This is a genomic window from Micromonospora sp. NPDC049139, from assembly GCF_055586845.1.
This window is the reverse complement of record NZ_JBVJHK010000024.1, coordinates 1-55,465: the sequence shown is the minus strand read 5'-3', so window position 1 is coordinate 55,465 and position 55,465 is coordinate 1. Positions and strand designations below refer to the sequence as shown.

Annotated in this window: 51 protein-coding genes, 1 pseudogene and 1 riboswitch (1 of these 53 cut by a window edge); of the genes and pseudogenes, 22 read left to right on the top strand and 30 right to left on the bottom strand. The window is 74.0% G+C overall.

Going from position 1 to position 55,465, the window contains the following annotated elements; genetic code table 11:
- Positions 1–402 carry the end of a DEAD/DEAH box helicase gene (locus ACZ6Q9_RS29695; RefSeq protein ID WP_393448822.1) on the top strand. The gene continues 1,395 nt to the left of window position 1, outside the view, so 402 of the gene's 1,797 nt are visible here — the last part of the coding sequence; the start codon falls outside the window, past its left edge; its stop codon occupies positions 400–402.
- Positions 403–496: 94 nt separating this feature from the next.
- On the opposite strand, the gene ACZ6Q9_RS29690 is transcribed toward ACZ6Q9_RS29695, so the two are convergent.
- Positions 497–961, bottom strand: a complete 465-nt coding sequence (locus ACZ6Q9_RS29690; protein ID WP_393266149.1) for a MarR family winged helix-turn-helix transcriptional regulator — start codon at positions 959–961, stop codon at positions 497–499.
- Positions 962–1,016: 55 nt separating this feature from the next.
- Between ACZ6Q9_RS29690 and ACZ6Q9_RS29685 the strand changes: the two genes are divergently transcribed.
- The gene (locus ACZ6Q9_RS29685) at positions 1,017–1,499 is read left to right on the top strand and encodes an SgcJ/EcaC family oxidoreductase (protein WP_393266152.1); all 483 of its coding nucleotides are present in this window, start codon (positions 1,017–1,019) and stop codon (positions 1,497–1,499) included.
- A gap of 88 nt (positions 1,500–1,587) precedes the next feature.
- Here the strand turns inward: ACZ6Q9_RS29685 and lon are convergent, their stop codons facing one another.
- Positions 1,588–3,924 (bottom strand): endopeptidase La, encoded by a 2,337-nt coding sequence (gene lon, locus ACZ6Q9_RS29680; RefSeq protein WP_396830459.1) that lies wholly within the window; start codon positions 3,922–3,924, stop codon positions 1,588–1,590.
- Positions 3,925–4,248: 324 nt separating this feature from the next.
- Between lon and ACZ6Q9_RS29675 the strand changes: the two genes are divergently transcribed.
- Entirely contained in the window at positions 4,249–4,596 is a 348-nt protein-coding gene (locus tag ACZ6Q9_RS29675; protein WP_357699401.1) for a histone-like nucleoid-structuring protein Lsr2, read from the top strand.
- Positions 4,597–4,994: 398 nt separating this feature from the next.
- Positions 4,995–6,251 carry an MDR family MFS transporter gene (locus tag ACZ6Q9_RS29670; RefSeq protein ID WP_393448810.1) on the top strand — a complete coding sequence of 419 codons (1,257 nt, stop codon included), beginning with the start codon at positions 4,995–4,997 and terminating at the stop codon, positions 6,249–6,251.
- A 36-nt stretch (positions 6,252–6,287) separates the two neighbouring features.
- Here the strand turns inward: ACZ6Q9_RS29670 and ACZ6Q9_RS29665 are convergent, their stop codons facing one another.
- Positions 6,288–7,172, bottom strand: coding sequence for a PDDEXK family nuclease (locus tag ACZ6Q9_RS29665; protein WP_393266160.1), 885 nt, complete (start codon positions 7,170–7,172; stop codon positions 6,288–6,290).
- Between the two features lie 157 nt (positions 7,173–7,329).
- On the opposite strand from ACZ6Q9_RS29665, the gene ACZ6Q9_RS29660 reads away from it, so the two are divergent.
- Positions 7,330–7,899 carry a GNAT family N-acetyltransferase gene (locus ACZ6Q9_RS29660; RefSeq protein WP_393266163.1) on the top strand — a complete coding sequence of 190 codons (570 nt, stop codon included), beginning with the start codon at positions 7,330–7,332 and terminating at the stop codon, positions 7,897–7,899.
- 34 nt (positions 7,900–7,933) lie between these two features.
- Positions 7,934–8,662, top strand: a complete 729-nt coding sequence (locus ACZ6Q9_RS29655; protein WP_396830461.1) for a helical backbone metal receptor — start codon at positions 7,934–7,936, stop codon at positions 8,660–8,662.
- 41 nt (positions 8,663–8,703) lie between these two features.
- Here the strand turns inward: ACZ6Q9_RS29655 and ACZ6Q9_RS29650 are convergent, their stop codons facing one another.
- Positions 8,704–9,642, bottom strand: coding sequence for a TerC family protein (locus tag ACZ6Q9_RS29650; RefSeq protein ID WP_393266589.1), 939 nt, complete (start codon positions 9,640–9,642; stop codon positions 8,704–8,706).
- A gap of 335 nt (positions 9,643–9,977) precedes the next feature.
- On the bottom strand, positions 9,978–10,676 hold the full coding sequence (locus ACZ6Q9_RS29645; protein ID WP_393266167.1) for a CBS domain-containing protein: 699 nt from the start codon (positions 10,674–10,676) through the stop codon (positions 9,978–9,980).
- A 214-nt stretch (positions 10,677–10,890) separates the two neighbouring features.
- On the opposite strand from ACZ6Q9_RS29645, the gene ACZ6Q9_RS29640 reads away from it, so the two are divergent.
- Together ACZ6Q9_RS29640 and ACZ6Q9_RS29635 are read left to right on the top strand one after the other, a co-directional pair.
- The gene (locus tag ACZ6Q9_RS29640; protein WP_396830462.1) at positions 10,891–11,463 is read left to right on the top strand and encodes a hypothetical protein; all 573 of its coding nucleotides are present in this window, start codon (positions 10,891–10,893) and stop codon (positions 11,461–11,463) included.
- 240 nt (positions 11,464–11,703) lie between these two features.
- The gene (locus ACZ6Q9_RS29635) at positions 11,704–12,096 is read left to right on the top strand and encodes an FKBP-type peptidyl-prolyl cis-trans isomerase (RefSeq protein WP_357699385.1); all 393 of its coding nucleotides are present in this window, start codon (positions 11,704–11,706) and stop codon (positions 12,094–12,096) included.
- Positions 12,097–12,180: 84 nt separating this feature from the next.
- On the opposite strand, the gene ACZ6Q9_RS29630 is transcribed toward ACZ6Q9_RS29635, so the two are convergent.
- The 6 genes from ACZ6Q9_RS29630 to pdhA all read right to left on the bottom strand — a co-directional run bounded on the left by ACZ6Q9_RS29630 (position 12,181) and on the right by pdhA (position 19,722).
- The gene (locus ACZ6Q9_RS29630; protein ID WP_393266173.1) at positions 12,181–12,531 is read right to left on the bottom strand and encodes an STAS domain-containing protein; all 351 of its coding nucleotides are present in this window, start codon (positions 12,529–12,531) and stop codon (positions 12,181–12,183) included.
- A gap of 257 nt (positions 12,532–12,788) precedes the next feature.
- Positions 12,789–14,054: a L,D-transpeptidase gene (locus tag ACZ6Q9_RS29625; protein WP_393266176.1), complete on the bottom strand. Its 1,266-nt coding sequence runs from the start codon at positions 14,052–14,054 to the stop codon at positions 12,789–12,791.
- A gap of 319 nt (positions 14,055–14,373) precedes the next feature.
- Positions 14,374–16,038, bottom strand: a complete 1,665-nt coding sequence (locus ACZ6Q9_RS29620) for a right-handed parallel beta-helix repeat-containing protein (protein ID WP_396830486.1) — start codon at positions 16,036–16,038, stop codon at positions 14,374–14,376.
- A 137-nt stretch (positions 16,039–16,175) separates the two neighbouring features.
- Positions 16,176–17,543, bottom strand: a complete 1,368-nt coding sequence (locus tag ACZ6Q9_RS29615) for a dihydrolipoamide acetyltransferase family protein (protein WP_396830465.1) — start codon at positions 17,541–17,543, stop codon at positions 16,176–16,178.
- On the bottom strand, positions 17,540–18,556 hold the full coding sequence (locus tag ACZ6Q9_RS29610; RefSeq protein WP_393448792.1) for an alpha-ketoacid dehydrogenase subunit beta: 1,017 nt from the start codon (positions 18,554–18,556) through the stop codon (positions 17,540–17,542). Before ACZ6Q9_RS29610 ends, ACZ6Q9_RS29615 begins: the two co-directional genes overlap by 4 nt.
- The gene (pdhA, locus tag ACZ6Q9_RS29605) at positions 18,556–19,722 is read right to left on the bottom strand and encodes a pyruvate dehydrogenase (acetyl-transferring) E1 component subunit alpha (protein WP_393448789.1); all 1,167 of its coding nucleotides are present in this window, start codon (positions 19,720–19,722) and stop codon (positions 18,556–18,558) included. The genes ACZ6Q9_RS29610 and pdhA overlap by 1 nt, the downstream gene beginning before the upstream one ends.
- A 105-nt stretch (positions 19,723–19,827) precedes the next feature.
- On the opposite strand from pdhA, the gene ACZ6Q9_RS29600 reads away from it, so the two are divergent.
- Positions 19,828–20,334: an Lrp/AsnC family transcriptional regulator gene (locus ACZ6Q9_RS29600; RefSeq protein ID WP_393448786.1), complete on the top strand. Its 507-nt coding sequence runs from the start codon at positions 19,828–19,830 to the stop codon at positions 20,332–20,334.
- A 106-nt stretch (positions 20,335–20,440) separates the two neighbouring features.
- Here ACZ6Q9_RS29600 and ACZ6Q9_RS29595 read toward each other — a convergent pair whose 3' ends face one another.
- From ACZ6Q9_RS29595 to ACZ6Q9_RS29585, 3 genes are all read right to left on the bottom strand, one after another.
- Entirely contained in the window at positions 20,441–21,412 is a 972-nt protein-coding gene (locus ACZ6Q9_RS29595; protein WP_393266189.1) for a DNA polymerase domain-containing protein, read from the bottom strand.
- Between the two features lie 96 nt (positions 21,413–21,508).
- Positions 21,509–21,835: a hypothetical protein gene (locus ACZ6Q9_RS29590; protein ID WP_350707556.1), complete on the bottom strand. Its 327-nt coding sequence runs from the start codon at positions 21,833–21,835 to the stop codon at positions 21,509–21,511.
- 132 nt (positions 21,836–21,967) lie between these two features.
- Positions 21,968–22,198: a hypothetical protein gene (locus ACZ6Q9_RS29585; RefSeq protein WP_357699478.1), complete on the bottom strand. Its 231-nt coding sequence runs from the start codon at positions 22,196–22,198 to the stop codon at positions 21,968–21,970.
- A 122-nt stretch (positions 22,199–22,320) separates the two neighbouring features.
- Between ACZ6Q9_RS29585 and ACZ6Q9_RS29580 the strand changes: the two genes are divergently transcribed.
- The 5 genes from ACZ6Q9_RS29580 to ACZ6Q9_RS29560 all read left to right on the top strand — a co-directional run bounded on the left by ACZ6Q9_RS29580 (position 22,321) and on the right by ACZ6Q9_RS29560 (position 26,684).
- The gene (locus ACZ6Q9_RS29580) at positions 22,321–22,791 is read left to right on the top strand and encodes a hypothetical protein (protein ID WP_396830467.1); all 471 of its coding nucleotides are present in this window, start codon (positions 22,321–22,323) and stop codon (positions 22,789–22,791) included.
- Positions 22,792–22,859: 68 nt separating this feature from the next.
- Positions 22,860–23,591, top strand: coding sequence for a histidine phosphatase family protein (locus ACZ6Q9_RS29575; RefSeq protein WP_396830469.1), 732 nt, complete (start codon positions 22,860–22,862; stop codon positions 23,589–23,591).
- Positions 23,575–24,594 (top strand): NAD(P)H-hydrate dehydratase, encoded by a 1,020-nt coding sequence (locus ACZ6Q9_RS29570; RefSeq protein WP_396830471.1) that lies wholly within the window; start codon positions 23,575–23,577, stop codon positions 24,592–24,594. The genes ACZ6Q9_RS29575 and ACZ6Q9_RS29570 overlap by 17 nt, the downstream gene beginning before the upstream one ends.
- Positions 24,591–26,069 (top strand): S8 family peptidase, encoded by a 1,479-nt coding sequence (locus ACZ6Q9_RS29565; RefSeq protein WP_393266198.1) that lies wholly within the window; start codon positions 24,591–24,593, stop codon positions 26,067–26,069. The genes ACZ6Q9_RS29570 and ACZ6Q9_RS29565 overlap by 4 nt, the downstream gene beginning before the upstream one ends.
- Before the next feature lie 114 nt (positions 26,070–26,183).
- Positions 26,184–26,684, top strand: a complete 501-nt coding sequence (locus tag ACZ6Q9_RS29560; protein ID WP_393266200.1) for a hemerythrin domain-containing protein — start codon at positions 26,184–26,186, stop codon at positions 26,682–26,684.
- Positions 26,685–26,726: 42 nt separating this feature from the next.
- On the opposite strand, the gene ACZ6Q9_RS29555 is transcribed toward ACZ6Q9_RS29560, so the two are convergent.
- Positions 26,727–27,578, bottom strand: coding sequence for a metallophosphoesterase family protein (locus ACZ6Q9_RS29555; protein WP_393266202.1), 852 nt, complete (start codon positions 27,576–27,578; stop codon positions 26,727–26,729).
- 129 nt (positions 27,579–27,707) lie between these two features.
- A riboswitch (ZMP/ZTP riboswitch) is annotated at positions 27,708–27,797 on the top strand.
- A 17-nt stretch (positions 27,798–27,814) separates the two neighbouring features.
- Here ACZ6Q9_RS29555 and ACZ6Q9_RS29550 point away from each other — a divergent pair.
- A complete protein-coding gene (locus ACZ6Q9_RS29550) occupies positions 27,815–29,251 on the top strand; it encodes a glycine hydroxymethyltransferase (RefSeq protein WP_393448777.1) in 1,437 nt (478 codons plus the stop codon).
- Between the two features lie 95 nt (positions 29,252–29,346).
- Here ACZ6Q9_RS29550 and araB read toward each other — a convergent pair whose 3' ends face one another.
- From araB to ACZ6Q9_RS29520, 6 genes are all read right to left on the bottom strand, one after another.
- Positions 29,347–31,017 (bottom strand): ribulokinase, encoded by a 1,671-nt coding sequence (gene araB / locus ACZ6Q9_RS29545; RefSeq protein ID WP_393448774.1) that lies wholly within the window; start codon positions 31,015–31,017, stop codon positions 29,347–29,349.
- Between the two features lie 219 nt (positions 31,018–31,236).
- A complete protein-coding gene (locus ACZ6Q9_RS29540; protein WP_357699352.1) occupies positions 31,237–31,497 on the bottom strand; it encodes a hypothetical protein in 261 nt (86 codons plus the stop codon).
- Positions 31,498–31,622: 125 nt separating this feature from the next.
- Positions 31,623–32,576, bottom strand: a complete 954-nt coding sequence (locus ACZ6Q9_RS29535) for a carbohydrate kinase family protein (protein WP_393266208.1) — start codon at positions 32,574–32,576, stop codon at positions 31,623–31,625.
- A gap of 52 nt (positions 32,577–32,628) precedes the next feature.
- On the bottom strand, positions 32,629–33,468 hold the full coding sequence (locus ACZ6Q9_RS29530) for an ATP-binding cassette domain-containing protein (protein WP_393266211.1): 840 nt from the start codon (positions 33,466–33,468) through the stop codon (positions 32,629–32,631).
- Entirely contained in the window at positions 33,465–34,493 is a 1,029-nt protein-coding gene (locus tag ACZ6Q9_RS29525) for an ABC transporter permease (protein WP_393266213.1), read from the bottom strand. The genes ACZ6Q9_RS29530 and ACZ6Q9_RS29525 overlap by 4 nt, the downstream gene beginning before the upstream one ends.
- 86 nt (positions 34,494–34,579) lie before the next feature.
- The gene (locus tag ACZ6Q9_RS29520) at positions 34,580–35,665 is read right to left on the bottom strand and encodes a substrate-binding domain-containing protein (protein ID WP_393266216.1); all 1,086 of its coding nucleotides are present in this window, start codon (positions 35,663–35,665) and stop codon (positions 34,580–34,582) included.
- 239 nt (positions 35,666–35,904) lie between these two features.
- Between ACZ6Q9_RS29520 and ACZ6Q9_RS29515 the strand changes: the two genes are divergently transcribed.
- Complete coding sequence (locus ACZ6Q9_RS29515) at positions 35,905–38,463, top strand: GH32 C-terminal domain-containing protein (protein WP_396830473.1); 2,559 nt, start codon at positions 35,905–35,907, stop codon at positions 38,461–38,463.
- A 79-nt stretch (positions 38,464–38,542) separates the two neighbouring features.
- Complete coding sequence (locus ACZ6Q9_RS29510) at positions 38,543–39,598, top strand: LacI family DNA-binding transcriptional regulator (protein WP_393266222.1); 1,056 nt, start codon at positions 38,543–38,545, stop codon at positions 39,596–39,598.
- Here ACZ6Q9_RS29510 and ACZ6Q9_RS29505 read toward each other — a convergent pair.
- The 5 genes and pseudogenes from ACZ6Q9_RS29505 to ACZ6Q9_RS29485 form a co-directional block, all read right to left on the bottom strand.
- On the bottom strand, positions 39,576–40,919 hold the full coding sequence (locus ACZ6Q9_RS29505) for a PLP-dependent aminotransferase family protein (RefSeq protein ID WP_396830476.1): 1,344 nt from the start codon (positions 40,917–40,919) through the stop codon (positions 39,576–39,578). The genes ACZ6Q9_RS29510 and ACZ6Q9_RS29505 overlap by 23 nt on opposite strands.
- 3 nt (positions 40,920–40,922) lie before the next feature.
- A complete protein-coding gene (locus ACZ6Q9_RS29500) occupies positions 40,923–42,050 on the bottom strand; it encodes an alpha-hydroxy acid oxidase (RefSeq protein ID WP_396830478.1) in 1,128 nt (375 codons plus the stop codon).
- A gap of 73 nt (positions 42,051–42,123) precedes the next feature.
- Positions 42,124–43,068: pseudogene (locus ACZ6Q9_RS29495) on the bottom strand (alpha/beta hydrolase); the annotation flags it as partial.
- Positions 43,065–44,285 carry a cytochrome P450 gene (locus ACZ6Q9_RS29490; protein ID WP_396830479.1) on the bottom strand — a complete coding sequence of 407 codons (1,221 nt, stop codon included), beginning with the start codon at positions 44,283–44,285 and terminating at the stop codon, positions 43,065–43,067. The gene ACZ6Q9_RS29490 and the pseudogene ACZ6Q9_RS29495, both read right to left, overlap by 4 nt.
- Before the next feature lie 68 nt (positions 44,286–44,353).
- Positions 44,354–45,631 (bottom strand): SGNH/GDSL hydrolase family protein, encoded by a 1,278-nt coding sequence (locus ACZ6Q9_RS29485; protein ID WP_393266593.1) that lies wholly within the window; start codon positions 45,629–45,631, stop codon positions 44,354–44,356.
- Between the two features lie 343 nt (positions 45,632–45,974).
- Here ACZ6Q9_RS29485 and ACZ6Q9_RS29480 point away from each other — a divergent pair, with 343 nt between their 5' ends.
- From ACZ6Q9_RS29480 to ACZ6Q9_RS29470, 3 genes are read left to right on the top strand one after another with little or no spacing between them, the layout of a single operon-like run.
- The gene (locus ACZ6Q9_RS29480) at positions 45,975–47,570 is read left to right on the top strand and encodes a class I adenylate-forming enzyme family protein (protein WP_393266233.1); all 1,596 of its coding nucleotides are present in this window, start codon (positions 45,975–45,977) and stop codon (positions 47,568–47,570) included.
- Positions 47,567–48,802 (top strand): MFS transporter, encoded by a 1,236-nt coding sequence (locus ACZ6Q9_RS29475; RefSeq protein ID WP_396830480.1) that lies wholly within the window; start codon positions 47,567–47,569, stop codon positions 48,800–48,802. Before ACZ6Q9_RS29480 ends, ACZ6Q9_RS29475 begins: the two co-directional genes overlap by 4 nt.
- 9 nt (positions 48,803–48,811) lie before the next feature.
- The gene (locus tag ACZ6Q9_RS29470) at positions 48,812–49,207 is read left to right on the top strand and encodes an MmcQ/YjbR family DNA-binding protein (RefSeq protein WP_393448753.1); all 396 of its coding nucleotides are present in this window, start codon (positions 48,812–48,814) and stop codon (positions 49,205–49,207) included.
- A gap of 39 nt (positions 49,208–49,246) precedes the next feature.
- Here the strand turns inward: ACZ6Q9_RS29470 and ACZ6Q9_RS29465 are convergent, their stop codons facing one another.
- Both ACZ6Q9_RS29465 and ACZ6Q9_RS29460 read right to left on the bottom strand, forming a co-directional pair.
- A complete protein-coding gene (locus ACZ6Q9_RS29465) occupies positions 49,247–49,717 on the bottom strand; it encodes an SLOG cluster 4 domain-containing protein (RefSeq protein WP_393266242.1) in 471 nt (156 codons plus the stop codon).
- Between the two features lie 67 nt (positions 49,718–49,784).
- Complete coding sequence (locus ACZ6Q9_RS29460) at positions 49,785–50,783, bottom strand: S1 family peptidase (RefSeq protein WP_396830482.1); 999 nt, start codon at positions 50,781–50,783, stop codon at positions 49,785–49,787.
- Positions 50,784–51,005: 222 nt separating this feature from the next.
- On the opposite strand from ACZ6Q9_RS29460, the gene ACZ6Q9_RS29455 reads away from it, so the two are divergent.
- Positions 51,006–51,710 (top strand): SGNH/GDSL hydrolase family protein, encoded by a 705-nt coding sequence (locus ACZ6Q9_RS29455; protein ID WP_396830484.1) that lies wholly within the window; start codon positions 51,006–51,008, stop codon positions 51,708–51,710.
- A gap of 31 nt (positions 51,711–51,741) precedes the next feature.
- Here the strand turns inward: ACZ6Q9_RS29455 and ACZ6Q9_RS29450 are convergent, their stop codons facing one another.
- Complete coding sequence (locus ACZ6Q9_RS29450; protein ID WP_393266250.1) at positions 51,742–53,262, bottom strand: flavin-containing monooxygenase; 1,521 nt, start codon at positions 53,260–53,262, stop codon at positions 51,742–51,744.
- A 319-nt stretch (positions 53,263–53,581) separates the two neighbouring features.
- On the opposite strand from ACZ6Q9_RS29450, the gene ACZ6Q9_RS29445 reads away from it, so the two are divergent.
- Positions 53,582–54,544 (top strand): AraC family transcriptional regulator, encoded by a 963-nt coding sequence (locus tag ACZ6Q9_RS29445; RefSeq protein ID WP_393448744.1) that lies wholly within the window; start codon positions 53,582–53,584, stop codon positions 54,542–54,544.
- Positions 54,545–54,589: 45 nt separating this feature from the next.
- Here the strand turns inward: ACZ6Q9_RS29445 and ACZ6Q9_RS29440 are convergent, their stop codons facing one another.
- Entirely contained in the window at positions 54,590–55,183 is a 594-nt protein-coding gene (locus ACZ6Q9_RS29440) for a hypothetical protein (protein WP_393448741.1), read from the bottom strand.
- Between the last annotated feature and the right edge of the window lie 282 nt (positions 55,184–55,465).

The following is a 55,465-nucleotide window of genomic DNA, read 5'->3' as shown; positions in this document are numbered from 1 at the left end:
GTCCGGGCTCCGCGCGAGGGGCGGCCGGAAGGCGGCGGCCGGGGCGAGCGGCGCGGCGGTGGCCGGCCCCGCACCGGCGGCACCACGCAGGTCTTCATCGGCCTCGGCCGGCGTGCCGGGGTCCGCCCGCAGGACCTGGTCGGCGCGATCACCGGCGAGACGGGGGTCAGCGGCCGGGACATCGGCTCGATCGAGATCGCCGACCGGTTCTCGCTGGTGGAGGTGCCCTACGCCGTGGCCGACGAGGTGATCGCGGGGCTGCGCGGCAGCACGATCAAGGGCCGCAAGGCGACCGTACGCCGGGATCGTGACGGTGACGGCGGCGGCGAGCGCCGCTTCGACGGGGCCGACCGGCGCGAGCGCCGCGACCGCGACTTCGGCGACCGGCGCGACCGGCGCTGACGACGACACCACCGTCCCCACCGGCGACAAGCAGCACGCGCGCACCGAGGCCCCCGCCGTTCCGGGCGGGGGTCTCGTCGCGTTCGCGCAGCGGTCAGTCGGCCGGCTCCGTGGCCACCCGTTCGGCGTGCTCCTGCTGCACGGCGCGAGCGGTGGTGAGGAAGTCGACGATCGTCTCGAGCTGTCCGTGGTCGTACCGCGTCAGCGCCCGCAGGCCGGCTTCGCCGACCGGCCGGTAGATCCTCTGCTCGGCCGCCCGGGCCGCCTCGGTCGCCTCGACCAGCACCCGACGCCGGTTGGCGGCGTCCCGGGTACGCGCCACCAGGCCGACCCGTTCGAGCCGGTCGATGACGGTGGTGGTGGCCGCCGGGCTGAGCCGCAGCGCCGCCGTCAACTCGCCGGCCGTCACCGGCCCGTGGCCGAGGACGACGTCCAGCGCCCGCAGATCCGTCCGGTTGATCCCCAGCCGGCCGGCGGCCGCCTCGTCGAAGGCGTCGAAGCTCTGCTGCAGCAGCCGGATCTCCCGGGCCACGCGGTACACCAGCTCACTTTTCGACATTCGAATCTTCCTGCTAGCTTAGATTTCGACAGTCGAACTTTAGCAGGGAGCGACCATGACCGAGAACGACCGCAGGGAGATCCGCGAGCTGTTCGACCGGCTGCTACGGGCGTGGACCGACAACGACGCGGTCGCGTACGGCGCCTGCTTCACGGAGGACTCCGACTACGTGTCGTACGACGGCACCCGGGCGGCCGGACGGGCACCGATGCAGGACGCGCACGACCGGCTCTTCCGGGGCGTACTCGCCGGATCGGCGCTGGTCGGCGAGGTGGAGTCGATCCGGGCGGTGACCGCCGACGTGGCCGTCGTGCACGGCACCGGCTCGGTGCTGATGCCCTGGCGCTCCCGGCTGCCCCGGCGCCGGCTGTCCCGCCAGACCCTGGTCGCCGTGCGGACGCCGGCCGGGTGGCGGTTCACCGCGCTGCACAACGGTCGGGTCCGCCCGATAGGGATCCCCGCGCCCGACTCGGCACCGGCCCGGCTGTCCCGCACGATGGGGCGGTACGCCCGACGGCTCGGGCTGGGCCGCGCCTGACCGGCGGGACCCGTACACGCGGCGGCCCCCGGCGCCCACGGGGCGCTGGGGGCCGCCGGGTGACGGGGGCCGCCGGGTGACGGGCCGGTCAGGCCGCGGTCAATGCCTGGCCGCCCAGGGCGTCCGCGTCGACGTCGGCGGGGCGCAGCGCCAGGGCGAGCACGTCGGCGACGTCGGCGAGGGTGTGGACCGTCAACGCCTCACGGACCTCGGCCGGCAGGTCGTCGAGGTCCGGCTCGTTGCGGGCCGGGATGATCACCTCGGTCAGGCCGGCCCGGTGGGCGGCGAGCAGCTTCTGCTTCACCCCGCCGATGGGCAGCACCCGGCCGGAGAGAGTCACCTCACCGGTCATCCCGAACTCGGGCCGCACCGGCCGGCCGGCGGCCAGCGAGGCGAGGGCGGTGACCATGGTGATGCCGGCGCTGGGGCCGTCCTTGGGCACCGCGCCCGCCGGCACGTGCAGGTGGATCCGCCGCCCGGCGAGGGCGTTCGGGTCCAGCCCGAGCCGGCGCCCGTTGGAGCGCAGGTACGACAGCGCGATGTGCGCGGATTCCTTCATCACGTCGCCGAGCTGGCCGGTCAGGGTCAGCCCCGGCTCGCCCTCCATGCTGGTGGCCTCGATGAAGAGCACGTCGCCGCCGGCGCCGGTGACCGCCAGGCCGGTCGCCACGCCGGGCACCGCCGTCCGCTCCGCCGACTCCGGGGTGAACTTCGGCCGCCCGAGGTAGGTGGCGAGGTTGTCGGCGTCGACACGGACCGGCGCCGGGTCGGTGGCCAGGGCCACCGCGACCTTGCGGAGGATCTTCGCCAGCGCCCGTTCGAGCTGGCGCACGCCGGCCTCCCGGGTGTACTCGCCGGCGATCCGGGCGAGGGCGTCGTCGCCGAAGCCGACCTCCTCGACGGTCAACCCGGCCCGTTCCCGCTGCCGGGGCAGCAGGTGGTCCCGGGCGATGGCGACCTTCTCCTCCTCGGTGTACCCGTCCAGGGTGACCAGCTCCATCCGGTCCAGCAGCGGGCCGGGGATGGCCTCCACCACGTTGGCGGTGGCCAGGAAGAGCACGTCGGAGAGGTCGAGGTCGACCTCCAGGTAGTGGTCGCGGAAGGTGTGGTTCTGCGCCGGGTCGAGCACCTCCAGCAGGGCGGCGGCCGGGTCGCCGGAGTAGCCGACGGCCAGCTTGTCGACCTCGTCGAGGAGCACGACCGGGTTCATCGAGCCGGCCTCGCGCAGGGCGCGCACGATCCGGCCAGGCAGCGCGCCGACGTACGTGCGGCGGTGACCCCGGATCTCGGCCTCGTCGCGGACGCCGCCGAGGGAGACCCGGACGAACCTGCGGCCGAGCGCGCGGGCGACCGACTCGCCCAGGCTGGTCTTGCCGACGCCGGGCGGGCCGGCGAGGGCGAGCACCGCGCCGGAGCCGCGGCCACCGACGACGCCGAGGTTCCGCTCGGCGCGCCGGTTGCGCACCGCGAGGTACTCCAGGATGCGGTCCTTCACGTCGGCCAGGCCGGCGTGGTCGGCGTCGAGCACCGCGCGGGCCGCGGCCAGGTCGGTGTTGTCCTCGGTGCGGGTGCTCCACGGCATCTCCAGCACCGTGTCGAGCCAGGTGCGGATCCAGCCCGCCTCCGGGGAGGCGTCGCTGGCCCGCTCCAGCTTGCCGACCTCGCGCAGCGCCGCCTCACGGACCTTCTCGGGCAGGTCGGCGGCCTCGACGCGGGCCCGGTAGTCGGCGGAGCCATCCGGCTCGTCCTCGCCGAGCTCCTTGCGGATGGCGGCGAGCTGCTGGCGTAGCAGGAACTCCCGCTGGGACTTCTCCAGCCCCTCGCGGACGTCGGTGTTGATCTGCTCGGCAACCTCCTGCTCGGCCAGGTGGTCCTTCACCCAGCCGACGAGCAGTTCCAGCCGGGCGGTGACGTCCGGCGCGGCGAGCAGCTCGGTCTTCTGGGCGAGGCTGAGCCAGGAGACGTAGCCGGCGGAGTCGGCCAGCTCGGAGAGGTCGGTCATCCGCTCGATCGCGTCGATGACCTGCCAGGCGCCGCGCTGCTGGAGCACGGACGTCATCAGGGCGCGGTACTCGCGGGCGAGTTCGCGGGCCCGGCCGGCGGGGGCCGGTTCGTCGAGTTCGGTGGCCTCGACCCAGAGGGCGGCGCCGGGTCCGGGAACGCCGGAGCCGATCCGGGCGCGGGAGAGGCCGCGAACGACGGCGGCCGGTTCGCCGCTGGGCAGCCGGCCTACCTTCTCGATGGTGGCGACCGCGCCGACGGGGCCGTACTCGCCGTCGAGGCGGGGCACGGCGAGGAGGGTGCCCTCGCCGGTGGCGCGGGCCGCGTCGACAGCGGCCTGGGTGGTGGGGTCGAGGGTCACCGGGATGACCATGCCGGGCAGCAGCACGGCGTCGGTCAGGGGCAGTACCGGAAGAGTTGCCATCGAACACCTGCTATCGCGTTGAGTTGAGCGTGTCCAACTCAAGTAACAAAGCGTTCCCCTTGTTCCGCACTGTGACCCAGACCACTTCCCCGCGCCGCCTGGCGCGTCCGGGAGCATCAACTCACGCACCGGCGCCGAGGCCGCGGCGCTCGCCGGCCACGCCGACGTGCTGGCCACCCGAACTCCCCCGCCTTTGCGCCGGCCGCGCCGATTTCCCGCGATAACGCGACCCGCCGAAATGAAAACGACGCGTATTGTTGCGCAATTGCGGTGCGATAGGTCAAACTTTGACCACACCCCGCCCCACACAGGGAGTAATTGGCGATGGCGAGAAAAGTAATCACTGTTCTGACCGACGACCTCGACGGCGGAAAGGCTGACCGGACCGTCGAGTTCAGTCTGGACGGCGTGGCGTACACCATCGACGTCTCCGACGAGAACGCGGGCGTGCTGCGCAAGGCCCTCGACCCGTACATCAGCGCTGGCCGGCGGATCGGGCGCGGCACCGTCGACGTCGGGCGGGCACCCCGCCGGGCGGGCACCCCGGGCGGCGCGGGAATGGACCGGGAGCAGAACCGGGCCATCCGGGAATGGGCCGTCAAGAACGGCTACAAGATTTCCGAGCGCGGCCGCATCCCGGTCGAGGTCGCCGAGGCGTACAAGAACCGCTGACCTGGCGCCGGGTTCACGCTCGCGTCCACGCGGGGTCACGCTGCGGAATCAGCGGGGCCCCGCCGGTCTTTTCCCACGGCCGCCCATTCGCACGGCCCGCATCCGGCGGCGGACGCATTCGCGGGCGGCGCATTCGCCGAGCGGCCCCCACGGATCGCCGGGCGACCCCCGAGTGACCGCGCCGGGCGGATTCCCGCGACCGGACGGAACCGGGATCCGGCCCGAGGACCGGCGACCCGCCCAAGGCGGCGAAGCGGCCGGTGGCGACCCGGGCGGCCCCGGGCGCGGGTGATCACCGCCACGATTCGTGCCCGCGCGACCCGAGACCGTCGCACCCCCGGAGTGTAATGAGCGACAGCTTTGTCGGGCATTACGCAAACGCATCTCGGGGGTGGCGGATGACGCGCTGGTGGAGCCAGACGGCCGGCGGGTTGCCCCGCACGTTCTGGTACCTCTGGACGGCCACGCTGATCAACCGGCTGGGTAGCTTCGTCGCCATCTACCTCGGCGTCTACCTGGTCTCGGTGCGGGGCTTCAGCCCCGCGTACGCCGGAGTGGTGATCGGGTTGCACGGGGCCGGCAGCGCGGCGGGGAGCGTGCTCGGCGGGGTCGTCGCGGACCGGTGGGGGCGGCGGCCGGCAATGCTGGCCGGCAACGTGGCCGCCGCCGCCGCGGCGCTGTCGCTGGGCCTGAGCAACCACCCCACGGCGGTCGCGGCGCTCACCCTCCTGCTCGGGCTCTTCCTCGGCGTCGCCCGACCGGCCTTCACCGCCACCATCATCGACGTGGTGGGCGAGCGGGACCGGCTGCGCGCCCTGACGCTCAACTACTGGGCGATCAACATCGGGTTCGCCGTCGCCGCGACCGTCGCCGGCCTGCTGGTCCGCGCCGATCCGCTGCTGCTGTTCCTGGTCAACGCGGCGGTGCTGCTCGGCACCGCCGCGCTGATCGGGTTGAAGGTGCCCGAGTCGCGCCCCGCCCCGGTCACCGTCGGGCAGTTCACCCGCGCCGACTCCGGCGGGCTCGGCACGGTGCTGCGCGACCGGGTCTTCCTGACCTTCACCGCCCTCACCGGGCTGGCCTGGCTCTGCATCCAGGGCAGCGTGATGCTCCCCGTCGCGTTGCAGGCCGACGGCCTGCCGGCGTCGGCGTACGGGCCGGTCATCGCGGTCAACGGGCTGATGATCGTACTGGGGCAGCTCTTCGTGCCCCGGCTGGTCGGCCGCTTCGACCGGTCCCGCACCATCGCCGCCGCCGTCGTGGTGGTCGGCGCCGGCTTCGCGCTGACCGCGCTGGCCGACGCGGTGTGGTTCTACGCGTTCACGGTCGCCGTCTGGACGCTCGGCGAGATGCTGATGACCCCGGCGAACTCGGCGCTGACGGCGGACCTGTCGCCGGCGGCGCAGCGCGGCCGCTACCAGGGGGTCTACTCGCTCGGCTACGCCTTCGCCAGCTTCGCCGGGCCGACCCTCGGCGGGCTGGTCGCCGCCCGGTTCTCCACCGACGCCCTCTGGCTGGGCCTGTTCGGTCTGGCCCTGCTGGTCGCCGCCGGCAACCTCCTCGCGGTCCGCCCCCGGGCCAGGCGGATCGAGGCCCTGCGGGCCGGTGCCACCTCGGCCGCCGCCCCCGGCCGGACGGCGGCAGCCGTGGCCTGACGACAGGCGGGGACCGCCGGGGTGCGCCGGGGCGGGTCAGTCCGCGCAGAGGTGCGCGAAGGCGAACCCGTGCGCCATCTCGTCGCGCCGCGACTCGAGCAGCCGGATGTCGGCGAGCAGCTCCTCGCGGGGCGTCAGGACCGGCTCGGCCGTCTCCAGCTCGCGCAGCCGCTGGCCGACGGCCATCGCCGCCAGGTCCTCGGCCAGGCGGGCCGGGTCCACGCCGGCGGAGACCCGCTGCTCGTGCACCGTCACCCGCTCCACGAGGCAGGCGCCGGGACGCACCTCGACCCAGCTCCACCCCTCGGCCGGCCCGCCCCGCCAGCTCAGGTGCAGCCCCCGGACGATCGGGTCCACCAGCCTCCGCGACACGTACGCGTCGACCGCCGCGGCCCGGGCCAGCGCGCCGAGGTCGTTGACGTGGCCCGTCCGCCCGTCGGGCAGCCGGCCGAAGATGTCGCGGAACCCGATCGGGGGCACCTCCCCCGCCTCCGGCTCCCCCGCACCGAGCGCCGCGTAGGCGCGGGCGTCGAGCACGTACGCCACGATCCGTCGCCCGTGCTCGTCGGCGCGTAACGTGGGCGACCCGATCCGCAGCACCGCCAGGCCGACCGCCTCGGCGACCACGTTCTTCATCCGCTCGGCGCGCTGCCCGGCGGAGCCGGCGGGCGCGACCGGGCCGACCTCCACGGCGAAGACCGGCCGGGCCGTGTCGGCGGCGCAGACGACGAAGTCGTAGCCCTCCCGGGTGGCCGTACTCCACTGGTGGCCGGTGATGCCGGTCGGACGCCCGTGTGCGAGTTCGCCGAGGCGGCGGGCGCCGTACACGAGCTGGCCGGCCCGGGTGAGCAGCGGGCCGCGACCGCCGTCCCCGGTCACCGCGCGCAGCCAGGAACCGTCCCCGCCACCGGTGCTCGTCATCCGCGTGATCCGTCCGTCCTGCCGTCGCCCGGGCCGACTCGTCGGCCCGGAGCGAGTCTAGGCCGTCGATCATGGCCGGAGCCGGGGTGGTGCGGCGGGGGCGGCACGAGCGGGGAATTCGGTTGAGCCGCCCGGGGCCGCCCGGTGGGATGGGCCGGTGACGCTCTTCCTGAGCACCGACCGGCTGGTGCTGCGCGAGTTCACCCCCGACGACGCGGAACTCCTCGTCGATCTGGACGGCGACCCCGAGGTGATGCGATACCTCACCGGCGGGCGTCCCACCCCGCCGGAGGTGGTCCGGCAGCGCACCCTGCCCCGGATCCTCGCCCACTACCGGCGGCCGCCGGGGCTGGGCTGGTGGGCGGCCCTGGGCCGGGGGTCGGGCGAGTTCCTGGGCTGGTTCGAGTTCCGCCCGACACGCGACGGCGACGCCCGCGAGGTGGAGCTGGGCTACCGCCTGCGCCGGGCGACCTGGGGCGGCGGCCTCGCCACCGAGGGCTGCCGGGCGCTGATCGACAAGGGCTTCACCGAGCTGGGCGTGCAACGGGTCACCGCGAACACGATGGCCGTCAACGCGGCCTCCCGCCGGGTGATGGAGAAGTCCGGGCTGCGCTTCGTGCGCACGTACGTCGGGGACTGGCCGGAGATGATCGACGGGGCGGAGCACGGCGAGGTCGAGTACGCGTTGACCCGGCAGGAGTGGCTGGCCCCCGCCGCCGGGGCATGATCGAGTGGGACCGGTTGTCGACAGGGGGTGCGCGGTGCGGGTCGTGTCGCTGGTGCCGTCGCTGACCGAGGCGGTGGCGCTGACCCTGCCCCACCTGCTGGTCGGGGCCACCGACTGGTGCACCCACCCAGCGGGGCTGGACGTGGCGCGGGTCGGTGGCAGCAAGTACCCCGACCTGGACCGGGTGCTCGCGCTACGACCGGACGTGGTGCTGCTCAACGTCGAGGAGAACCGCCGCGTCGACGCCGAGGCCCTGGCCGCGGCCGGCGTGCCGGTGCGGGTCACCTACCCGCGGACCGTCGACGAGGCGCTGACCGAGCTGGGCGACCTGCTCCGCGAGCTGGGCGCGCCGGCGGAGCCGGAGTGGCTGGCGGCGGCCCGCCGGGCGTGGGCCGCCCCGCCCGCGGCCGGGCCGCCCCGCCGGGCGGTGGTGCCGGTCTGGCGTCGCCCGTGGGTGGTGCTGGGCGCCGACACGTTCGCCGGGGACGTGCTGCGCCGACTCGGCGTCACCAACCTGTACGCCGACGACGCCGAACGTTATCCCCGTCCGAGCCTCGACGAGCTGCGCGCCCGGGAGCCGGAGCTGGTGGTGCTGCCGGACGAGCCGTACCGGTTCACCGCCGACGACGGGCCGGAGGCGTTTCCCGGCATCCCGTGCGCGCTGCTCTCCGGGCGGCACCTGACCTGGTACGGCCCGTCCCTGGCCGCGGCGCCCGCCCTGCTCTCCGCCCAGCTCGCCGACCCGGTCGTCCGGCCGGGCTGACCGCCCGGGCACGTCGCCCGTCGGTCGACGCGCCCGTCGGGTCAGGCGCCCGCGTGCCGGCGCTCCCGACGGGCGGCGAGCACGCTCCAGCCGATCGCGACCGACAGGGTCAGCACCACCACCGCGAGGGTGAGCCAGACCGGCAGCTTCCCCACCGGCGTCTCGGCCAGGATCAGCTTCGCCCCGGCGAAGGCCAGCAGCACGGCCAGCCCGTACCGCAGGTAGCCGAAGTGCCGCAGCAGCCCGGCCAGGCAGAAGTAGAGACTGCGCAGCCCGAGCACGGCGAACGCCGTCGCCGTCCAGACCAGGAACGTGTCGGTGGTGATGGCCAGGATCGCCGCCACCGAGTCGATCGCGAAGACCACGTCGGTGGCCTCGATCGCGATCAGCGCGACCAGCAGCAGGGTGGCCCTGCGCCGGCCGTCGACCCGGACCGTGAACCGGCCGCCGTGGTAGCGCGGCTCGGTGGGGACCAGCCGCCGGAACACCCGGACCGCGACGTTGCGGTCCGGTTCGACGTCCGGCTCGCCGCGCACCGCGAGCCGCCCCCCGGTCCAGACCAGGAAGGCACCGAGCACGACCCCGGCCCAGGCCAGCCGCTCCAGCAGCGCGGCACCGGCGAAGATGAAGGCCAGCCGGAACGCGAGGGCCCCGACGACCCCCCAGAAGAGCACCTTGTGCTGGTAACCGGCGGGCACCCGGAAGTAGCCGAACAGCAGCGCGAAGACGAAGACGTTGTCGACCGAGAGCGCCTTCTCCAGCAGGTAGCCGGAGAAGTACGCCACGGCCGGCTCGCCGCCCCACCAGAGCCAGACCACCAGGCCGAAGGTGAGCCCGGCGGTGATCCAGACGCCGCTCCACACCAGCGCCTCGCGCAGCTCGATCACGTGGTTGTCGCGGTGGGAGAGCAGGTCCACGGCCAGCATGACGGCGATGACCGCGCCCACTGCCGCCCAGGCCCACAGCGGCGCCGCGAACATCGCCTCGTCCACCCGGCGCCCTCCCCACCCGCGACGGGACAGGGCGGCTCCGCTTCCCGCGCGCGCCGGGAGCCCGGCGGTTCCGGCGCGGGCGCGGTCCCGTGGCGCGGGGCTCGGCGGCGGAGCCACCCCGCGCCCGCCCCCGAGCCTAGGCGAGCCGCCCACCGGCCGACGGCCGTCCGGGCAAGTCGGCGGGCGCCGGCCAGGCCCGGTCGCCGCTGCCCGGCGGCTCCCGGGTCTCAGGTGCCGGCTGCCGTCGGCCGGGGGGGTGCGCGGGCCGGGCGGGCGGCACGCCGACGGGCCCCGCCCGGACGGCGGGGCCCGGGCGTCGCCGGTCAGGCCACCGGGGTGGCCCGGTCCGCGTCCCGCTCGACCAGCGTGCGGTCGTCGACGTCGTACGCGATGGTGCTGGTCACCCGGACCACGCCGCTGACCTGCCCGGCCAGCCGCCCCGCCAGCTCGACCGCGCTGCGCCGGTCCAGCCGGCCGTCGAGCGTCACCTCACCGTCGCGCACCTGGACGGTGACCAGGCCGTCCCGCACCGCGAGCACCCGGCGCAGCACCTCCTGCACCACGTCCTCGCGGATCTCCGCGTCCGTACGCAGGTGCACCCGCAGCAGGTCGCCCCGGGTGACGATGCCGACGAGCCGGCCCAGATCGTCGAGCACCGGCAGCCGCTTCACCGACTCCCGGTCCATCTGCCGCGCGGCGGCGGAGATGGTCGCCTCCGGCCAGGTGGTCACCGGCGGCGCGGTCATCAGTTCGCGGGCCAGCAGCGCGTCGGCCTTCTCCCGGGCGCTGCGGCGCCGCCGCCCCTCGAAGATCCGCCGCTCGTCCGGGTGACCGGCCCGCTCCACCTTGTGCAGCAGATCCGACTCGGACACCACGCCGAGCACCCGGCGGAACCCGTCCACCACGGGCACGCCGCTGATGCCCCGCCGGACCAGCGCGTCGACGATCTCGCGGTAGGGGGTCTCCTCCCCCACCGTCGCGACGTCCCGCGTCATCACGTCGCCCACCTGCCACGTCCTCATCACGACCTCCCTGCCGTTGGCACCTGTGACGGTATGGCCGCGACCGCCCGCCGGGTCAGGGTCGCGAGACCGGGTCGGCACGGCCGGGTGGACCGGTGTGGAAGGGGCCCAAGGTCCCGGTCCGACGGGGCCCGGTCGGCCCTGCCCGGCGAGCGTCGGCGGGTGTCCAATGAAGATGCCACCGGGAAGCGCGGTGCGAGGCACACGAAGGGACGTGGAGACAATGACCACGACCGAACGGATCACCGCCGGGACCATCGCCCCTGCGACACAGACCCGGCACCCCGCCGAGACCACCCGGGAGCGTGCCACCCGGTACGTCTTCGCCGGCATCCGAATCGCCCTCGGCTGGACCTTCCTCTGGGCGTTCCTGGACAAGGTCTTCGGCCTGGGGCACGCCACCGAGGCGAAGAACGCCTGGCTCAACGGCGGCAGCCCCACCAAGGGCTTCCTGACCTTCGGCGCGGCCGGCCCCTTCAAGGGCTTCTACAACGGCATCGCCGGGGCCGCCTGGGCGGACGTGCTCTTCATGACCGGCCTGGCCGCGATCGGCGTGGCGCTGCTGCTCGGCATCGGGATGCGCGTCGCCGCCGTCGCCGGCGTGGTGCTCTACGTGATGATGTGGACGGTCGTCCTGCCCCCCGAGAACAACCCCTTCATCGACGACCACCTGCTCAACGCGGCCCTGCTGGTCGGTCTCGCGCTGGTCAACGCCGGTGCCACCCTGGGCCTGGGCGCGGCCTGGGCGAAGCTCCCCCTCGTCCGGCGATTCCCCTGGCTCCGCTGACCTGGTCCGGCACCTCACCCAGCGGGCGTCACCACCGGTGACGCCCGCTGGTCCGTGCCTACGCCCACGTCGTCGCGCCTGGCCGGCCCCGGCTTTCCCGCCCGGGGGCGTCGAGGCCTCGCGCATCGCCGATACGCCGACGCACGCGGGCGGCTCCCCGGGACCGCCGCGCGCCGGCCGGTCGCCATCCGGCAGGATGGTGACCGGGACATCAGGACCGAAACGGCAGGAGACTCCCGTATGAACCAGGCAGCAGGCGCCCGCTCCGGCAAGCCCGAGGTGGGCCCGATCGAGGGCGCGCCGCCCGCCGATCTCGTCATCGAGGACATCACCGTCGGCGAGGGACCGGAGGCCCAGCCGGGGCAGCTGGCCGACGTCCACTACGTGGGGGTCGCGCACTCCACCGGCCGCGAGTTCGACTCCTCCTGGAACCGGGGCGAGACGTTCGAGTTCGGGCTCGGCGCCGGGCAGGTCATCGCCGGCTGGGACCGGGGCGTGGTGGGCATGCGGGTCGGCGGCCGGCGCCGGCTGACCATCCCGCCGCACCTGGGCTACGGCAACCGGGGCGCCGGTGGCGTCATCAAGCCGGGCGAGACCCTGGTCTTCGTCGTCGACCTGGTCGGCGTGCGCTGAGCCGTTGAGCACGGGCCCGGGGCCGACCCCGCACACGCGCGGTCGGCCCCGGGCCGCACACGCACCCGAATCGGCCGGGGGTGGTCAGCAGGCCACGAGCTCCCGGTCGGCGCATGCGTCGACGATCGGGATGACCCGGTGCAGGCCGGTGGCCCGCAACACCCGCGCGACCACCGGGTCGGGGTGCAGCAGCACCAACTCGCCGCCCCGGGCGCGGATGCGCAGGTGCGCGGCGACCAGCGCCCGCACCCCGGCGGCGGAGAGCACGCGGACGCCCGAGAGATCCAGCCGGAGCACCGGCCGGGCGGGGGCCGCCCAGAGCGCGGAGCGGAACGCGGCGACCGTGGCGATGTCGACCTCGCCGATCGCCCGCACGTCCACCACGTAGTCGTCCACGCTGACCTCGACGTGGAACCTGTCCTCACGCTGCCCCATGCCGACGAATCTAGCCCCCACCACCGACATTTCCGCCCTGCCCAGGGACGGGATCCGGGTCCACCCAGGGTCACCCCCGAGGGCCTCCCTGATCCTCCTCAGGGAGGAGGACCGCACCGCCGCGGTGAGCTCCGGCCCACCCGCGCCGCCGCCCGGCGTCGAGAGCCGGCGGGTGCCACACCGTGTCCCGCCGGCTCGGCAGGTCGGGGACCGGCCCGCCTGGCGGCGGACCGGTCCCTGGTGTGCGTACGGCCGGGTCAGCCGCCGCGGACGGACGGCGCCGGCACCGGCGAGCCCCCGGCCACGGCGCCCGGGTGCGGGGCCTGCGACGGGGCCGGCCGGAGCCCGGCCGGCACCGGCAGCGCGCTGCCCTTGGCGAACTCGTCCCAGCCGACGTTCCACGCGGTCCAGCCGTTGCCCTCGTTCAACTCGACCTCGGTGCCCTTGATGGTCACCAGGTCGCCGACCTGCGTGACGCCCATCAGCCAGTCCGCGGCCTCGTTGGAGACGTTGGTGCAGCCGTGCGAGACGTTGGTGTTGCCCTGGTCCCCCACCGACCACGGCGCCGCGTGGATGAACTCACCGCCCCAGGTGAGGCGTTGGGCGTCCTCGACGTCGACCACGTAGGGGTCGGCCGAACCCCGGGTGTCGAACGTCGTCTGCTCGTGCTTCTCCATGATCACCATCTTGCCGCTGGAGGTCGGCGTGCTCGGCTTGCCCATGCTGACCGGGATCTTGCGGACGACCTTGCCGTCGCGCACCACGGACATCTGCTTGGTCGCGTTGTCGATCTCCAGGGCCACCTGCCGGCCGATCTTGGAAGTGGCGGTCCGGTCGGAGTCGCCGACCCGGTCCTTGCCGATCGGCAGGCCCTCCAGCCCGGCCCGGACGCTGATCGTGGTGCCCGGGCGCCAGAAATCGGGGGCCCGGTAATAGACCTGGCTGCCGTCGGACACCCACGACCAGGTGCCCGGCTGCGGCGGGTCGGTCTTCACGAACAATCGGCGCTGCACGTCCGCCCTGGCCTCTTTCGGAATGGGCGGGTCGAAGGCGACGGTCACCGGCATGGCGGTGCCGTACGTCCGGTTGCCGGCGAAATACAACGTGCTGGTGATTTCCGGCTTCGACGATTTCGGCATCGTGGTGAAGGTGGTCTTCCGGGTGGTGGTCTTCCCCGAGTCGCCCGTGGCGGTCACCTCCGCGGTGTAGGTGCGCCGCGGCTGCAACGGCCTGCTCGGCACCCAGCCCGAGCCGTCCTCCCGGGGCTCCGCCTTGATCTCCGCGCCCTTGTCGTCGGTGATCCGGACCGACGTGACCCGTCCGCCCTTGACGACGGTCCCCACCTCGGCGCTGACCGGCACCTCGCGGGCGCGGTCGGCGGGCGTCACGGCCAGCTCCGGGGCCGCCGCCCGGCCCTCGGCCGACCCGGCACCCGGTTTGCGGTCGGCGGTGCACCCGCCGAGGGCCAACGGCGTGGCCGCGATGGTCACGGCCAGAACCGTCAGTCGCCGCCTCAACTTCATGATGCGTCCCCCCGTTAATTGGCGTCCTCCGCCACATTCTCTCCATACCGCCCGGATGGGCGCGCAATTTTCGGCGAAAAGGGAAACGCAATTATGGGGGGCATTTGCCGGACTGCGCGGAATGAGTCCGGGTGCCCCCGTTTCCGGATCCGTCCGGGATCGCCCGGACCCGCACCGCCGGAGCCCGGCCATGCCGCCGCGTCCCGGTTGCGCCGCCCCGCGCCGTTCCCACCCGACCCACCCCCGGTGCCCCGCCCCGGCCTCGTGCCGGTGGCGACGGCAACGGCCGGGCGACCTCGGCCACCCGTGTGGCGCCGGCTCAGGTCCAGTCGTCGTCGCCGTGGTTGCGTTCCCACCGGCCGCCGACCGGCGGGGTGTCCATGCGGATGGCGGAGTCGGCGTTGCCGGCGAGGTCGTTGTCCTCCACCCGGCAGTCCACGCAACTGCCCTCGTCGGTGATCCAGAGGCCGTGGTTCTGGGTGCTCGGGTGCTTGTTGTCCCAGATCCGGTTTCCCCGGATGGTGGCCGAGTCGACCGCCGCGTTGATCGTGATGCCGGCCCGCACCGGCGGGCCGGCCGGCAGCTCGTACGGCGTTCCCGGCAGCGGCGTGCCCCCGCTCCATCCGCTGGAGGCGTCGGGGCGAATCGGCGCGAGCGTCAGCTCGGTGTCGTCGTTGGCGGCCACCATGGCGATCCCGTCGCCGACGCGCACCACCTTGCCCCGGTGACCGTCGTTCGGCCAGGTCGCCCGCCGGTCCACCACCTTCCGCTCGCTGTAGCGCACCGAGTCGCCGTGCCCGCTCATCGCCGGCGCGCACTGCCGCCCGTTGTTGCGGATCCGGTTGCCGACCAGGATCATGTCGCGGAGCGGGCGGTCGATGCGGATGGCGTCGGCGCTGTTGCCGTAGAAGTCGTTGCTCTCGATGACGATCTCCTCGGCGATCCGCTGCTCCACGCCGCCGAGGTTGCGCTGGTGGTAGCCGTACCGGCCGTTGCCGCTGATCCGGTTGCCGCGGATCGTGTAGGGGCCCGGGGTGTTGCCGATGCTGACCCCGTCGCCCAGGTTGCCGTCGATCACGCAGTCGGTGAGCAGGCCACCCCGCCCGGCGGTGTGCGTGGTGCCCTTCGCCGAGACGTGGAAGCCCGCCTCCAGGTTGCCGGTCATCGTGCAGGCGGAGACGATCAGACCGTTCGCGCCCCAGTCGGAGATACCGAACCGGTTGCCCTGGGCGTGGCAGCCGATGATCCGCACCCCGCGCGGGCGCAGGTGATTCGCCTCCTGCAACTCCAGGAAGATCCCGTTCGTCGCGTTGGCCACCGCGCTGCAGTTGACGATGTTGAACCGTTCGACGCTGCCCCAGCCGCCGATGCCGATGCCGATGCCCGCGCCGCCCATCTCGGTGCCGTTGTCCAGCCGCCCGCAGCCGACCACCAGCACCCCGTCGATCAGGCAGTCCTGGAGGAAGTCGCAGCCCAGGCCGGTGGCGGCGGTGTGGTGGATGTACAGGTTGCGGAACATGCCCCGGACGACGTACTGCAGGCCGAGACCCTTGGCCAGCGGGTTGTAGTCCGCCGACGCCACGCCCGAACCGTCGATCTCGAAGTCGGCGAACGTGCAGTCGGCCAGGTGGCGCTCCCGGCCGGCCCCGTGCTGCCGCGCGGTGTGGAAGGCCAGCGGCGCGGGATCGGCCCGGTTGCCGGCGTTGCTGAGCACGAAGCGGGTCGCCCCCGGGCCGGCCCCGATCAGCGACACCCCGGAACGCCAGACGGTGCCCGAGTCCCGCATCGAGTACACCCCCGGCGGGCAGTAGATGATCCGGACCCGGCCGTCGGCGGCGTACGCGTCGCCGAGGCGGTCCACCAGCGCCGCCAGGGCCGGCTGGTCGTTGGTCTCGCCGTCGCCCACCAGGCCGTGCTCCCGGGCGTCGCAGAGCAGCGGGGCACCGGCGACCGCGTAGCGGCGCACGCCGCCGGCGGAGGGCATGTCCGGGTACGCCACCTCGTCCTCCCCTCGGCGGGACAGCCAGGCCCGCATTCCCGGACCGCATTCGGGGAAACGCCGGCCGCGACGGCGACGGCCCCGGCACCGCCGGGAGGCGGAACCGGGGCCGTCGCAGCGGGTCAGACGTTGGCGATCAGCAGCGCCGGCTGCTCGACGCAGTCGGCGACGTGCCGCAGGAAACCGCCCGCCACCCCGCCGTCGCAGACCCGGTGGTCGAAGGTCAGGCTGAGCTGGGTCACCTTCCGCACCGCGAGCTGCCCGTCCACCACCCACGGCTTGTCCACGATCCGCCCCACCCCGAGCAGCGCCGCCTCGGGGTGGTTGATGATCGGCGTGGAGCCGTCGACGCCGAAGACGCCGTAGTTGTTCAGCGTGAAGGTGCCGCCGGTGAGCCGGGCCGGGGGCAGCGTGCCGGCCCGGGCCGCCGAGGTGGTCGCGGTCAGCTCGGCGGCCAGCTCGGCGGTGGTGAGCCGCTGGGCGTCCCGCAGCACCGGCACGACCAGCCCCCGGTCGGTCTGGGCGGCGATGCCCAGGTGCACCCCGGCCGACTGGACGATCCGCTCGCCCTCGGTGTCGACGCGGGCGTTGAGCTGCGGGAACCGGCGCAGCCCGGACAGGCAGATCCGGGCGAGCAGGGCCAGGATGCTCACCGGCGCGTCCGGGGTCGCCGCGTTGATCGCGGCCCGGGTCTCCAGCAGCCCGGTGGCGTCGACGTCCACCCAGATGGTCACCTCGGGGATCTCCCGCCGGCTGCGGGAGAGCTTGTCGGCGATCGCCTTGCGGATGCCGGTCAACGGGACGACCACGTCCGCCGCCTCCGGCGCGGCCGGCCCGGCGGGCTGGTCCGGCACCGCGGCGAGCCGGGCGGCCGGCGAGGCGGCCTCGGCCGCGGCGGCCTCCACGTCGGCGCGGCGCACCACCCCGCCGGGGCCGGTGCCGCGCAGCGCGGCCAGGTCGAGGCCGTGCTCGCGGGCCAGCCGACGCACGATCGGCGAGATGACCAGGGGCGCCGCGTCGTGCGGGCGGTCCGCCGCCACCGCCGGGGCGGCGGGCGCCGCCAGGGGCTCGGCCGGGCGGGGGTCGGGGGCGACCGCGAGGCGGGGCCGGCGACGCCGCCGCCCCGAGCCGCCGTGGCCCGTGCCGTACCCGATCAGGACGTTGCCGGAGCCGGCGCGCTCCTCCTCGCGGTAGGTGGCGTGCCCGGCGGGCTCGTCGCCGGCCCCGCCGTCGCCGCCCACCGGCGCGATGGTGACCAGCGGCTGGCCGACCGGGCGGACCTCACCCGCCGCGCCGTGCAGCGCCACGACCCGCCCGGCGTACGGGCAGGGCACGTCGACGACGGCCTTGGCGGTCTCCACCTCGACGACGGTCTGGTCCACCGTGACCACGTCGCCCACGGCGACCCGCCACTCGACGATCTCGGCCTCGCTCAGCCCCTCCCCAAGGTCGGGCAGGAGGAAGACCTGCGTCCCGTCCACGGTGGTCACGCCGCGCTCCCCCGGGTCAGCCAGCGCCCGTCCGGCTGGTCGTCCCACTGGAGTCGGGCCACCGTGTCGAGGATCCGGTCCACCGACGGCAGGTGGGTGTGCTCCAGCATCGGCGCCGGGTAGGGGATGTCCAGGCCGGACACCCGCAACACCGGGGCGTGCAGGGCGTGGAAGCAGCGTTCCTGCACCCGGGCGGCGATCTCGGCGCCGACCCCGGCGAAGCCCTGCGCCTCGTGGATCACCACGCACCGGCCGGTGCGGCGGACCGAGGCGGTGACGGTCTCGTCGTCGAACGGCACGATGCTGCGCACGTCCACCACCTCCAGGTCCCAGCCCTCCTCGCGGGCGGCCTCGGCGGCCTCCAGCGCGACCGGCACCGCCGGCCCGTACGCGACGAGGGTGGCGTCGCGGCCCGGGCGGCGCACGACCGCGCGGCCGATCGGCGGGGCGGTCGCGGGTAGCTCCGCGTCGGCGCTGGAGAAGTAGAGCTTCTTCGGCTCCATGAACACGACCGGGTCGGGGTCGTCGATCGCCTGGCGCAGCAGCGAGTACGCGTCCTCGACCGTCGCCGGGGTGACCACCTTCAGGCCGGGGGTGTGGGCGTAGTACGCCTCGCTGGAGTCGCAGTGGTGCTCGACCCCGCCGATGCCGCCGGCGTACGGCACCCGGATGACGATCGGCACGCTGAGCGCGCCCCGGGTGCGGTTGCGCAGCTTCGCCACGTGCGAGGCGATCTGCTCGAACGCCGGGTACGCGAACGCGTCGAACTGCATCTCCACCACCGGGCGCAGCCCGGACATGGCCATGCCGACGGCGAAGCCGACGATGCCGGCCTCGGCGAGCGGCGTGTCGAAGCAGCGCTTGTCGCCGAACCGGGCCTGGAGGCCGTCGGTGATCCGGAAGACGCCGCCGAGCGCGCCGACGTCCTCGCCGAAGACGACCACCCGGTCGTCGTCGAGCATCGCGTCGGCGAGCGCGGCGTTGAGCGCCTTCGCCATGGTCAGGGTGGCCATCAGCGCTCACCCTCCTCGTCTGCGGCGGCGGCCAGCTCGGCGCGGACCTGCTCGCGCTGCTCGACCAACTGGGGGGTGGGCTCGGCGTAGACGTGGTCGAAGAGGCTCATCGGGTCGACCGTCGGCTGCGCGTTCATCCGGGTACGCAGGTCGGCGGCGTACGCCTCGGCCTCGTCGGCGATCGCGGCGACCCGCGCGTCGTCGAGCACGTCCCGCGCCCGCAGGTACGTCTCCAGGCGGGCGACCGGGTCCCGGTCCCGCCAGGCGTCGACCTCGGCGCCGTCGCGGTAACGGGTGGCGTCGTCGGCGTTGGTGTGCGGCTCCATCCGGTAGGTGTGCGCCTCGACGAGGAACGGCCCCAAGCCTGCGCGGGCGTGCGCGACCGCGCGGGTGAGCACCGCGAGGACGGCCACCGGGTCGTTGCCGTCGACCTGCTCGCTGGGCACGCCGTAGCCCACGCCCTTGTACGCCAGCGACGGCGCGGCGGTCTGCCGGGACAGCGGGACGCTGATGGCGTACTTGTTGTTCTGCACGAAGTAGACGACCGGCGCCTTGAACACGGCGGCGAAGTTCACGCCCTCGTGGAAGTCGCCCTCGCTGGTGGCCCCGTCGCCGATGAAGGCCAGCGCGACGGTGTCCCGCCCCTGGTACGCCTCGCCGTAGGCCAGCCCGGCGGCGTGCACGCACTGGGTCGCCAGCGGGGTGCACTGCGGGGCGGTGTGCCGGGCCGCGGGGTCGTACCCGCAGTGCCAGTCGCCGCGCAGCAGGGTCAGCACCTCGACCGGGTCGATGCCCCGGGAGACCAGCGCCATCGACTCCCGGTAGGTCGGGAAGACCCAGTCGTCCTCGCGCAGGGCGAGGATCGCGCCGACCTGGCAGGCCTCCTGGCCGCGCGAGGACGGATAGACCGCCAGCCGGCCCTGCTTGGTCAGGGCGGTGGCCTGGATGTCGAAGCGGCGGCCGATGACCATCCGCCGGTACATGTCGGCGAGCGCCTCGACGGGCGGCTCGGGGTAGTCGGCGTGGGCGGGCAGCGGCGTGCCGGCGGGATCGAGCAGGCGGACCGGCTCGGTGGCCGGCAGCAGCGGCTTGGCCGGGTCGGGCGGGGTGGCCGCCCGGCGCCTGCGCGGGGATGCCCTGCGGACCGCCTCGGGTGTGGTCGTCACGGCGGGACCTCCTGGGACGTGTGGTGGGCCTATGCTCCTGCCGTCGGATGATTGACTCAAGATCCATGACAAACGCGGGACGGATGGCATGCGGGAGGCATCGAGATGAGCCAGGAGTCCGGGCCGAGCGCGGAGTCGACCGCCGGAACGGGACGTTCGGCCCGCCCCCTGGACGAGGTCGACCGGCGGATCCTCGACGAACTGGTCCGCGACGGCCGCACCTCCGTGCGCACCCTCGCCGAACGGATCCACATCTCCCGCACCAACGCGTACGCGCGGGTGGAGCGGCTGCTGCGCGACGGGGTGATCACCGGTTTCCGGGCCCAGGTCGCGCCCGAGGCGGCGGGGCTGGGCACCTCGGCGTACGTCGCGCTCAAGATCGAGCAGAACACCTGGCGGGAGGTGTCGGCGGAGCTGGCCCGGGTGCGCTACATCGAGCACGCCGCGCTGCTCGGCGGCGACCACGACGTGCTGGCCCTGGTCCGGGCGCCGGACAACGCCACGCTGCGGGACGTGGTGCTGGGCCGGGTGCAGAGCATCGCCGGGGTGCTGTCCACCCGCACCTGGCTGGTCTTCGACGAGTTCGACGGCGACCGCAGCCCGTGGGAGTGAGCGCCGGGCTGGCCGGGCAGGCTCGCCGCTCCGGCGGCCCGCCGGCCGGGCCCGCGGCGGCCGGCGGGCTCGGCACTGCGGCCGCGGTCCGCCGTGGCCGGCGGGCTCAGCGCTCCGGCGGGGCCTCCAGCCCCTCCCGGTCGGCCAACTCCAGCAGCGGCTCGAGCGAGAAGCGCCGGTCGTCGAGGCCCGCGTGCGGGTCGCCGCGCTCGGCGAACCGGGCCGGCATCGTGGTGACGTCGAAGTCCTCCGGCCGCGCGTCGTCCAGCTCCGACCAGTCCACTGGCGCGGAGACCAGCGCCTGCGGGGTGGGGCGGATGGAGTACGCCGAGGCCATCGTGTGGTCCCGGGACATCTGGTTGTAGTCGACGAAGACCGGGCGGTCCCGCTGCTCCCGCCACCAGGTGGTGGTGACCAGCTCCGGCAGCCGGCGCTGCATCTCCCGGCCCAGCGCCAGCACCGCCCGCCGACACTCGCCGAAGCTCCACCGGGGCTCGATCGACAGGTAGACGTGCAGGCCCCGCCCGCCGGTGGTCTTCGGATAGCCCGTCAGCCCCAGCTCGTCGAGGAACGCGCGCACCTCGTGGGCCACCGGCACCACCTGGTCGAAGCCCACCCCCGGCATCGGGTCGAGGTCGATCCGGAGCTGGTCGGGCCGCTCGACGTCGGCGGCGGAGACCGGCCACGGGTGGAAGCGCAGCGTGCCGAGGTTCGCCGCCCAGATCACCACGGCCAGCTCGCTCGGCGCGACCTCGTCGGCCGTACGCCCGCTCGGAAAGGTGATGTGGGCGGTGCGCACCCACTCGGGCGCCCCCGCCGGAAGCCGCTTCTGGTAGAAGGCGTCGCCCCGGTTGTCCTGCCGGGTGCCGATCTTCGCCCCCGGGAAGACGCCGCGCGGCCACCGCTCCAACATGGTCGGCCGGTCCCGCAGGGCGCGCAGGACGCCGTCGCCGACGGCCAGGAAATACCGCACCACGTCCAGCTTGGTCAGCCCCAGCTCTGGGAAGTACGGCTTGTCGGGGCTGGAGACGCGGACCAGCCGCTCCCCCACCTTGATCTCCTCGGCCGGCGTCGCCACGCCCCACACCGTAACCCGGCGGGCCGGTCGGCACGGCCCGTCGCGGCCCCCGGCGAAGCGCGCCTCCGACCCGGCCGGCGGCCGTCGGGCTCAGTCTCAGGCGATCAGCATGATGCCGACGGCCATGAGCGGCAGACCGACGAACAGGAAGATCCCGATCCCGGTGAGCACCCGCCCCTCGCCGGCGGCCTCGCGTTCGGGCGCCACGCCGAAGGTGGCGCGCGCCCCCATCATGCCGATTCGGCTCAGGGTGAGGTCACCGGTGATCCCGAGCAGCCCCCCGACCACCACGAGGGCGATGCCGAAGCGGTAGACGAAGTCGCCGCCGCCCAGGGCGACCCAGACCCCGGCGGCGGCCGCGACCACGACGAGCGCGATCACGAACAGCACCAGTGCTTCCCGCAGACCCCTGACGACCGTCATCGGCGGCTCCATCCCGTGCGACCCGGATGGACATTCTGCCGGTCGACCGCCGTCCGCGCTGCCCCGTACGCCGGGCGTACGCGAGATGGCCGGGCGGCCCGTCTCCGGCCGCCCGGCCACGTCGGGCCGAACTCAGCTCATCTCCTCCTGGAGGCGCGACATGAGCATCTTCTTGCCCTGCTCACCCGCCTTGCGGTTGTTCTCCTGCATCTTCCGGAACCAGGTGGCCAGTTCCGTGTCGCCCCGCGACTCCGCGTCGGCGATATACGTGTCCAGTTTCCAGATGTGCTGCAACGACATCTGCAGGACGTGGATCAGGTCGTAGTTCTGGTCCTTGACCGGGCTGATCATTTCCTTGGTCATGGTCGCCACGGACGTACCTCCCCATCTCGCTCTTCGCCGTTCGGTGGCAGCAGCGCTTACCCGGCCTGGTCCCGTTCACGCCCGACGGCGGGACTACCATGCCGGGGCGGAGGGGGGCGTTCGTGCGCGGACGGACGGGGTACGTGTCGCTGGCGTTGGTGGCTGTCGCCGCCGGCTGCGCGGGCGAGCCGCCGCCTACCGCCGCCGACGTCACCGGTGTCTGGTGCGGCCAGGAACGGGACGTGCTCACCCTCGACGCGGCCGGCGGATTCACCGTCACCGACGTCTCCGCCTCGCTGATCGACGAGGTTCTGCACGACGAGGACTTCGTGCCGGGCTACCGGCGGGAGACCGAGCACGCGGGCGCGGTGCCGCGGCACGGCGCCGGCCGGTGGCGCGTCTTCGTGGACCACGGCGACATGTTCCAGGCCCGGCGCGACCACGTCGTGCTCGACTGGTCGAGCTTCGAGTCGGTCCAGGTGGACGAGGAGCTGGAACTGACGATCGCCGGGGAGGGCGCGGGCCTGGTGCTCGGCGTGGAGCGCGTCGAGTCCGGCTTCACCACCCTCTTCGCCCGCTGCCCGGCGACCTGAACGTCCCGCCGCCCGCCGCGGCGGCGGGGGGCGGTTATCCGGGGCGGGCCTCGGGTAGGGGGTGCCGCATGGCGGAACTGGCAGCGCTCTGGATCGTCCGGCACGGCGAGAGCACGGCGAACGTGGCGGCCACCGCGGCCGAGGCGTCCGGCGCCGAGCTGATCGACCTGACCCACCGGGACGCGGACGTGCCGCTGAGCCCGACCGGGGAGGAGCAGGCCCGGGCCACCGCGCGCTGGTTGGCCGGGCTGCCCGAGGCCCGCCGGCCCGACGTCGCGGTGGTGTCGCCGTACCTGCGGGCCGTGCGGACCGCCGAGTTGGCCCTGGCCGGCACCGGGATCCCACTCACCCGCGACGAGCGGCTGCGCGACCGGGAACTCGGCATCCTGGACGGGCTGACCGGGTACGGGGCGCGCCGGCGCCACCCGGAGGAGGCGGCGCGCCGGGACCGGCTCGGCAAGTTCTACTACCGGCCGCCGGGCGGCGAGTCCTGGACGGACGTGGCGCTGCGCCTGCGCGCCCTCCTCGGCGACCTGCGTCGCGACCACGAGGGCCGGCGGGCGCTGCTGTTCGGCCATGACGCCCTGGTCTTCCTGACCCGTTACCTGGTGGAGGGGCTGACCGAGGCGGCGCTGATGGCGCTGACCCGGGAGCACGTCATCGCCAACTGCTCGATCACCGGCTGGTCCGCCGGGGCCGACGGCCGGCTGAGCCTGGACGTGTTCAACGACGTCGGCCACCTGCGGGCCCAGGGCGCCCGGCCGACCAGGGAGGACGAGGTCCATGCCGAACCGGTCTGACACGCTGGTGATCACCCCCAGGCTGCTACGGGACTGGGCGCTGCCGGTGCCGACCGGGGGCAAGGAGGCCCGGGGCACGGTGCTGGTGGTCGGCGGCTCCCGGTTCACCCCCGGGGCGGTGCTGCTCGCCGGCGTGGCCGCGCTGCGGGCCGGGGCCGGGGTGCTCCAGCTCGCCGCCGCCGAGTCCACCGCCGCCGCGCTGAGCATCCAGGTGCCCGAGGCGCTGGTGGTGGGCCTGCCCGAGAAGGCCGACGGCGCGGTCGCGGGCGGGCCCGGCGAACTGCTGGGCGACCTGGTGGCCGAGGCGGACGTGGTCGCCCTCGGCCCCGGCCTGAAGGACATCGACGAGACGGGGGCGCTGCTGCGCCTGGTGCTCGACGCGGCCGCCCGGGAGACGGCGCTGGTGCTCGACGCGTACGCCCTGGGTGCGCTCAGCCACGCCCCGGACCTGCTGGTCGGGTCCGGACGGCCGGTGGTGCTCACCCCCAACCTCACCGAGGCGCGGCACCTGCTCGGCCGGGACCCGGGCGACGACCTGGACGCCGAGGCCATCGAGCTGGCCGGCCGGTACGACGCCGTGGTCTCGCTCTACGGCCACGTCTCCACACCCGACGGGCGGAGCTGGCGGGAGGAGAGCGGCGACGCGGGGCTCGGCACGTCCGGCAGCGGGGACGTCCGCGCCGGACTGCTGGCCGGGCTGCTGTCGCGGGGCGCCGAGCCGGCGCAGGCCGCGTGCTGGGCGTCGTTCGCCCACGCGGTGAGCGGCCAGCGGCTGGTGCCGCGGTTCGGCCGGATCGGGTTCCTCGCCCGGGAGCTGCTGGACGAGATTCCCCACCCTCGCCACCGTCTGACACTTCCTTGTCTGGCCGAACGGATGTGTGTAACGCCACACTCCGCTCCTACGCTGGTGGGTCGGAGGAGGGCACCCCCGCCCGCCTCCCGCCGGCCGCTCCCCGCCAGGGGGCGTATCCGGCTGGAAACAGCCCCCTGGGAGTCTGTGTGAAGAACCTCCGTCGCAAGACACTGGCTGCCGCGTCCGCCGTGACACTCGGTGTCGGCCTCGCCGTCACCGGCGGGCTCGCCCCGGCGGCGTCGGCCGCCGGCCCGGACACCACGTTCCTGGTCCTCGCCCCGCAGGGCGCGAAGACCGACAAGGCGGCCGCCCGCGTGGCCGCCGCCAAGGGCACCGTGGTGGCCAGCTACGACCAGATCGGCGTGCTCGTCGTCCGGTCGGCCAACCCCGACTTCGTCACGGACGTGGCGGGCGCGGGCGTCGACTCGGTGGCGTCCACCGCCGGCCTGGGCACCGCCCTGGAGGAGGGCGAGACCCTGGAGGTCTCCGCGGCCGTGGCGGCGAACGCGACCGCCGACCCGACCAAGGAACCCATGTTCGGTCAGCAGTGGGACATGCCGATGATCGACGTCCCGCAGGCCCACGCCGTCAACGCCGGCAGCGCCAGCGTGGTGGTGGGCGTGCTGGACAGCGGCATCTCCTCCAGCCACCCCGACCTGAAGGACCAGATCGCCAAGGACAGGAGCGCGTCCTGCGTCGGCGGTGTCGCGGACACCACCGAGGCGGCCTGGAACCCGACCGTCTCCGACCACGGCACGCACGTGGCCGGCACCATCGCCGCCGCCGTCAACGGCGTCGGCGTGACCGGTGTGGCGCCGGGTGTCAAGGTGGCCGCCGTCAAGGTCGTCAACGATGACCGGTTCATCTACCCCGAGGCCGCGCTCTGCGGCTTCATGTGGGCGGCCGACCACGGCATGCAGGTCACCAACAACAGCTACTTCATCGACCCGTGGGAGCTGAACTGCCGCAACGACGCGCGCCAGCGCCCGGTGTGGCAGGCCGTGCAGCGGGCCATCCGCTACTCGCAGAGCAAGGGCGTGCTCCACGTCGCGTCGGCGGGCAACTCGAACTGGGACCTCGCCCACAAGATCACCGACACCGGCAGCCCGAACAACCTGCCGCCGACGGAGGACCCGGAGACCCGGGAAGACCTCACCAACTCCTGCCTCGTCCTGCCGGGCGAGGCGCCGGGCGTGGTGACCGTCTCGGCGGTCGCCCCGACCGGCAAGAAGAGCTACTACTCCTCGTACGGCCTGGGCGTCGTGGACGTCACCGCGCCCGGCGGTGACACCCGGTTCCGCACCAACGGCGTCAGCCCGACCCCGACCGACGGCATCCTGTCGACCACCTTCGACACGGCGACGAAGACCAACGGCTGGGGTTACAAGCAGGGCACGTCGATGTCGAGCCCGCACGCGGCCGGCGTCGCGGCGCTGGCCCTGTCGGCCCACCCCGGCATGACGCCGGGCCAGCTGGCGTCCTTCCTGGAGCGGACCGCCGAGTCGGTCCCCTGTGAGGAGGGGGTCTGGGAGCCGCGGCCGGGCTTCCCGGCCACCTGCACGGGGGGCGAGCGCAACTCGTTCTACGGCGCCGGCATGGTCAACGCGTACAACGTGGTGAAGTAGCAGCACGGCACGACCCGTGGTGGGGCCCGGCGGTGATCCGCCGGGCCCCACCCGTTTTCGCTGCTCACGGCCGGGGTACGGGAGGGGGCGTCCGACGAGCCGAGGAGGTCAACGGTGTCCACCGATGCCATCGTCCTGTTGAAAGAGGACCACAAGGAGATGCGCCGTCTGTTCAAGGCGTTCCAGGATGCCGAGGAGGGACCGGCCGCGCGGCGGCAGAAGCTGGTGAGCCAGATCCTGGAGGCCCTCACGGTGCACACCTACCTGGAGAACGAGGTGATGTACCCGGAGGTCCGCAAGCTCCTGCCCGACCTGGAGGACGACATCCTCGAGTCGTACGAGGAGCACCACGTCGCCGACGTGCTCTGCGCCGAACTGTTCGCCATGGACGCCGACGATGAGCGCTTCAACGCCAAGACCACGGTGCTGATCGAGAGTGTCCTGCACCACGTCGAGGAGGAGGAGCAGGAGTGGTTCCCGAAGGTGCGCGAGGCGCTCGGCCGTAAGCAGCTCCAGGAGATCGGCGAGCGGATGATCGAGCTGCGCGCGGACGCGCCGCGCAAGCCGACCGACCCGAAGGCGATCAAGAAGTCGCTCGACGCCGTGACGGCCTGAGCCGACCGCCTCCGACGGGCCCCGGTGCGCCGGGGTCCGTCGTCACGCCGGGGCCGCGGGCAGGATCCGCCGCAGCGCCGGCGGTACGGCCCGGGACCGCCACTCCCTCGGGTAGCCCACCGACACCTCCTCGAACCGCACCCCGTCGTGCCAGGTGGTGCGGGGGATGTGCAGGTGGCCGTAGACCACCGCGGCGGCGTCGAAGCGCAGGTGCCAGTCGGCGGTGGCCTCGGTGCCGCACCACTGGGCGAAGATCGGATAGCGCAGGATCCGGGTCGGCTCGCGCAGCAGCGGCCAGTGGTTGACCAGCACGGTCGGCAGCCCCGGCTCCCGCGCGGCGAGCCGGCGGGCGGTCTCGGCGACCCGGGCGGCGGACCACGCCGACCGGCTCGGGTACGGGTCGGGGTGCAGCAGGAACTCGTCGGTGCAGACGATCCCCGTCCGGTACGCCTCGGCCAGCGCCGCCTCCGGGGTGTCGAACCCCTCCGGGCGCCAGCTGTGGTCGTAGAGCAGGAACAGCGGCGCCACCAGCACCGGCCCGCCCGACCCCCGCCACACCGGATACGGATCCTCGGGGGTCAGCACGCCGAGGCGCCGGCACAGGTCGACGAGGTGCTGGTAGCGGGCGACCCCGCGCAGCGCCACCGGGTCGGCCGGCGGGGTCCACAGCTCGTGGTTGCCCGGCGCCCAGACCACCCGCGCGAAGCGGTCGCCGAGCAGCCCGAGGGCCCACTCGACGTCGGCCACGGTGTCGCCGACGTCCCCGGCGACGATCAGCCAGTCGTCCGGCGACCCCGGGCGCAGCCCCTCCACCACCGCCCGGTTGCCCGGGTGCCCCACGTGCAGGTCGCTGATGGCGAGCAGGCTGCCGCCCCCGCCGTCCTCCCCCGCCATGACCGCGATCCTATGCGCCGCCGGTGACGACCGCGAACCGCGCGGGCCGCGCGCCGATCGATGCACCGCACCGCGGGTGCGGCGGTCCCCAGGTGGGCCGGGGCGCGCCCGGCCGACCCGGTAGGATCGGCGGTGGGCCGTGACTGGCGCGTGGGGATGGAGAACCATCGGGAAGCGGTCCCGTCATGAGGACGCATGCCGAGCGCCTGGGCCTTCCGCACGTCACTGGAGGTCGCATGTCGCCGAACGCCGAATCCACCGCCTTCCGCAGCGCCCTCGAGGTGATCCGCGCCGTCGAGCCGCGGGTGGCCGACGCCATCGGCGCCGAGCTCGCCGACCAGCGCGAGTCGCTCAAGCTCATCGCCAGCGAGAACTACGCCTCCCCGGCCACCCTGCTGGCCATGGGCAACTGGTTCAGCGACAAGTACGCCGAGGGCACCGTCGGCCGCCGCTTCTACGCCGGCTGCCAGAACGTGGACACCGTCGAGGCGCTCGCCGCCGAGCACGCCCGGGAGCTGTTCGGCGCCGCCCACGCGTACGTGCAGCCGCACTCCGGCATCGACGCCAACCTGGTCGCGTTCTGGGCGATCCTGGCCGACCGGGTGGAGTCCCCGGCGCTGAAGAAGGCCCAGGCGCGGCACGTCAACGACCTCACCGAGGCCGACTGGTTCGCGCTGCGCCGGGAGCTGGGCAACCAGCGGATGCTCGGCATGTCCCTGGACGCCGGCGGCCACCTCACCCACGGTTTCCGCCCGAACATCTCCGGCAAGATGTTCGACCAGCGCAGCTACGGCACCGACCCGGCCACCGGGCTGGTCGACTACGACAGGGTCGCCGAGGCGGCCCGCGAGTTCAAGCCGCTGATCCTGGTCGCCGGCTACTCGGCGTACCCCCGGAAGGTCAACTTCCGGATCATGCGGGAGATCGCCGACTCGGTCGGTGCCACCTTCATGGTCGACATGGCGCACTTCGCCGGCCTGGTCGCCGGCAAGGTCTTCACCGGCGACTTCGACCCGGTGCCGCACGCGCACATCGTCACCACCACCACGCACAAGTCGCTGCGCGGCCCGCGCGGCGGCATGGTGCTCTGCCAGCCCGAGCTGGCCGACCAGGTCGACCGGGGCTGCCCGATGGTGCTCGGCGGCCCGCTGCCGCACGTGATGGCCGCCAAGGCCGTCGCCCTGGCCGAGGCCCGCCGCCCCGACTTCGCCGACTACGCCCAGCGGATCGTCGCCAACGCCCAGGCCCTCGCCGAGGGGCTGCTGCGCCGGGGCGGCAAGCTGGTCACCGGCGGCACCGACAACCACCTGGTGCTCATCGACGTCACCGGCTACGGGCTGACCGGCCGGCAGGCCGAGCAGGCCTTGCTCGACTCGGGCATCGTCACCAACCGCAACTCCGTCCCGCAGGACCCGAACGGCGCCTGGTACACCTCCGGCATCCGCGTCGGCACCCCGGCGCTGACCACCCGGGGGCTGGGCCCGGCGCAGATGGACGAGACGGCCGAGCTGATCCACACCGTGCTCAGCCAGACCCGGCCGGGCGCGAACCCGGACGGCACCCCGTCGAAGGCCAAGTACGTCCTCGACCCGGCCGTCGCCGACCGGGTCGGCAAGCAGGCCAGCGACCTGCTCACGGGCTTCCCGCTCTACCCGGCCGTCGACCTCGGCTGACCCGGGCACCCGCCCCGACGCCCCCGCCCGGCCCCGCCGCGCGGGGGCGTCCCCGTCCCGCCCTCGTCCCAGTCCGGCCGTGCGGGGTGGGAGCGTCAGGGGCGGTGGGTGCGGTGGCGGCGGGCGCGGAGGCGGTGCAGGACGTCGGTGCCGCCCCGGCCGAAGTGGTCGTGCAGCGCGCGGTAGTCCGCGTACAGCTCGTCGTAGGCGGCCGCCCGGGCCGGGTCGGGGTGCCAGGTCTCGCGGCGGGCGGCGCCCATCGCCGCCGAGGCGGCCGGCACGTCCGGGTACGCCCCGGCGGCGACCGCCGCGTGGATCGCCGCGCCCAGCGCCGCCGGGTGCGCGGAGTCGACCACGTGCAGCGGCCGGCCGATGACGTCGGCGTAGATCCGCAGCAGCAGCCGGTTGCGGGTCAGCCCGCCGGCCACGGTCAGCTCGTCGACGGCCACGCCGGCGGCGGTGAACGCGTCGACCACCGTCCGGGCGCCGAACGCGGTGGCCTCCAGCAGCGCCCGCCAGATCTCCTCCGGCCGGGTGGCCAGGGTCAGCCCCACCAGCACCCCGCTCAGCTCGTGGTCCATGAGCACCGACCGGTTGCCGCTGTGCCAGTCCAGCGCCAGCAGCCCGTGCCCGCCCACCGGCTGGTCGGCGGCGAGGGTGTCCAGCAGCTCGTACGGGCTCAGCCCGCGGCGGCGCGCCTCGTCGGCGTAGTCGGCCGGCAGGCCGGTGCGGACGTACCAGGCGAAGATGTCCCCGACGCCGCTCTGCCCCGCCTCGTAGCCCCACGAACCGGTGGTGACGCCGCCGTCGACCACGCCGCAGACCCCGGGCACCTCGTGGTACGCCGCCGCGTTCATGATCAGGCAGGTGGAGGTGCCGAGGACGGCGAGCATCCGGCCCGGCTCGACCGCGCGGGCAGCCGCGGCGGTGACATGCGCGTCGATGGACCCGGCCGCGACGGCGGTGCCCACCGGCAGCCCGGTCCACCGGGCCGCCTCGGCGGTCAGCCCGCCCGCCCGGGCGCCCAGCGGCGCGAGCGGGCCGTCGATCCGGGGCAGCAGCCCGTCGAGGCGGGGGTGCACGGCGCGCAGGAACTCCGCCGACGGGTACCGCCCGTCCTGCCGCAGCCCCTTGAAGCCGGCGGCGGAGACGTTGCGGGTCTCCCGCCCGCAGAGCTGCCAGACCAGCCAGTCCGCCGTCTCGATGAAGCGCTCCGCGCGGTCGAAGACCGCCGGGTCCTCCTCCAGCACCTCCAGCGCCTTGGCGAGCTGCCACTCGGCGGAGACCCGCCCGCCGTAGCGGGGCAGCCAGGTCTCGCCGCGCGCGGCGGCGACGTCGTTGATCCGGGCGGCCTGCCGCTGGGCCGCGTGGTGCCGCCACAGCTTCGGATACGCGTGCGGCCGACCGGCCAGCTCGGGCAGCTCGCAGAGCGGGGTGCCGTCGGCGCGGGTGGGCAGCATCGTGCAGGAGGTGGCGTCGACGCCGATGCCGCGCACGTCCTCGGGGCGTACGCCGGCGGCCCGCAGCGCGGCGGGCACCGCGACCCGGAGCACCTCGCGGTGGTCGTCGGGGTGCTGCAACGCCCAGTCCGGCGGCAGCGGCGTCCCGTCGGGCAGCCGCTCCGTGATCACCCCGTGCCGGTACGCGTGCACGGCCTCGCCGCGCACGACGCCGTCGGCGACGTCCACCACGACCGCCCGGCCGGAGAGGGTGCCGAAGTCGACCCCGACGACGTGCCCGGGCACCCCGGCTGCCGGCTGCGCCACCGCTCCTCCTCCCGCCGCGCCGCTCCGGCGCCCGGCGGGGCGGCGGTTCAGCGGCGGCGGGAGGCAACGCTACCGCAGTCGTTGATCCCAATACATCGACACACGTAGGCTCGGCGCCCCTCCACACACGCGTCACCCCATGGATCAGGAGCCGACAAATGCGCGAGAGCCCGGTTTCCTCAGCCAGGACCGCCGGGACTGACCGCCCGCCCCGCCCGGTCAGGCGATGGGCCGCTTCAGGTGGTAGCGGTGCACCTCGGTGCTGCCCTGGATGTTGTTCACGTCCTCGGCGGCGGAGACCAGCTCCCAGCCCTCCCGGCCGGCCCGGTTGAGGTGCGCGATCGCGGTGTCGCCGTACGCGGTGATGTCCCGACGCGTCCCGTCCGGGCCGTACCAGATGAAGCTGACATGGAAGTTGCGGCCCTGCCCCTGATAGCGGCGGACCAGCAACGCGTACTCCCAAGCGATCATGACGTCCATTATGGGTGTCCATCGAGGACGGCGAAACACAGGCAGTCGCGCTTTGCCGTGCGATGAACGCGGTGTGTCAGCGCCGAGATGCCGGGCCGCGACCGACTACTGTGGACGGCCCTGCGGGCGAGCTCTCAACCGACCCGCAGCGGTCCACCGGCGGATTCCCCGGCAGCCAGCTCGGCCCGCGTGGGCGGGTCGGCCCCCCGCCGACGGCAGGTCCAGGCGGCGACGTCGGCGGCGCGGCGGAGCACGACGGCGACGTCGTCCCGGCCCGCCGCCGCGAGTGCCCCGCGCCGCGCCGCGCCGAGCAGTCCCAGGTCACTCAGCGCGGCCAGCAGTCCCGCCGTGAACGCGTCACCGGCCCCGACCGTGTCCACCACCTCCACCGGCCGGGCGTCCACCCGCACCTCGCCGTGCCGGGTGGCCCCCCACGCCCCGCCGCGACCCCGGGTGACCACCACGAGGTGCGCGCCCAGGTCCAGCCACTCCCGCCCGACCTGCTCGTGCCCGCGCCCCGGATGGAGCCAGGCCAGGTCCTCGTCGCTGACCTTGACGATGTCGCTGGCCGCCACCAGGTCTTCGACCCGGCTCCGGACCGCCGACCGGTCCCCCATCAGCGACGGCCGGCAGTTCGGGTCGTAACTGATCATCGTGGTGGCCCGCCGGGCGTGCACCAGCGCCCGCACGTCGTCGGCGCCGGGCGGCAGGACCGCGCCCAGCGACCCGGTGTGCAGGCAGTCGGCGCCGACGCCGACGCCGGCCACGGCCGTCCGCGGGAAGGACCGCCACGCGATGCGGAAGTCGTACCCCGCCTGACCGTCCGCGTCCACATGCGTCCGGGCCACGCTGGTGCTCGGCAGGTCCGGCACCGAGGCGGGGTCGAGGCGCACGCCGTTGTCGGCCAGGTGGGCGCGGAGCAACCGCCCGTACGCATCGTCGCCGAGCTGGGTCAGCAGGGTCGTGGGCAGGCCGAGGCGGGCCAGGGCCACGGCGACGTTCGCCGGGCTGCCCCCGGGGTGGGCGACGGCCTCCCCCGGTGGGTCCTCGATCAGATCCACCAGGGCCTCGCCGACAACAGTGATCACAGTGGTCCTTTCCCGAGGCTGCGCCGAGCCCCGGCCATGTGCGGAGCGGCCCTCAGGCCGCGGTCCGGCCCGGGGTCTCCTCGAGGGTGGTCGCGCCCGTCATGATCGCCACCGCCTCCGGCATCGTGTGCGACGCCGGCGTCACCACGCCCGCGCAGCGACCCAGTCGCTGGATGTGGATGCGGTCGGCGACCTCGAACACGTGCGGCATGTTGTGGCTGATGAGGATGACCGGCAGCCCTCGCGACCGGACCTCCTCGATCATGCGGAGCACCTGGTTGGATTCCTTGACGCCGAGGGCGGCGGTCGGCTCGTCGAGCACGATCACCTTGCTGCCGAAGGCCGCTGCGCGCGCCACCGAGACCGCCTGGCGCTGCCCGCCGGAAAGCGTCTCGACCGCCTGCCCCACGTTCTGCAGGGTGCCGATGCCGAGGTCGGCGAGGGCCTGGGCGGCCTCGCGCCGCATGCCCTTCTGGTCGAGCATCCGGAAGATCGAGCCGAGGGGGCCGCGCCGGCGCTTCTCCCGGCCGAGGAAGAGGTTGGTCGCGATGTCCAGCGCCGGCGCCACGGCGAGCGTCTGGTAGACCGTCTCGATGCCGGCGTCCCGGGCGTCCTGCGGCCGCTTGAACTGCGTGGGCCTGCCCTCCAGGAACAGTTCTCCGGCATCCGGGGTCAGCGCGCCGGTCAGGCACTTGATCAGCGTCGACTTCCCCGCGCCGTTGTCGCCGATGACGGCCAGGACCTCGCCGGGATAGAGGTCGAGATCGACCCCGTCGAGACCGACGACCCTGCCGAACGTCTTGACCAGACCTCGCGCCGACAGCACCGGCGAGCGCCGCCGCGTGTCGGCCGCGCCGGTCCGCCCGTCGGGGGTGTGCGTGGTGGCGGTCATGCCCTCACCTTCCTGATCCACTGGTCGACGGCCACGGCGAGGATCACCAGCAGGCCCACGGCGAGGACGCGGTACTGGTCGTCGACCCCGGCCAGCGACAGTCCGCTGCGGAAGAACCCGACGATCAACGCGCCGAGCAGGGTCCCGAGCACCGCACCGCGCCCGCCGAACAGGCTGGTGCCACCGATGACCACGGCGGTGATGCTCTCCAGGTTCGCGTCGGTGATGGCGTTGGGGCTGGCCGCGCCGGCACGGCCGATGAGGATCCAGGCGGTGAGGCCGTAGATCGCGCCGGCGACGAGGTAGACGCTCAGCAGGACCCGGTCGACCCGGATGCCGGCGAGCCGTGCCGCCTCCTTGTCGTCGCCCACCGCGTAGACGTGCCGCCCCCAGGCCGTCCTGGCCAGCGCGTACCCGACCGCCAGGTAGAGCAGCACCACCGCGACGACGCCGGCCGTGATCCGGAACGGTCCCACCGGGAAGGACTCCCCGGTCCAGCTGAGCACCGGCGGAAGGTCGGTGGCCTGCACGCTCTGCCCGCCGGAGTAGAGCAGGCCGACGGCGGTGAAGACGCTGAGCGTGCCGAGCGTGACGATGAAGGGTGGCAGCTTCAGCCGGGTCACGAGTGCCCCGTTGAGCGCTCCCGCCGCCGCGCCGACCGCGATGGCGAGGAGGATCGCGAGCACGCCGGGAAGGCCCTGCCCCTCGGCCAGCTTGGCCGAGAGCATCATGGCCAGGATGACGATCGCGCCGACCGACAGGTCGATGCCCGCGGTCAGGATGATCAGCGTCTGGCCTACGGCGAGCGCGCCGATGACCGCCACCTGCTGCAGGACGAGCGACAGGGAGTTGGGCGAGGCGAACCGCGGGTTGATGGTGGAGAAGACGACGAACGAGACGACCAGCACGAGGAAGGGGCTGATCGCGGGGTGCGCGTGCAGCAGGTGCTGGACGCGTTGCAGCGGTGAGTGCCGGCGCAGGGCGAACTGCTGCGCGGCGGTGGTCGGTGGTGACGTGGTGGTCACGCGTACTCCTGCCGTTGTCGATGGCGGACGACCTGCCCGGCCGGGCCCCGGGATGCTTTCGGACACCCCGGCCGGGCGGCGGTGGCTCAGCCCCAGCAGCGCTGGGCGGCGTCGGTGCTGGTGATGCTCTCGACCCCGGTCGTCGCCTTGTCGGTGACCAGGGTGACGCCGGTGTCGAAGAAGTCCAGGCCGTCGGAGACCTTCGGCTTCTCGCCGCCGTTCGCGATCTTCTTGATCGCCTGCACGCCCAGCTCGGCCATCTTCAGCGGGTACTGCTGGGAGGTCGCGCCGATGACCCCGTCCTTGACCTGCCGTACGCCGTCGCAGCCGCCGTCGACGGAGACGACCAGGACGCCCTGGGTCCTGCCCGCGGCCCGGAGCGCCTTGTGCGCGCCGACCGCGGCGGGCTCGTTGATGGTGTAGACGACGTTGATGTCGGGGTTGCGGGTCAGGCAGTTCTCCATGGCCGTACGACCGCCGTCCTCGGCGCCGTTGGTCGGCTCGTTGCAGGCGATGGTGTAGGTGCCGCCGGAGTAGTTGCCCGTCTTCGCCTCGTCGCCGTTCTTCTTCCGGTCGGCGGTGTCGATGCCCATGCCGGTCAGGAAGCCCTGGTCCCGGTTGTAGTCGACGGAGACGACCTTGTCGTTGAACAGGTCCAGCATCGCGATGGTCGCCGGCTTGCCGCCGAGCTGGCTCGCGGTCCACTTGCCGATCAGCTCGCCGGCCTTGAAGTTGTCGGTGGCGAAGGTGATGTCGACGGTGTCGGCCGGGTCGGGCGGGGTGTCCAGCGCGATGACGTAGAGGCCGGCGTCCCGGGCCTTCTTGATGGCGGGGTTGACGCCGGGGCCGTTCGGGGTGATCAGGATGCCCTCGTCGCCGCGGGCGATGGCGTCCTCGATGGCCTGCACCTGGCCGGCCTCGTCGCCGTCCTCCTTGCCGGCGGCCAGGGTCAGCTTCACGCCCTCCGCCTCGGCGGCCTTCTTCGCGCCCTGCTGCATGGCGACGAAGAAGGGGTTGGTGGAGTTCTTGGTGATCAGGGAGACAGCGACGGTGCCGCCACCGGCGGAGCCCGCGCCGCCGGAACTGTCCCCGCAGCCGCCGGCGACCATGCTGGTGGCCGCGACGGCGGCGAGCAGCAGGGCGCCCCGACGGCGGCCCGTGCGCTGGATCATGTTCTCTCCTCGACAAGACACCCGGCCAGGATCGCCGGACCGGCTCGACAACGATGTCAGCGGAGTTTCCAGTGAGCAACGCCACGGTGTCAATACATCTTGATGCACTTTCTCGTAATCGTGTAGTAACACGCCGGGCGCCCTTGACAACGATGTCAGCTACCGCACAGCATTCGCTCCACGTTCGCCGCCCGGCGCGTCTCGACGGCGGGCGCCCCCCGAAGGACGGAGGAGTGTGGATGAGGGTCCGTCGATTGCTGGCCGCGGCGTTCACGACCGCGGCCCTGATGGCGACACTGCCCGGCACCACCGCCAGCGGCGCGCCGCCCGGCACCAGGGACGAGCCGCACCGACCGCAGATCCACTTCAGTCCCGAGCGGAACTGGATGAACGACCCGAACGGCCTGGTGTGGTACCAGGGCGAGTGGCACCTCTTCTACCAGTACAACCCCGAGGGCGCGCAGTGGGGCAACATGTCGTGGGGGCACGCGGTGAGCCGCGACCTTTTCCACTGGGAGGAGCTGCCGGTCGCGATCCCGTACTCGGCCGACGAGCACGTCTTCTCCGGCTCGATCGTGGTCGACGAACGGAACACCTCCGGCTTCGGCCGGCCCGGCGCACCGGCGATGGTCGCGGTCTACACCAGCGCGTACCCGGCGACCGGCATCCAGGCGCAGTCCCTGGCGTACAGCACCGACCGGGGACGCACCTGGACGAGGTACGCCGGCAACCCCGTGCTCGACCTCGGCTCGCGGGGGTTCCGCGACCCCAAGGTCTTCTGGGACGCCGACGCCGGCTACTGGGTCATGGCGATCGTGCTGGCCACCGAGCACAAGGTGCGCTTCTACCGCTCCGACGACCTCCGGTCCTGGACCCACCTGAGCGACTTCGGGCCCGCCAACGCGGTCGGCGGCGTGTGGGAGGTGCCGGACCTGTTCGAACTGCCGGTCGACGGCGACCCGAACCGCACGAAGTGGGTGCTGGTGGTCAACCTCAACCCGGGCGCCGTGGCCGGCGGATCGGGCGCGCAGTACTTCGTCGGCGACTGGGACGGCACCACCTTCACCGCCGACAACGTGGTGACGGGCGACCCGGCCCCGCCGACGGGGACGCTCCTCGCCGACTTCGAGGACGGCTACGCGGGCTGGACGGTCGAGAACGACCCGGCACTCGGGCCGGGGCCCTTCGGCGCCGCCCCGTACCCCGGCACGGTCCCCGGCCAGCAGCGGGTCAGCGGCTTCCAGGGCCGCGCCCTGGTCAACAGCTTCCTCGGCTTCGACGCCCCGAAGGGACGCCTGGTCTCCCCCGAGTTCACGCTCCGGCAGGACTACCTGAACCTCCTCGTCGGTGGCGGCGCGCACCCGCACCTGCCCGACACGACCACCGCGTTCGTGCCCGAGGACGCCGAGCCGGTGCTCGACTTCGAGTTCCCCGACGGCCGGACGTACGAGCAGGCGGGCTGGACGGCGACCGGCGGCCTGCGCAACCGCGCACCGGTGGTGGGCCCGGCCCGGTCCGAGCGGGGCCACGTGGGCGACAAGCTGCTCACCACCTTCTTCGAGGCGGACACGACCACGGGCACGCTGACCTCGCCGGCGTTCACCATCGACCGGAACCACCTGAGCGTTCTCGTCGGCGCCGGCGGCCACCTCGGCACCGACACGCCCCGGACGGTGGTGGAGCTACTCGTCGACGGCGAGGTGGTCCGCACCGGCACCGGAAACTTCTCCGGCTTCGTGAACTGGCGCAGTTGGGACGTGACCGAGTTCCGGGGCCGCAGCGCCCAGTTGCGCGTGGTCGACGAGCACACCGGCGGCTGGGGGCACCTGCTGGTCGACCACCTGATCGCCACCGACGCGCCGGTGCTGCCGAGGTCGGTGGAGACCGCGGTCAACCTCGTCGTCGACGGCGAGGTCGTCCGTACCGCGACCGGCAAGGACAGCGAACGCCTGGACTGGGTGGCCTGGGACGTGCGCGACCTGGCCGGCCGGCGGGCGCACCTGGAGATCAACGACTTCAACTCGGGCGGCTGGGGACACATCCTCGTCGACCACGTGATGGCCGGCGACCGGCCGGCGACCAGCGAGCTGGAGCGCTACGACTGGGTGGACCACGGCAAGGACTACTACGCCGCCGTCTCCTACCACGGCGTCCCCGGGGGCAAGCGGATCCTGATCGGCTGGATGAACAACTGGCAGTACGCCGGCAACGTCCCGACCTCGCCCTGGCGCGGCGCCATGGCCCTGCCCCGGGAATTCGGGTTGTCCACGATCGACGGTGCGGTCCGGCTGGTCCAGCGGCCGGCGGCACAGGTCCGCGGCCTGCGCGGCGACGGAACGGCCTTCACCCTGCGCGACGCCACCCTCGGACCCGGCGTAACCGACCTGCCGCCCGCCGCCGACGGCGACGTGCTGGAGATCGAGGCAGAGTTCGAGCTGCGCGACGCCGACCGCTTCGGCCTACACGTGCGCGGCGGCGACGACGAACGGACGGTGGTCGGGTACGACGTAGCGGCGCGACGCCTCTTCGTCGACCGGACCCGGTCGGGCCGGGTCGACGTCGGTCCGCTCTTCCCCGGCGTGCACAGCGGCCCGCTGACCGTGGACGGGAACCGCGTGCGGATGACAATCTACGTGGACCGCTCCTCCGTCGAGGTCTTCGGTGGCGCGGGTCAGACCACGATCACCGACCAGGTCTTCCCGGCGGCGTCCAGCGACCAGACCCGCCTGTTCGCCGAGGGCGGTCAGGTGGTGGTGCGCTCGCTCACCGTGCGGCCGTTGCGCTCGGTGTGGCGATAACCTGGGAGTCGATCATCGGCGGCCGGGGGTACGGTCAACGGCCCCCGGCCGCCGCAGCACCCGTCCGGTAGGAGCGCTCATGCACGGTGCCGCCTCCGCTACGTCGACCGCAACCCGGGCGCGACCCACGCTGCGGGACGTCGCGCTGCTCGCGGGAGTGAGCCCCAAGACCGTCTCGCGGGTCGTCAACGGCGAGGCGGGCGTCTCCGCCCCGAAGACCGCCGCCGTCCAGCGGGCGATCGCCCAACTGGACTACCGGCCGAACTTCACCGCGAGCAGTCTCCGCCGCACCAGCGGTCGCAGCGCCGCGATCGCGGCGGTGCTGGAGGACGTGGCCAACCCGTTCTCGGCCGCCCTGCACCGGGCCCTCGAGGACGCCGCGCGGGAACGCGGGGTGTTGATCTTCGCTGGCAGCGTCGACGAGGATCCGGCGCGGGAGCGGGACCTGATCCACGCCTTCACCATGCGGCAGGCCGACGCCCTGGTCGTCGCGCCGGCCAGCGACAACCAGAGCTACCTGGCCGGTGAGGTCGACGCCGGCACCCCGGTGGTCTTCGTCGACCGCCCGCCGGTGGGGCTGGCCGTCGACGCCGTCCTGACCGACAACCACGAGGGCGCCGCCATGGCCGTCGGGCATCTCGTCCGGCACGGCCACCGCACCATCGCGTACCTGGGCGACCTGCGGACCATCCCGACGGCCCGACAGCGGTTCCAGGGCTTCAAGGAAGCGCTCAGCGACCACGGCATCCCGCCGACGCCCTCCCTCGCGGTGCACGACCTGCACACCGAGGAGCAGGCCGAGGAGGCCGTACGCCGGCTGCTGTCCGCACACCCCCGCCCCACCGCGCTGTTCACCTCCCAGAACCTCGTCACCATCGGCGCGATCCGGGCCCTGCAACAGCTCGGTCGCCAGCACGACGTCGCCCTGGTGGGCTTCGACGACTTCCCGCTGGCCGACCTGCTCCAGCCGGCGGTCACCGTCGTGGCGCAGGACCCGTCGGAGATGGGCCGCGTCGCCGCGTCGCTGATCTTCCGGCGGCTGGACGGCGAACAGTGGCCGCCCACCACCCACCTGGTCGCGAGCCGATTGATCCCACGCGGCTCCGGCGAGATCAGCGGGCCGTTCGCGGGGTGACGGCGAGCGCCCGCGACCGGGCGGTCGTCTCGTCGGCGACCAGCGCCGCCAGCCGGTCCAGGCCCAGGTCGATCTGCGCCGGGGTGACCGCGCTGACCGACAGCCGCAGCGCGTCGACCGGGGCGCCGTCGTCGTAGAAGTGCGCCATCGGCGTCCAGAGCAGCCCGTACTCGCGGGCGGAGCGGTGCAGCAACGCGTCGTCGACCGCGAACGGCACCGTGACCACCACGAAGAACCCGCCGGCCGGCACGTTCCAGCGCACCGGCGACGCGCCCGGCGGGAAACGCCGGGCCAGGCCGTCGACGAGGTGGCGCAGGTTCCGGCCGTACGCGGCCCGCTCCCGGGCGGTGGCAGCCACCAGGCTGCACCCGTGCTCCAGCAGCGCGCCGCCGACCACCGCCTGGGCGATCGCCGAGGTGTTCACCGTGACCATGCTCTTGATCTTGGCGAGCTGATCGGCGAACAGGCCCACCGAGCCGTCGGAGCCGGCGACGCGCTGGTCGGCGACCACGTAGCCCACCCGCGCGCCGGGCAGCACCGTCTTGGCGAACGAACCCAGGTAGACCACCCGCCGCGCGGTGTCCAACGCCTTCAGCGTCGGCAGCCGCCCCGCGTCCCCGGCCGGAAAGAGACCGTACGGGTTGTCCTCCAGCAGCAGCAGATCCTCCTCGGCGGCGAGGTCGAGCAGCCGCCGCCGGTCGGCCAGCCCGATGCTCGTGCCCGACGGGTTGGCGAAGTCCGGCATCACGTAACAGGCGCGGGGGCGCAGCCCCGCCGCCCGGGCCCGGCGCACCTGCTCCCGCAGGTCGGCCAGGTCCACCCCGGCCGGGCCGCCGGCCACCGGCCGCACCGGCAGGTCCAGCAGCCGCGCGGCGCCGGTCAGCCCGACGTACGTCGGGGCGACGGCGAGCAGCACGTCGCGGGGGTCGGCCCGCAGCGCCCGCAGCACCAGGAACATCGCCTCCTGGCAGCCGACGGTCACCACGACCGCCTCCGGGTCGACCGTGATGTTCTCGTCGACGGCGAGGTTGCGGGCGACGAGGTGGTGCACGATGCCCTTGGTGCGGCCGTACTGGAACAGGGTCCGGTGCACCTGCGCGGGGCTCTGCCCGAGGTCGTCGGCCAGGTGCCGGCGGAACGTCTCCAGGTGCCGGTGCGGCGCGGCGACGTCGAAGAACTCCTCGTACGGCCGGCCGGCCGCCAGCGACACCGCGTCGGGATAGTGCTGGGCCACCTCGTTGAGGAAGTTCATCGAGTTCAGCGCCGGGTCGTCGACCGCCGGATGCAGGTCGTCGACGTGCAGGTCCACCGGTTCGGCCACCGCTCAGCCCTCCCTCAGCACGCGCAGCTCGCGGACGGCCGCCGGGTCGGCACAGCCGGCCAGCGCCAGCGCGTCGCGGAACTCGCCGGCCAGCAACTCCAGCGCCGTCTCCGCCCCCGCCCGGCCCCCGGCGGCGAGCGCCCACAGCAACGGCCGGCCGACCAGCACCCCCCGCGCGCCGAGAGCGAGCGCGCGCAGCACGTCCACGCCGCCGCGCACGCCGCTGTCCAGCAGCACCTCGCACCGGTCGGCCACCGCCGTCACCACCTCGGGCAGCACGGTGGCGGTGGCCGGTGCGCCGTCGAGCTGGCGGCCGCCGTGGTTGGAGACCACCACCGCGTCCGCCCCGGCGGCCGCCGCCAGCTCCGCGTCGCGCGGGTCCAGGATGCCCTTCACCACCAGCGGCAGGGCGGTACGGCCCCGCAGCCAGTCCAGGTCGGCCCAGCTCAGCGCGGGCGCGAAGACCTCGCCGGTGTGCGCCGCGACGGCCGAGACGCCCGGGGTGGCGGCGTGCGCGAGCGCGTCCCGCCCGGCCGGCAGGTTGGCGGCGACGACGTGCGGCGGGATGGCGAAGGAGTTGCGGACGTCGCGCAGCCGCCGGCCCAGGATCGGCACGTCCACGGTGACCATCAGCGCGCCGCACCCGGCCGCGTGCGCCCGGTCCAGCAGATCCGCGACGAGGGCCCGGTCCCGCAGCCAGTAGAGCTGGAACCAGACGGCCGCGCCGGTCGCCGCGATCTCCTCGATCGGCACGCTGCTCAGCGTGCTGGCCGCGTACGGCACGCCGGCCGCGCCGGCCGCCGCCGCGAGCGCCGTCTCCCCGTCGGGGTGCACCAGCCGCTGGTACGCCATCGGCGCCACCGCCACCGGCAGGGCGCAGCGGGCGCCGAGCAGCCGCGCGTCGGTACGCGGGGCGGCCACGCCGCGCAGCACCCGGGGCAGCACGGCCACCCGGTCGAGGGCACGCCGGTTGGCGGCGAGCGTGGTCTCCGTGCCGCTGCCGCCGTCGACGAAGTCCCACACCTCGGGCGGAAGCACCGCCCGGGCCCGCTCGGCGAAGTCGGCCAGGCCGGCGGGCGCGGGCGACTCGCCGGGCGGCGCGTCCTGCCGGGGCAGCACCGTCTCAGCCATCGCTCGCCCCCGTCCCCGCCGCCGGCCGGCTCGACGCCGGGCGGGAACCCGCAGCCGCCGCCACCGTTCCGGGGCCGGCATCGCCGGTCGGGAGGCCGAACCGCTCCCGCAGGAATCCGGCGGCCCGGTCCTGGGCGCGCCGGCCGTCGTCGAACGCGCCGGGCATGGCGAAGAAGCCGTGGATCATGCCGGCGTACCGGGCGAGGGTGGTGGGCACGCCCGCGTCGCGCAGCCGGTGGGCGTACCGCTCCCCCTCCTCGCGCAGCGGGTCGTGCTCGGCGGTGATCACCAGCGCCGGCGGCAGGCCGCTCAGGTCCTCGGCGAGCAGGGGCGAGGCCAGCGGGTGCCGCGCGTCGGCGGGGTCGGCGAAGTAGTGGCCGCGGTACCAGGCGACCGAGCGGCGGTTGAACAGCAGGGGGTCCTCGCCGTCGCCGCCGGGTTCCCCGGTCTGGTCGGTGTTCGGGTACACCAGCAACTGGGCGGCGAGCGCGGGCCCGCCGCCGTCGCGGGCCAGCAGGGTAACGGCCGCCGCGAGGTTGCCCCCGGCGCTGTCCCCGCCGACCGCCAGCCGCCGCGGGTCGACGCCGAACTCCTCGGGATGCGTGGCGATCCACCGGGCCGCCGCGTGGCAGTCGTACACGGCGGCCGGGAACGGGTGCTCCGGGGCCAGCCGGTAGCCGACAGTGACCACCTGGCAGGGCACCGCGTTGGCCAGCCGCCGGCAGATGCCGTCGGCGGTGTCGACGCTGCCCAGCGTCCAGCCGCCGCCGAAGAAGTAGACCAGGGTGGGCAGCGGCCCCTCCCCCGCCGGCCGGTGGATGCGCACCGGCAGGTCGCCGGCCGGGCCGGGCACGTGCGTGTCGCGTACCTCGTGCACCGGCTCGACCGCGCCGCCGCCGGCGCGGATCGCGGCGAGGTCGGCGGCGCGGGCCTCGGCGAGGGTCTGCGTGTACAGCGGCGGGATGCCGGCCGCCGCGCGGGCGGTCCGGTACGCCGCGACCTGCGGGTGGACGCTCACGCGGCCTCCCCTCCGGCGTGGACCAGCAGCTTGTCGATGCCGCGCAGGAACAGGCTGCCGCTGTACGTCGGCGGCTCGGCGACCGCGAGCCGGGGGAAGCGGGCCAGCAGCTTCGGCAGCGCGAGCCGGCCCTCCAGCCGGGACACCGCCGCGCCGAGGCAGAAGTGCAGGCCGACGCCGAAGGCGAGCGACGGCGGGCCGGGCCGGCGCGGGTCGAAGCGGTCCGGCTCGGGGAACCGGGCCGGGTCGCGGTTGGCGGCGGCGATGATCAGCAGGACGTTCTCGTCCCGCGCGACCGGCACCCCGCCCAGCTCGGTGTCCCGGGGCGCGGCCCGGGCCAGGAAGTGCACCGGGGCCTCCAGCCGCAGGATCTCGTCGACGGCGCCCCGGGCCAGCGCGTCGTCGCCGGGCAGCGCGGCGGCCACGTCGGGGTTCGCCAGCAGCAGCGGCAGGCCGTTGCTGAACATGTAGACGGTGGTGACGAAGGCGGCGTTGAACAGCACGATCAGGTTGCTGACCAGCTCGTCGGCGGTGAGCCCCACGTCGCCGGAGTCGACCGCCTCCACCAGCCCGCTGATCAGGTCCTCGCCCGGCTGGCGGCGCCGGTGGGCGATCAGGTCGGCGTAGAAGTCGCGCAGCTCGGCGGCAGCGGTGTTGGCGGCGGCGAGCCGCTGCGGGGTCTTGCCCGCCACGTCCAGGAACTCGTCGATCCGCTCCACCCGCTGCCGGTAGAAGTCCAGCTCACCGGCGGGGATGCCGATGAACTCGGCCATCACCAGGGCCGGCATCGGGTACGCGAACTCCGCCACGAAGTCGAACCCGGTCTCCCCGGCGTCGGCCATCCGGTCCAGCAGTCCGTCCACGACCCGGTGCACGACCGGTTCCAGCGCGCCCAGCCGGCGCGGCGTGAAGGTCTTCGCGAAGACCGCCCGCATCCGGGTGTGGTCGGGCGGGTTGACGAACATCATCGAGGTCTGGAGGGTGCGCAGCACCTCCTGCTCCTGCCAGCCCGGCGGCGGCTGCTTGTACCACTCCGGGTCGCGCAGCACCTGGCTGACCAGGTCGTAGCCGACGGCGACGGCGGCGACCGACCGGTGCTCGGCGCGCGCCGGCACCGGGCTGACCCGCCCCAGCTCGTGCAGCCCCGCGTAGCAGGGATACGGGTCCTGCCGGCCCTCGTCGCTGTAGAGACGGGTCAGCAGTTGCGTGACGTCCACGTCGATCGGTCTCCCCCCAGGAACGGTGGCGCGGACGGCGGGGGTGGCCCCGCCGCCCGCGCCGGATGTCACAAGCCGAGCAGTCGCAGCGGCACGGCGTCGGCCATCGCCTGGTTGCCGGCGTCGTTCGGGTGGATGTGGTCACCCGAGTCGTACGCGGGCAGCAGCCGGCTGGGCTGGGCGGGATCGCGCAGCACCCGGTCGAAGTCGAGCAGCCCGTCGAACTCGTCGCTGCCGCGCAGCCACGCGTTCACCGCCTGCCGGGTGGCCTCCTTCTCGGGCGTCCACACCCCCGGGTTGCCGTGCCCCTCGTACGGGGTGAGCGTCGACACCAGGCTGCGCAGGCCGCGCGCCTTCACCTGCTGGTTGACCTGCCGCAGCGAGGCGATGATGCTCTCGGCGGAGTCGCCCGACATCCAGATGTCGTTGATGCCCAGGTGGGTGACGACGGTCCGGGCGTCGGTCTGGGCGAAGACGTCCTCGTCGAGCCGGGCCAGGGCGTTGGGGCCCAGCTCGTGGTAGCCGGGGAAGCCGCCCGCGCCGGGCTCGGTGCCCTCGTGGTTGAGCCGGTTGCCGGCCAGGCTCAGGTTGAGCACGCCCGGGGTGCGTACGTCGGGGCGGGCGTCGACGAGGCGGTCGGCGAGCAGGTCCGGCCAGCGCCTGTTGGCGTTGACGGTGCTGCCGTTGCCGTCGGCGATCGAGTCGCCGAAGACCACCACCGAGCCGGGGCTGTGCCGGCGCTGCACGTCGATGCCGGACAGGAAGAACCAGCAGCAGTTCGGCCGGATGGTGAACCCGGCGCCGTCGGCGGCGGAGGTGAGGTCCGTGGCGCCGATGAAGTTGGTCTGCCGGGACTGGCCGTGGAAGGTCACCGGCCCGGTCGGCGTCGGGAAGTGCAGGGTCACCACCAGATCCTGCTGGTCGCCGACGGGCAGGGCGACCGGGTCGCTGAGCAGCTCGGCGCCACGGTTCATGGTGGCGGAGGTGGCCCCGTCGAAGGTCAGCTCCCGCAGGGTCGAGGTGTCGATGTCGGACAGGTCGTCGGGGGTCGCGGTGTTCGGCTTCGCCACGGTGGCGCGGCCGACCTTGACGGCCTGCTCGCCGTACATGTTGCTCAGTCGCACCCGGAACTGCGGTCCGCCCACGCTGGTGTGCACGACCATCCGGACGCTCTGGTTGTTGAGGCCATTGTTGGTCAGGCCGGTCGCGTTGCCCCGGGTGACCGCGGCCGCCCAACTGCCCGCCCAGACCGTCCGCTGCTGGCGGGCCGCCTCGGCGTCCGGCGGGCCGGCGCTGGCCACCACCGCCGGGGTTCCCGCGATCAACAGCGTGGCCGCGGACGCGATGACAGGCCATCTCTTCGGGGTCGACATTGAACCTCCATCGTTGGCAGCCCAGGGCCGTCCGCTGACGGCACCGCCTGGACGATGGTCCAGAAACCTAGCCGCCCCGTTTTACGGGCGTCAATCAACCTGATCGACGTGATCAAATGTCCTCCGGTCCGGCCGGAACGCCGTTCGGTCTCTGTCCCGTGACAGGCGGTGGTGCCTACGCTCACGGACGGCGGCGGTGCGGTCGCCGAGGCGCGCGCCCACCCGCCGCGCCGGCGATCTGGCCCGCCGACGCGGTGTACACGTCCCCGGGTTGGCCGGCGGACGGCCACTCCTCTTCGCCGATGGGGGCTGCGGGATGACTGACGGACCGGAGCGACGGGACGGCTACGTACACCGGGCACTGGAGCTGTTCGCCGACTTCGGTGACCGGGAGGCGCTGGTCGGCGACGGGCACCGGCTCAGCTACGCCGACGTCGCCGCCGAGGTGCGCCGGCTGGCCGCGACGCTGCGCGGGCACGGCGTACGGCCGGGCGACGGGGTGCTGGTCGCGCTCGGCAACCCGGTGGAGGCGCCGCTGGTGCAGCTCGCCCTGCACCTGCTGGGCTGCCGGACGATGTGGATCGCGCCGGTCACCTCCCGCCGCGAGGTGGACGAGTTCGTCCGGCTGGCCCGCCCCGACGCCTTCGTCTACGATGCCCGCGACCCCGCGAGCCTGGGCCCGGAACTGGCCGCCGGGCTGCCCGGCGTGCCGGTCTTCTGCCTGGGTCCGGGCGGCGCGGGCCGGGACCTGACCGCCGGCGGGCCCCCCACGGCGGGGGACGACCTGCCGGCGCGACCGCCGGCGCCGGAGTCCTTCCTCCAGACCAGCGGCACCACCGGCACGCCCAAGCTGGTGCACCACCGGGAGAGCTTCTACGCACAGATCCTCGCCCTGGCCGCCGACTTCCGCGCGGCCGGGTACCCGCTGCTGCGGCACCTGTCGCACTCGCCGATGTGGCTGGCCAGCGGCCAGATCACCACGCTGTTCAACCTGTTCACCGGCGGGGTGCTGTTCCCCCGCGACGGCTGGGACCCGGCGCGGTTCATCGAGACCGTCGGGCGGGAGCGGATCAACTCCACCTTCGTCACCCCGCCGATGCTCTACGAGGTGCTCGACCACCCGGCGCTGGACGGCGCGGACTTCTCCGCCATGTTCATGTTCAACGTGGGCGCCGGGCCCGCCGCGCCCGCCCGCCTGCGCCAGGCCATCGCCCGCTTCGGCCCGGTGCTGCGCATCGTGTACGGACTCAGCGAGGCGGTGGTGATCACCGCCCTGCCGGGGCTGACCGACGACCCGGAGCACCCGGAGCGGCTGCGCTCCTGCGGTCGGCCGTACGGGGACGTGCGCGTCGAGATCCGCGCCGAGGACGGCACCGTGCTGCCGCCCGGCGAGAACGGCGAGGTGTGGGTGCACACCGACCTGCGTTTCGCCGGCTACCACGGCCGGCCCGAGCTGACCGCCGAGACGCTGGTCGACGGCTGGGTCCGCACCCGCGACATCGGGCACGTCGACGCCGACGGCTACCTCTACCTCGTCGACCGGTTGCAGGACCGGATCCTCACCCGGCGGCGTAGCTGGCCGATCTACTCCCGCCCGATCGAGGACCTCCTGGCCGGGCACCCGCAGGTCCGCGCGGCGGCGGTGATCGGCGTGCCGGACGAGGTCGCCGGCGAGCTGCCGTACGCCTACGTGGTGCCGGCGCCCGACGCGACGGTGACCGCGCGGGAGTTGATCGACCTGGTCACCGCCGCGCTCAGCGACACCTGGGCGCCGGGCGGGGTGGAGTTCGTCGACCGGCTGCCGCTCAACCGCTCGAACAAGGTGGACAAGCGCGCGCTGCGGGCCCGGTACGCCGAGGCCCACCCGAGCGCGGTGGAGCACCCGGAGGCGTCGATCGGCAGCCTGGCGTGACGCCCCGGCGGGAACTGACCACCCTGGTCGCCGCCGACCTGATCTCGAACCTGGGCAGCCGGGTCTCGGTGGTGGCGATCCCGTGGCTGGTGCTGGAGACCACCGGCAGCCCCGCGAAGATGGGCGTGGTGGCCGCCGCCGAGACGCTGCCCTACCTGCTCTCCGGCGCGCTGGGCACCCCCTGGGCGGACCGGATCGGGCTGCGCCGCACCTCGATCCTGGTCGACGTGGGCAGCGCGGGGCTGATGGTCGCGGTGGCCCTCACCCCGTGGCTGGGCTTCGGCGCGCTGGTCGCGCTGGTCGCCGTGGTCGGCGCGCTGCGGGGCGTCGGCGACCGGGTCAAGCACGTCATGTTCCGCCCGGCCGCCGAGGCCGCCGGGGTGCGACTGATCCGGCTCACCTCCGTCTACGACGGGCTCGGCCGGGTGGTCACCCTGCTCGGCGCGGGGCTGGGCGGGCTGCTCATCTGGTGGTTCGGCGTGACCCAGGCGATCCTCATCGACGCCGCCAGCTTCGCCGTCTGCGCGCTGCTGGTCGGGCTCCTCGTCCGACCGCCGGCGCCCCCGGCGGCGTCCGGGCGGCCGGAGGGCTACCTGCGCGCGCTGGCGGGCGGGTTCCGCTACCTCGGCCACGACCGGATGCTGCTGACCATGCTGCTGGTGATCTCGGCGCTGAACATGGTGGTCAACGCCAGCGTCGCCGTCTACATCCCGCTCTGGGTGGCCGACGTGCTGCGCAGCCCGGTCGGGCTGGGCCTGGTGCTGGGCGCGTTCTCCGCGGGCGCCCTGCTGGGGAACCTGCTGTTCACCGCGTACGGCCCGCGGCTGCCCCGGTACCTGGCCTTCGTGGTCGGGGCGGCGGTCAGCGGCGCCCCGCGGCTGCTGGTCCTGGCGCTGAGCGAGGAGCTGGCGGTGGTGCTGGCGGTGACGTTCGCGTCCGGCATCGGCATCGCGGCGGTGAACCCGCTGCTCGGCGTGGCGATCTACGAGCGGGTGCCACCCGAGTTGCAGACCCGGGTGATCGGGCTGGCGGGGTCGCTGGCGTTCGCGGGCCTGCCGCTGGGCGCGCTGCTGGGCGGCTGGTCGGTGACCGCGCTCGGCCTCCGCCCCGCTCTGTTGGTGATGACCGCGTTCTGCCTGGTGGTCACCCTGCTGCCGCTGCTGCCCGGCCTCCGCCCCCGGTCGGCCCCCGCGACGGCCGAGCGGGAACCGCGCGTCGTCGGTCAGGCGTAGGGTCCGGACATGGCCACGTGGGACGACGTACGCCGGATCGCGCTGGGGCTGCCGGAGACCAGCGAGCACCCCTCCTACCAGGGGGCCCCGGCGTGGAAGGTCCGGGACCGGGCGTTCGTCTGGGAGCGCCCGCTGCGCCGCGCCGACCTCGACGCCCTCGGGGCGGCGGCGCCCGACGGCCCGGTGCTCGGCGTGCGCGTGCCGGACCTGGGGGCGAAGGAGGCGCTGCTCGCCGACGACCCCGGCGTCTACTTCGCCACCCCGCACTTCGACGGCTGCCCGGTCGTCCTGGTCCGGCTCGACCGGATCGACCCCGACGAGCTGACCGAGCTGGTCGTCGAAGCGTGGCAGGACCGGGCGCCGAAGCGCCTCGCGGCGGCGTACCGGGCCGGGCAGCACGTCTGATCCGCCCCGGCGCGTCGGCCGCCAGCGGGCGGGGCGACGTCAACGCGGCAACGCCGCCGAGACCGCCTCCTCGGGGGTGGAGACATGCAGCGGGCCGTCGACGGCCACACCGTCGGCGTCGACGATCCGCCACCCGCCGAGCACCACCACCGGGATGCCGCCGCGCCGCATGCCCAGGGCCACCTCCGACAGCGTCCCCCACGAGCCGCCGACCGCGATCACCGCGTCGGCGCTCCACACCAGGATCGCGTTGCGCGCCTGGCCCATGTTGGTGACGACCGTGGCCGACACGTCCGCCACGGGGCCGGGCGCGGTGCCGTCGTCGGGGCGTACGCCGACGACCAGGCCGGCCCGGGAACGGGCGCCGGCGGCGACGGCGGACATCACCCCGCCACCGCCCCCGCAGAGCACGGTGGCGCCGCGCTCGGCGAGCAGCTCGCCCACCCGGCGGGCGTACGCCAGCTCGGCGCCCGACGCGGTCGCCGGCCCGCACACCGCCACCTGCACCATGCCGCCATGATGCCCGACGCGACGTGGCGCCCCGGCGGGATCCGCCGGGGCGCCACGGTCGGTCGGGTCAGAACACGGAGACGCCGTACTTGCTGAGCGCCTCGGTGACGGGCTGGAAGAAGGTGGTGCCGCCGGTGCGGCAGTTGCCGCTGCCGCCCGAGGTCAGGCCGAGCGCGATGCTGCCGGAGTAGAGCGGGCCGCCGCTGTCGCCGGGCTCGGCGCAGACGTTGGTGGCGATCATGCCCCGCACGGTGCCCTCGGCGTACCGGACGGTGGCGTTGAGGCCGGTGACCGTGCCGCTGTGGGTGCCGGTGGTGCTGCCCCGCCGGGTCACCTGCTGGCCGACGGACGCGTTCCCGGCGGCGGTGATGTCCTGCGAGCCCACCGAGCCGTCGATCGCGATCGAGGTGTTGGTGTAGCGGACGATGCCGTAGTCGTTGCCCGGGAAGCTGGTGCCGGTGCGGTCGCCGAGCTTGGTGCTCTGGGCCGAGTTGGCGTACCAGGCGGAGACCACGTCCGTGCAGTGCCCGGCGGTGAGGAAGTAGTAGGTGCTGCCGCTGCGCACGTTGAAGCCGAGCGAGCAGCGGTAGCCGCCGCCGTAGATGGCGTCGCCGCCGGAGATCCGCATGCTCAGCGTGCCGGCGAGCGGGGTGACCCGGGCCGTGCCGCCGGCGGCGGCCACCGCGGCGCGGATGCGGGCCGACTGGGCGGCGCCGACCGTGCTGTCCACGCCGATGACCACCTGGTTGCTGACCGGGTCGACCCAGAGGGCGGTGCCGGTGACGCCCAGGTCGACCCGGGACTGCGCGGCCTCCAGGGCGCGCGTGCTGTGGGTGACCAGGCGGGCGACGCCGCCGGCGGCGCGGACCCTGGCGGCGGCGGCCTCGTCGGTGACGGCGACGACCGTACGCCCCGAGGCGGCGTCCACGTAGGAGCCGGCGGTGCGGTCGGGACCGAGGCCGGCGGCGAGGCTGGCCGCTCCGTCGGCGGTCAGGACGGCGGGCGCGGCGTGGGCCGGCGACACGGCCATGGTGGCGCCGAGGCAGGCGACGGCGACGGTGGACATCACGCCACGTCGAGTGAGTCTCACGCGTTCCTCCAGGGAGGGCTGGACCGACTGTCTATCGATCGATGGACACATATTTCCATCGGCCGCACAGGAGGTAAAGGGCTCGACGCCGATCGTTGTCTCCACTCGTCACGAGGAGCGCACGAGCGCCCACCTGGCGGAGGCCGCCTGCCCGACGGGCCGCTGGCCGGCGGCGACCCGGTCGACTAGCGTGCGCTCATGCCATCGACGCTGACCGAATCGACGGATCCGTGGTGCCTCCGCGACGGGGAGAGCGTCGCCCTGCTACGCGACCACCCGTGGCGGCGCTTCGCGGTGCTCGGCGACAGCGTGGCCGAGGGGCTCTGCGAGCCCGTCGACGGCTATCCCGAGGTGCAGTGGGCGGACCGCGTCGCCGCCGAGCTGCGGGCCGTCCGGCCGGAGCTGGCGTACCTGAACCTCGGGCTGCGCGGGCTGCGGGCGCACGAGGTGCGCGCCACCCAGCTCGCCCCGGCGCTGGCGTTCCGGCCCGACCTGGCGCTGGTGGTGTGCGGCGGCAACGACGCCTTCCACCCGGCGTACGACGCGGACGCGGTCGACGCCGAGCTGACCGCGATCATCGAGGCGTTGCGGGCCGCGGGGGCCGACGTGATCACCGTCGGCATGTTCGACGTCTCGCACAGCCCGGCCGTGCCCGAGCGGCACCGGGCCGGCCTGGCCGAGCGGATGCGGCGGCTCTCCGCGCACACCGGCGCGCTCGCCGAACGGCTCGGCACCCTGCACGTACGGCTCACCGACCACCCGCTCACCGCCGACCCGTCGATCTACAGCAGCGACGGCCGGCACGGCAGCGCCCGCAGCGACGCCGTCGCCGCCGCCGAGACCGTCCGCCGCCTCGGCGCCCACCTCACGACCGCCCGAAGCGCGGACGGGGCGTCTCGGTGAGGATCCCCGCGGCTGCTGCTCCTTCCCCCTGTCAGGCCGGCTGGCTCACTGACTCCCGGGGCGCCGTCGCGGCGGTGCGCCGGATCATGCGGGGCGTGACCCTCCGATAGGCGCGCGGGTCGACGGGCAGCAGCCACTGGCGGGCGCGGGCCAGCGGGCCGAGGTTGAGCCCGAGGTCGTCGAGCACCTCGTCGATGTTGTGCATCGAGAACGGGATGATGCTCGTGCCGCGGGCGTGCTGCCCGTTGGTCCGCGCCGCCATCCAGGCCAGCCGCGTACGCACCTGCTCCCGCATCCGCTCCCTGGACGGCAGCGCGATCCCTCCCCGTAGATGGGCGGCCGTCCAGACCGCTGCCATCTCGGCGCTCAGCGGGCTGAAGAACGAGGAGTCGTAGCCGGCGAAGGTCAGGTGCGGGACGTCGACCGGCAGGATCTGGCGGTGGAGCATGAAGTTGCCGTCGTCGTCTTCGAGCCGGGCGTGCAGGGCGGCGTCGAAGAAGGGCACGTGCTGCCGGAACCCGGTGCCGCAGATGACCAGGTCGGCGGGGAGCACCGTGCCGTCCGTGAGCCGGGCGGCCGGCCGCCCCCCGTCGACCAGGAGTTCGCCGATCTGGCGATCGCGGTGGACGCTGATCCGACCGTCGGCGACCCGCTCGAAGAAACCGTCCGTCGCGAGGCTGACGGTGCTTCGCGCGATGTCCTCGAAGGTCCCGTTCGGCACGAGACCCAGCTCGCGCAGCTTGAGCTGCCGGGTCGCGACCGACCCCACGCTGTCGAGCATGCCGCGGCGCAGACCGTTGCCCGGGCCGTGCAGGAACCGCTCGAAGCCCTGCACGCGGATGTACCGGAACAGCGCCTCACCCATCCGGGTGAGCAGAAGGTACTTGTAGTTGACCGCTCCGCCGAGCTTCTTGGGCATCTTCCACAGCAGTTGGCGGGCGACGACGTGGGTCCGCGCGGCGACGTCGCTCAGCGGGACCGCCACGTCGCAGGACGACTTGCCGTACCCGACGACGAGGACGTGCTTTCCCCGCGCCGCCTCGAGATCGTGGAACTCCCCGCAGGCCAGAACACGTCCCCCCGCGGCGACGAAGTCCGCACGGCCCTCGAAGGGCGGGATGAGCGGCTCGGAGAAGATGCCGTTGGCGACGACGAGGTGGTCGTACCGCTCCCAGGTCGCCGGGTCCCGCCCACCCGTCGGTCGTGACGCGATCAGCCACGCGGTCTCGTCGTCCACGAGTTTCGCGGCGACGACCTCCGTGGAGAGGCGCAGGACGGGGCGGAGCCCGAACCGGTCCACGTAGCTCTCGACGTACTGCTGAACCTGCTCGCCCGACGGCCACTGCGGGTAGTGAGCGGGCATCGGCAGGTCGGAGAGGTGGTAGGTGCCCTTGTTGTTCTGCGTGCGAAGGCCGGGGTATCTCCGGGTGCTGCTCCAGACGCCTCCGACGTCGGGCGCCTTCTCGAACACGGAGACCTCGAAGCCACTCTGCCGCAGCACCTTCGCTGCGCTCAGGCCGGCGAATCCAGCACCGACGACGGCGATCCTCATGGCGAACCTCCACAGACTCTGCGACCCGTTGACGGGAGCCGCGACAGCGGGGCGCCGGCGGCGATCGCACGCTAACGAGCACGACGGCAGGGCTGCTATCCGCTGGACGCGCGCGGCATCCGCATCGCGCAACTTGGGCACTTTTCCCGGCGCCCTTGGTGTCGGGTTTGGAGCACGCCTCTGCTGATCACGCTGCCCCCGGTCCTAATCTCGGCACAGCAGGGCGTCTCGGCGCGGGGCCGCCGGTCCGGGCGAACCGACGGTTCCGTGCGGGTCACCGGCGATGCGCAGCCGCCCCGGCCCCATCAGGAGGTGCCAGATGGCTGCCACGACGGTCAGGACGGACGACATCGAGCGCGCCCGCACGGAGGTCGGTCGTGTCTTCTGTCCGCACCGGCTCACGCCCCAGCCGGGCGTCCGCAGCGTCCGCCTGCGAATGACGGCCCGCCGGTCGGGCGGCGTGGGCGTCGTCGACCTCGACTACGCGCAGGCGGTGCGGATCCAGCCGGCCGCGCTGGAGACCTTCTACCTGGTGCAGATTCCCCGTGGCGGCCGGGCGGAGGTCCGGCACGCCGGGCGTACCGTGGCCTCCACGCCCGACACCGCCTCCGTCCTCTCTCCCTATGACGCCTCGGACATGCACTGGTCCGAGGCGTCTCCGCACCGGATCTTCTACGCCGACCGGCAGACGGTCGACCGGGAACTCGCCCGACTGCTGGGCCGACCCGTGGACGGCCAGGTCCACTTCGACGTCGGCATGACCATGAGCACGCCCGCGGCGGTGGCCTGGGCCCGCGGGGTGGACTTCCTCGCCGAGGAGCTGTCCCAGCCGAAGGGCGCCTCCCTCCTCGACCACCCGCAGGTCGTCGGCCGCTTCGAGCAGGCGCTCATCGGCAAGTTGTTGCTGACCCACCGCCACACGTACACTGACCTGCTCGCCGGGCCGGCGAGGCACCCGGCACCCGGGCGCCTCGTCCGACGCGCCTGCGCACTGATGACGGAGCACCACGGCGAGGCACTGACGGTCGGCGACGTCGCGGAGGCACTTCGGGTGAGCGTACGGACGCTGCAGGACTGCTTCCGCCGCGAGCTACAGACCACCCCGATGGCGTACCTGCGCGCCCGCCGGCTCGACGCGGTCCACGCCGCGCTGCGCGCGGCCGGACCCGGGGCGTCCGTGACGACCGTCGCCCTCGACCACGGATTCGCCCACCTCAGTCGCTTCGCCGGCGAGTACCGGTCCCGCTTCGGCGAGTCGCCTTCCACCACCCTCCGTCGCTGACCACGCCCCGCCGGGCCCCGATCTCGCATCGGGGCCGGCGACCGGTCAGGGCATCGACAGGCTCCTGGGCCAGCCGTTCAGGTGGGAGAACTGACGGAGGTACCGTTCGCAGGCGCTGACGAAGTCGTCACTGCCAGGGGGTAGGCGGGTCGCGGCGATGACGTGGGCAGGATCGGACGAGCGGGGCCGCAGCATGCCGATCTGTTCGTCGACGAACTCCCCGCCGGCGCTGCTGGCGACGGCCAGCGCCAGGGCCGTCGCCGTGACGACACCGACGCAGGTGCGGCTGGGGCTGAGGACGGCTTCGACTCCGCCGCCGGCCTCAGACAGGTGGTGGATGACCATCATCCACACCGTGTCGTTTCCGCCGGAGACGTCGACCTCGTAGTGGACCGAGTGCGACATCGCGTCGACCTCGTGGTCGACGGATTCACCGATGACGGTGGACCGCAGCTCCGCCCGATCCACCTGCCGGCCCTCGGAGAGGCGTCGCCCCTGCTCGTAACGCCGGTCAGCGATGAGACGCAGCCGCGGTGCCGCGTCCAGCCCGAGAAGCTCGGCGAGCGTGCCCTGCGCCGCGTCCATCACAGTGGCGAGTGTGAGTGGCCGCGGCAGGGTGGCCTCCAGGTCGACGGACATGCCGAGAGAGTAGCTACCAGGGGCGGACCCGTAACCTGAGCGGCCACGACGGCTCAGGCAAGCTGGGCCAGTGTCCGGGTGATGTTGTGCTCGACGATGGCCAGCATGCCGGCGGACGCTCGGTGACCATCGCACGACCGAGCACGGTGGGACGACCGGCAGCGGCCGTCCCACCGTCCGCCGCTCAGCTCATGTAAAGGACTCCGGTGCTTGATCAGCCCGGTGGTCCTGGGGTTGCATGAGCATCCCGGCTGGTCCGGTGGGTGGCGTCGAGCACGGCTC

Coding starts and splice junctions, on each gene's coding strand:
- ACZ6Q9_RS29510 (WP_393266222.1), top strand. CDS start 38,543: ATGCACGGTGCCGCCTCCGCTACGTCGACCGCAACCCGGGCGCGACCC.
- ACZ6Q9_RS29590 (WP_350707556.1), bottom strand. CDS start 21,835: ATGACGGTCGTCAGGGGTCTGCGGGAAGCACTGGTGCTGTTCGTGATC.
- ACZ6Q9_RS29610 (WP_393448792.1), bottom strand. CDS start 18,556: ATGGCCACCCTGACCATGGCGAAGGCGCTCAACGCCGCGCTCGCCGAC.
- ACZ6Q9_RS29465 (WP_393266242.1), bottom strand. CDS start 49,717: ATGGTGCAGGTGGCGGTGTGCGGGCCGGCGACCGCGTCGGGCGCCGAG.
- ACZ6Q9_RS29500 (WP_396830478.1), bottom strand. CDS start 42,050: ATGGCTGAGACGGTGCTGCCCCGGCAGGACGCGCCGCCCGGCGAGTCG.
- ACZ6Q9_RS29460 (WP_396830482.1), bottom strand. CDS start 50,783: ATGTCCACCGTCGCCGTCGCCTGCCTCGGCGCCACCATGGCCGTGTCG.
- ACZ6Q9_RS29480 (WP_393266233.1), top strand. CDS start 45,975: ATGACTGACGGACCGGAGCGACGGGACGGCTACGTACACCGGGCACTG.
- ACZ6Q9_RS29650 (WP_393266589.1), bottom strand. CDS start 9,642: ATGTTCGCGGCGCCGCTGTGGGCCTGGGCGGCAGTGGGCGCGGTCATC.
- ACZ6Q9_RS29575 (WP_396830469.1), top strand. CDS start 22,860: ATGGCGGAACTGGCAGCGCTCTGGATCGTCCGGCACGGCGAGAGCACG.
- ACZ6Q9_RS29635 (WP_357699385.1), top strand. CDS start 11,704: ATGAACCAGGCAGCAGGCGCCCGCTCCGGCAAGCCCGAGGTGGGCCCG.
- ACZ6Q9_RS29455 (WP_396830484.1), top strand. CDS start 51,006: ATGCCATCGACGCTGACCGAATCGACGGATCCGTGGTGCCTCCGCGAC.
- lon (WP_396830459.1), bottom strand. CDS start 3,924: ATGGCAACTCTTCCGGTACTGCCCCTGACCGACGCCGTGCTGCTGCCC.
- ACZ6Q9_RS29450 (WP_393266250.1), bottom strand. CDS start 53,262: ATGAGGATCGCCGTCGTCGGTGCTGGATTCGCCGGCCTGAGCGCAGCG.
- ACZ6Q9_RS29665 (WP_393266160.1), bottom strand. CDS start 7,172: ATGACGAGCACCGGTGGCGGGGACGGTTCCTGGCTGCGCGCGGTGACC.
- ACZ6Q9_RS29570 (WP_396830471.1), top strand. CDS start 23,575: ATGCCGAACCGGTCTGACACGCTGGTGATCACCCCCAGGCTGCTACGG.
- ACZ6Q9_RS29690 (WP_393266149.1), bottom strand. CDS start 961: ATGTCGAAAAGTGAGCTGGTGTACCGCGTGGCCCGGGAGATCCGGCTG.
- ACZ6Q9_RS29685 (WP_393266152.1), top strand. CDS start 1,017: ATGACCGAGAACGACCGCAGGGAGATCCGCGAGCTGTTCGACCGGCTG.
- ACZ6Q9_RS29670 (WP_393448810.1), top strand. CDS start 4,995: ATGACGCGCTGGTGGAGCCAGACGGCCGGCGGGTTGCCCCGCACGTTC.
- ACZ6Q9_RS29550 (WP_393448777.1), top strand. CDS start 27,815: ATGTCGCCGAACGCCGAATCCACCGCCTTCCGCAGCGCCCTCGAGGTG.
- ACZ6Q9_RS29515 (WP_396830473.1), top strand. CDS start 35,905: ATGAGGGTCCGTCGATTGCTGGCCGCGGCGTTCACGACCGCGGCCCTG.
- ACZ6Q9_RS29620 (WP_396830486.1), bottom strand. CDS start 16,038: ATGCCCTCCGCCGGCGGCGTGCGCCGCTACGCGGTCGCCGGTGCCCCG.
- ACZ6Q9_RS29600 (WP_393448786.1), top strand. CDS start 19,828: ATGAGCCAGGAGTCCGGGCCGAGCGCGGAGTCGACCGCCGGAACGGGA.
- ACZ6Q9_RS29630 (WP_393266173.1), bottom strand. CDS start 12,531: ATGGGGCAGCGTGAGGACAGGTTCCACGTCGAGGTCAGCGTGGACGAC.
- ACZ6Q9_RS29555 (WP_393266202.1), bottom strand. CDS start 27,578: ATGGCGGGGGAGGACGGCGGGGGCGGCAGCCTGCTCGCCATCAGCGAC.
- ACZ6Q9_RS29645 (WP_393266167.1), bottom strand. CDS start 10,676: ATGAGGACGTGGCAGGTGGGCGACGTGATGACGCGGGACGTCGCGACG.
- ACZ6Q9_RS29540 (WP_357699352.1), bottom strand. CDS start 31,497: ATGGACGTCATGATCGCTTGGGAGTACGCGTTGCTGGTCCGCCGCTAT.
- ACZ6Q9_RS29625 (WP_393266176.1), bottom strand. CDS start 14,054: ATGAAGTTGAGGCGGCGACTGACGGTTCTGGCCGTGACCATCGCGGCC.
- ACZ6Q9_RS29520 (WP_393266216.1), bottom strand. CDS start 35,665: ATGATCCAGCGCACGGGCCGCCGTCGGGGCGCCCTGCTGCTCGCCGCC.
- ACZ6Q9_RS29440 (WP_393448741.1), bottom strand. CDS start 55,183: ATGTCCGTCGACCTGGAGGCCACCCTGCCGCGGCCACTCACACTCGCC.
- ACZ6Q9_RS29585 (WP_357699478.1), bottom strand. CDS start 22,198: ATGACCAAGGAAATGATCAGCCCGGTCAAGGACCAGAACTACGACCTG.
- ACZ6Q9_RS29675 (WP_357699401.1), top strand. CDS start 4,249: ATGGCGAGAAAAGTAATCACTGTTCTGACCGACGACCTCGACGGCGGA.
- ACZ6Q9_RS29470 (WP_393448753.1), top strand. CDS start 48,812: ATGGCCACGTGGGACGACGTACGCCGGATCGCGCTGGGGCTGCCGGAG.
- ACZ6Q9_RS29530 (WP_393266211.1), bottom strand. CDS start 33,468: ATGACCGCCACCACGCACACCCCCGACGGGCGGACCGGCGCGGCCGAC.
- ACZ6Q9_RS29445 (WP_393448744.1), top strand. CDS start 53,582: ATGGCTGCCACGACGGTCAGGACGGACGACATCGAGCGCGCCCGCACG.